Source organism: Borrelia sp. A-FGy1 (genome assembly GCF_014084025.1).
Taxonomy (GTDB): Bacteria; Spirochaetota; Spirochaetia; order Borreliales; family Borreliaceae; genus Borrelia.
Genome location: NZ_CP043683.1, coordinates 1 through 42,459, shown reverse-complemented (window position 1 = coordinate 42,459; position 42,459 = coordinate 1). Strand labels below are relative to the sequence as shown.

Genomic DNA, 42,459 nt, shown 5'->3' with positions numbered 1-42,459 from the left:
TTTTTCTAATAGAGCTAAATCTAGATTAAACTAACTAAGCTACATAAAAAAATGACAAATCAAAGAAAAGATTTTTGCATAAATTATCTCATTACTTTATATCCAATTTCTATATTCTTTCTTTATTAGAATAATAGTTCGCTAGCTTATCTTTTCTTAAAAAAATGAATTCCTTAATGATAGCCCATCTCTTATTTTTTAGATCAATTTTAAAATATTGTTAAAACAAAGTAATATATTCATTTTTTGTAAATATGCTCTTTCACAGATCTTTTTGTTATACAGTATTTGAAAGTTTATTTTATATTGATATTCGGCAAGATTGTAGTAGAACTTTTATTAAGTAATTATTATATTTATGACAACTAAAATTACTAAAATTTAGTTTCTTTTTGATTATTCTATTTGATAATTTTCATGGATTTAAAAATGTATGAGAACATTAATTATAGAGTTACTTAGAGCTACTTTAATTTTTTTTTTAGTATTTAGAATACTTAAAGAGTGAATATTGTAATTATTATTTTACTGTGTTAATTTATTTTTGTAGTTCTAATTAGATTAGATAGTTTAATTACAGGGAAGTTGTAGAAATATCAAATTGCTAATTTAAAACTTAAAGAATAAATTTATGAAAAATTTTGCTGAATAAAGATATGGTAAATTTTATGAGATATAATTTATTAAAACAAGTGGAATAAATCTTTTTTTGGGTGAATTAAAGAAGGATTTATTTACACCCAATACTCCTTTATTAAGCAGTAGGGTTTTTAACCATATAGCTTAAGAATGACAAATTATGAAAACACAAGAGAAAAGAATTTAATTTCTTCTCTTGTGTTTAGATATTCATAAGGATTTATTTAAAGGAGTTAATACTAGTTTAAAGAGTAATTTATCTTGTATAAATGCTTTAGTATTTAAAATAGAAATTAGTATATCAAGCTTAATTGGGGGACAGGATTTATTGGATTATTTAGAGGCTTAGAGAGTATTAAATTTAGCTCTACTGATTTTGATTAAATTTTATACAGAAATATAGGTCAAAATCTTTTTTTAAGATTAATAATTAGTTTAGCAAATTTAGTTTCTAAATCAAAGGAGGAGGGGGGTACCTAAATTTTTTTAGGAAGTGTTTCTAGTAATAAAACTGAATGTTTTTGATTCTAATAAATGTAGAATGCTGTAAATATGATTTAAAAGAAAATCTGGTTTTCTTTCCAAAATAAATTTGATTTTAAGTTAGTGTTAAACAAAGACCTTAAAAAATAAGTTAGTTTGTACAAACTAGTTGATGATTTTAATAGTACTAGTAAATAAGGTTAAATTTAGATTAGATAACTCATTAATCGAGTGATAATTTTAGATATAGCTTACAGTTTTTAGAAAATAAAAATGGAAGATATGCTTTAAATATGAAGATGAATTTGAAGTTCAAGTAGACATTAATGATTTTATTTTAGAGACTTGTGAGTTTAAATTTTTTTCTAGTTAATTACTTTACCTGTATAATGTTAGATGCTGTTTGATTTGGATGAATTTACAAGTTATTTGAATGTTTAAATAAGCAATCTAATAAATAGTGACAATTTTATATATTGATTTATTTAAAGGTTATGGTCTATGTATATTATTTATTAATAAGATATATAGAGAATAATAAAATTAGTTTTAATTAGTTAAAAGTTTTAGTATCAACTTTAGAAATAATATATCTTTAATGGGCGACTTAGTAAGAAATAGCTTAACGGAGATTCTCTCCTACAAGTCTTATTAGAATAGTCTTAGATTAAAGTTTAATTCATATATAAAGTTGAAATCTTTCAATGAGGTTAAGTTTATATGATATGAAATTACTTGATAAGCAGTAGGTAGGTGAGAAAACTTTTAAGCTATATTTGTATCCTGGAATTTGCAAAAATATTACATAGTGTTATGTTAATTAATGCTTTTTTAAAATGAAGGTATCATTGTTACTTTAGCAGATTCACTTAAACTAGATGTATAGTCAAATCATTTTGACATCATTATGAATAATAAATAATACCAATAGTGAAAATTTAGAAGCTTTAAGAGATTATATATTTGATTTAATAGGGGAAATAAACAGTATTTGTTAGGTTTAGGTAAATTGTAAATCAATTTTTAGGCCTATCAAGTGCGTCTAATTTTATGTATTTTTACTATCTGATTTTCAATCAGATTAATGCATATCTTTCTCAAGTTTTATATTTTTTAAAAAAATCTTCTGAGAGGCTGTTAAGTACTATTATTGGCTATAATTATTAATATTTCAAAATCATTCTAAGTTTGTAAATTAAGATATTAATACAAATCCTGAGGAGATTACTCTAAATAATAGTAATACTTTTACTATTAAAGAATCCGTGTTTTTATTTAAATATCTATATTCTATTTATGAAAAAGTTTATTTCTTCAATTTAAGAGCCATGTCCTTTTTTAAATAAATTATTAGAATTTAAAACAGATTTTATAAGGATATAGTTTATAGCAAGATTTAATTTGGATGTTTATTATTTTTTTAAGGGTTTATATGGAATTTTGAATAAAGGCATTTCATTTAAAACATCATTTGTTTATGAGTTAAATATTAGCTTTCAAATTAAAAGGGCAGAACTTTTAATTTTTAAAGCTATAAAGGTTAAAATAGGTTTAGGAGAATATTTATGGTTAACGTTATTTATATTATTTATATATTTTTTTGGTTGTTTTTGAGTTTAAATCTTATAGCTAGAGCATCTTCAAGGCCTTTTAATTTCAAGATTTGTAATTTTGAACGAGATATTGAGTATGTATATGAGCTAAGCTATGAGTATAGAAACAGCATATTAATTAAGACCACTGATTCAATGAGGCATCTTAAGGTTAATCTAATTTTAAAAAGGATAACTGGATTTGAAATCTATTATTATTCTCTTTTAAATTTGATAAGAAATGATTTTTTTTTAAAAGTAAGAACTGAATTTTTAAGAAAAAGTAACAAACGTAGTGATGTTATTTTTTTGCAAATTGACCATAGAATTCAAGATATTATAGAAATTCCTATTGAAAGACTTCTTGAGAAAGATAGAAGTAGGCTTTTTAATTTTAGTAATAAGAACTTAATTGAAGAGACCGATTATTCCAAATTATTTATTAGTATGCAGATGCGAGATATTGAGTTTTTAGAAAGTTATATTACAAGGCAACTTGGTTTAAAATTAGAAATTTCAAACTACAATTCGGGTAATTTAAGACTCAATGTGATATTAAGACCTAATAGATCAGATATCTTAGTAAGATCTGATGAAAATTAAGGCTTAACAGGAATATGAGTTCATTAGCATTATTAGTGAGTCTTGGTAATGGTTCTATTCTTTCATGAAGAAATACTCTTAATAATTTTAATAACTTTTGACAAAGGATATGTTCTTGTTCACTAGTTAATAAAGGAAGTGTTTATGTTGCTATTTCAATATGACTTTAAAATAGAATTTTATAGCAATAATAGGGGATTCTTAAGTCTAAGGCCTAAGCTTGTAATAGAGACAAAGAAAGGAACTCCTCTTATTAATATTTTAATTAGTAATGAGTATTCTGCTTTAAAATCAATGCAATGCAAAAAGGCACAGCTGCAGTTTTTTAATATGCCTTTGAATTTTAATAAATCTTTAAAAATTGGTGATGTTGTTAACATATTTTACAGAAAGTTTTCTTATGAATCAAATATAGGATATAAGTTCATTATGGCCGGGTATTTGGGAGCGCCTATTGATTTTGATTTTGAAAATGGTGATTTTATTTGTGAGTATGATGTTTGTCTTATAACAAAATATAAATTTTTAAATAAAAAACTTACTGTTAATAATTTTAGTGGCAAATCTTTAGAAGAATCAATAAAATCAGTATTTAAAGACAAAGCAGTTATTCATATTAATAGAGAAGATAGGGAGCGAATAATAGATGAGGATTTTTATGTATCAACTTTTAAAGAGTTTATAGAAAGGCTTTTAGGTAAATATGTTCATTTAATATTTGTTGATACTGGAGATTTGACTAGTAAAGTTGATATTAGGTTTGTTTTTATAAATTTTAATGCATTGGGGAATGTTGAGAGTTTTTATAAAAATCTTCAAGATTATTCACTTTTGTTTATTACACAAAAAGAACTAAGAGACTTGAGACAGCCTAATTTTGATTTTTGGAGTGCTACACTTCTTTTCACAGATAAAATTAAAGTGGGAGACAGGGTTAAGTTTATAAATCAATATGGAGAGGTTGTAAAAGCTGTTGTTAAGGAAACAAGTGCCCATTTAACTAATATGGGTAAATGCATATTAAAATTAAAGCTTTACAATGTAGATAAGGTATTGTATGAATAAAATTATAATGTTTGATGATTTACTGGTATTTGAGAATGCTAATCATATATGTGTAAGAAGATATTTATTTGCAGGAATAGAAATATTAAGCAATTTGATTTTAAAATTCAGAGAATAGTTTGTTTTAATTGAATAATATAATCTTAGTATTTTAAACCTAAGACTTACTTTTGAAGAAAGCTATAAGATAGTATTATTTCAAAGTAATATTAATATTTTTAATAAATTGTATAGTAATTATTTTGACAAAGCTATTTTATATCTTAAATTTCGTATATTCTGATTAAGTATTAAGATAAGAAATTAATATATCTTAAAAAGAATTAGGTATTAAAGGCAATATTATAATACTTATTGCTAAGAATGCAGGCTTTGAGGACTAGAATATTAAGGCTTATGTTTATGTCTTTATCTTTAATTAAAGGATTAAAAGGTATAGCAGTTCGTTTAAGTAAAAAGCATATATTAAAGGTAAGTTATTTGAAAATAAACGTATGATAGATTTAATATTATCTATGTTAAACAGCAAGAATGTCCTTGCTATATAATGGCATATATCTCAGATTTTCTTAAATTTAAGTTTTAACTAATTTTTAAGATCATTAATATCAATCAAAATGAATCTAGATATTAGTCTTTCATTTATTAATTTTTTTCAGTTTTTTCAGTTTTCTTTCATGTCTTTCTTTTTGTCTTATCATGCTTTTATTACTTCTATATCTTGATTTATCAATATTGTTTCTTATTGTTATATATGTCATTACTATTCATCTTATTTGTTGTATACTCATCATCATTCTATTTTATATATTTTTGATATCAAATAAATTTAAGCGTAAAATTTATCTTTTTTTCAAATGAAATACGTGAAATTTTTTCTACATTTTTAATTAAAATGTATTTTCTAATTTTATGTTTTGTTTAGAGGTTAATATTTTTAATAAGATATTAATCTTCAGATTAATTAAAAAATTAATTTATAATTATGATAGTCTATATAAATCATAGTAATTATAAAACTGTTGATTATAAAAAAAAGATTTATCAGAAGTAATTATTATAATATTTTTTTATATCTTACTTACATTGTTAATTGGTTATCATCATTAAGAATTTAATAACTTTATTGGATAGATAAGCCTTTTTAAAACAGAAAAGAATGACAGATATAAAAAGTTAGATAAATACAGATATAGGAAAGAGAGAGAAATTTAATAAAAGCCCAGCAGGTGAAACGTAACAATAAGATATAGCAAAAAAAGAACAACATCAGAAGATAAGGCATGCAGAGGGAATAAGTAAAGTAGCATATGTAAATGTAACAGAAGAGACAGAATACATGGATGAAAAGACGTAAGATGAAGAAGAAACCATAGGGGATTAGTAGCTACGGATGATGTACTTAAAACAAATATATTGGTATCAACAAGTATAACATTACCAAAAAAATCATATACTAAAAGTAAATTCAATAGATTAAGATTGAAAGCTATATCTATTGAAAAGGAAAAGAATGCAGCTCAATATCAGTGCAGTAGGTTGATTTTGATTTAATAAAAAGAAGAAAGAGAGCAAAAGCAAGATACTTACATTAAACTATAAAGAATAATAAATGCATTCAGGTGTAAGCTTAATGATACTAGGAATGAATTTGTTATCCTTTTTCCTATTGTGCATAGTCTAATTAAATGGCATGGTATTAACTTAAATATGGCAAAATAAGCATAATGCTATTGAGGTAAAACAGTTTGAAGAAGTATTCTATAAAATACCATTAATATACATGCCTGATCTGACTTAATTGAAGGAGAAGATAAGATTTATCAGAGAATAAGATGATAAATGAGAGTTTTATGTATTCAGATCTAGAAAAGCTTAAAAAGCCAAATTTAACAATTGTTTTTATGATTTTAGTCTTTTGAATAAGTTTATTTCATCGAGAGAAGAACTATTAAGAATATTCAAAAATGAGTTGTAACTAATAGGTGTTTTAAGAGTTATAAAATATTGATAAGATAGGAATTGATTAAGGTAGTAGACAAATCCTCAGATTTTAATGAGTAAAGCGAAGATTTTTGTAATGCATTAGAAGGTATTGTAAGGATAGTTGAATAAAGAGGAACATGCCACAAATTCTCTCTTTATATACAATATTTTATAATTATAGATTAATATTATATTAATATATTAATATAATATTAATCTATAATTATAGTTAATATAATAGTGTATAAATATGTATATAGTGAAGGAGAAATTGCATGAGGAGATATGTGATAATGTTTTTTGTTTTATTTGCAGTTTTTATGGGTTGTGTGCAAGATGGCAACAAGGAGAAAGAGGTAAGTGAATTAATTCTAGGGGGGAAGAAGAAGACTACTATGAAATAGATAAGGAAGATTACAAAGATTATGAATACTATTCAGAATATGAAGACTATTTAGACAAAGAGGATGAATCAGAAACCAAAGTTGATCCAGAAGACAAGGTTAATTTAAAAACTAAAGTTGATCCAGAAAGCAAGGTTAATTTAAAAACTAAAGTTGATCCAAAAAGCAAAGTTAATTCAGAAACCAAAGTTGATCCAGAAGGCAAAGTTAATTCAAAAACTAAAGATTTTATTTATAATAATTTTATTAAGAAAGTATCAGATTACCAGGCAGAGTTTAGAAAAAAAAGAAAATATTTAAGAATGGCCATCATTCATTTCCTGTTTTGATAAATAAACTAAGAAGAGTTAGATTTGATTATGCTACTAAGCCAGGGGAAATGGATAAAATATATGCAGGCTTAGGGTATGATGCTGATTCTATTAAAAAATTAGAGGAGGTATTTCCAATATTAACAGTCACTCTTTTTGGACATGTGGACGATATGATTCCTCTTTCCGGTTTATTATTGAAATTATTCATAGACATTAACTTTTATACTCAAGAGGTCTTAAGTAAATCTTTGCAAAGGAGTAACTTGTCTAATCTTAAGGTAATTAAAAATCCCGATATTTTTAATTTAATTGCTCAAAGATTGGATGAATTTATGAGTAAAAGAAAAAATCTTCTATCAAAGATTAAAGCTAGCTTGTCAGTAATGCATGCGGACAAGAGTAATAAAACATTAATTTATAATGAAATACAAAGAATGACAGATAATAATTTGATCTTTAAAAGAGAATGTGGGAACTTAGAAAAAATATCAAAAGAAATTGGAAGATTAATTAATCTTAATAAATAAAGATAATTTTTTATGTCTTGATTTAATATAATAATATTTATGTTAAACTTAATATATAATGATATTAAGTTTAATATGATAATTAGTATAGTAATATCTACCAGTATATAAGCTTAATGTGAAGGAAAAGCTATATAAAAAGAAGTGTAATATTTTCTATATTACTTATTATATAATTAGCTAAGATTAAAAGTTAGCAGTAAAGAGCACAAGGCATTTATAAGATTGTCTAGAGCAATAGATAATTGGATTAGGCTTAATATTTTGAATAAAATTCAAAATATTTCATAAGGAAATTTCTTTAAATCAGTGAGAAATATGATTTTTATTACACAGTTTGGATAAATTTAAAATACCCATCTATTTAAAATTAGATTTATATGATGAAAAGAGGAGTATTTTATGAAAGTGATTGGAATAGTATTTATATTGCTAGCTATAATAATGAGTTGTGGACAAATACCTGGAAAAGGAGCAAGAATAGCTGACTTAGGAAAAAGAAATAAAATTAGCAAGAAGAAGATTCTTGAAGGGGAAAAAAACACAATTGAACCGGAAAAAAGCGAAGAAAAGGCTATTAATGAGATAGAAAAAACATTTAAAGAAGGAATTGTTACTGTTAAAAAAGAAAAAGTTGATTCTTTTATTACTCTAGATAAAAGGTTAAGGCAGCTAAGAGATGAACTTAAGGGTGCTAGGATTAAATTTATGTCGCAGGGTCATGCATTTCCTGATAATTTAGAAGGTAGGGTGCTTATTCAGGGCGCAATTAATACCGGCAAATATTCATTTCCTAACATTTTAAAGGTGATTAAAGACAGAGGCATTGATTTTGAAAGGTCAGGACAAATAGATGAATTTTATGCAGGACTAGGATATGATGTGGGTTTTATTACAAAACTAGATGCAATAATTTCTAAGCTAGATAGAAGGGGCGATAGGTATGATATTGCATTTAAGGTAATAAAGAATATAGGTGAGATTGAACATTATAAACGAGAAGTTTTAAATAGGCATTTAGGAAGTTCAAACTTATCTAAGCTTAAAGGTAAAAATAATGAAATAATTGCTGTGATTAATGGATTTTTAGATAATTTTATTGAGGCAAAATCAAATGCAATAGAATTGATTAAAAAACAAATAGAAGTAGTAGCAAACAAGACAAAGGAAAAAGATATATATGATGAGCTACAAGAAGCAACTCATTATAATCTGGAAATTAATAGGGCATTAGGTGCTGTGCAACAAGAGTATAATAAAATTTTAAATTTTTCCTTGAAGTTAGATAATTAATTTGTATTTTTAAACTCAAGTTTATATTAATGAGTTAATAGGTGAAATACTTATGCATAAAGGTTTTAATACAAGATAAACACTAATTAGTAATTTTAAGCTTAATGTGTTTGATGATTAATTAAAAGATAGATAATTAGTATTTAACAAGCTGAAAGGAGAATAATATGAAAATGTATAGAGTGTTGTTAATATTGCTAGTTATAATAATGAGTTGTGGGCAACAAGCTGCTGTTGATGCATACAAGGAACAGATAGATACATCAAATAAAAGGAAAAATTATAATCATCAAGAATACAAAGTTAGCAGAACTGTAGAAGAAATTGAAGATGAGTATGACGATATAATGAATTCAGTGGTACTTTCCTCTGGGTTGAGGAAGAAGGTAAGTGAACTAAGATATAAATATAAGAGATCTAAAGAGGCTTTTACTGATGGCGGGTATTTAAGACAATTTGGAAATGATTTTTATAAATATAACCCAGCGTATACTGCTCCTCATAAAGTAGATTATATATATGCAAGTCTTAATTATGAAGTAGATATTATTAAAAAGCTAATAGAAGTACTTAATCGATTGCTAATTTATGATCCTTATGATGGCTATGTCTTGGTAACAAGTCCATTAATGCGAAATTTATATACCATAACACAGCATGAATACGATGTCTTATATAATTATTTATCAGATGAAAATTTATCTAAGCTTATTAGAAGCGGAGAATTAAAAAAAATACGAAAGGTTAGTATACTTTTAGATAAGTTTGTTAAGAAAAAAGAAGATTTAATAAAGCGATATAGATCACAGATAAATATAGTAGTATCAAAAAATCATAATAAAGCATTGATAAAAAAAGAGTTAAATAAATTAACAGGCGTAGAATTTGTTAAAGGACTTATGAGTCTTGATGAAATTGTGAGAGAAATTAAAGATTTAGTTTGATGATTAAAAATAGAAAGAAGATATAACTTTGTAGAAAGTTATATGTGAATTGCATATATAAACTAATTAGTATTTAACAAAAGGAAAGGAGAATAATATGAAAATGTATAGAGTGTTATTCATATTGCTAGTTATAGTGATGAGTTGTGGGCAGCAAACATCTAATAAAGAAGATAAAAATCATAAAAAGATATTAAAAACAAAGAAACAAAAGAGAAATAGAGGAACAGTGGGCCAAGGAAATGATGTTAAAAAAGCTGATAAAGATAGTGATTTTGCAGTGGTGGGGGAGCAGATGAGTGCACCTTATTACATGTTAGAAAGAAAGGTTAAGGCATTAAGAGGTAAACTTGAGAGCGCTAGAAGTATATTTATTAAACAGGGTCATTCATTTCCTAATCTTGTAGATTCTAAAAGTATTGTAAAAGCAGTTATGTCTAGGCAACATTCATTTCCTACTATTGTAAGTGTGTTTCTATATGAATATGGAGCTGAATCTTTACCAGAACGTGTAGATGAATTTTATGCAGGCTTAGGGTATGATGTAGCTTTTATTACAAAGTTAGAAGAGATTTGTTATGAACTGATTGCATATAAACCTGGTAATTTAGATGAATTTGGGGGTAAATATTATTTTTGTGAAGAAATAATATTTCCAATGATTAATGCTTATAACTTAAATCAAAAGATATTGTATGAGTATTTCAGTGACACAAATCTAGTTAAGCTTAAAAGTGACAATAATCCAGAAAATATTGCAAAGGCTAATAAACTTTTAGGTGAGTATATTAAGATAAGGGTAAATGTATTAGATAGGATGGCTGAACAAATGGAGATAGTAAGAAAATCTAATAAAGGAGCTGAAATATATAATAAGTTTACAAAGATTTATGACGAAAAAATTCTATTTTTTACGTATGGTAAATTGAACAAGATTGGCAATGATATTGAAAAATTTTTCTTGAATTTGAAAAATGATTTACAACGTAAATTTAGAAAGAAATTAGAAGGATAATATAATCTGCTATAGTAAAGAAAAATATGAGTAGCAAGATATGACTTTGTAGAAAGTTATATGTGAATTACATATATAAACTAATTAGTATTTAACAAAAGGAAAGGAGAATAATATGAAAATATATAGAATGTTGTTGATGTTGATAATTGTAATGATGAGTTGTGATCAGCAAACATCTAATAAGAGGGGAGACAAAAGGAAAATAGGAATATTTAAAACAAGAAAGCATGAAAGAAAGAAAATATCAATAGATCAGAAAAAGCTAGATGAGAAAACATATGAACAGGCTAGTATAGAAGATGAAAAGATAGAATATTCACCTTACGATATACTAGAAAGCAAGGTTAAGATATTAAGAAATGATATTGAGAGTGCTAAGGGTATATTTGTAGCTCGGGGTCATACAGCTCCTGATTTTACAGACTTTAATAGCATTAAAGATGCAATTGATTCTGGAAAATATTCATTTTCTAACATTTTAAACTTGATTAGTAGGCAAACAAGAACAATAACGGCATTTCCAAAGATAGTGGATCGAATTTATGCAAGTTTAGGGTATAATATAGATACTCTTTTGAAGTTAGAAGAAATAATACCTAAAGTATTGAATAATAATTATGCTTCTTTTGACGCTTTTAATCTCTATGACAGTTTCTTGCGTATATTATCTAATCTTTATGACTTGAATCATAAAGTATTATATGATATCTTCAGTGATATAACGTTAGCTAAGCTTAAGAGTGCTAATAATCTTACAGATATTGAAAAGGCCAGCTATCTTTTAGATAGATTTGATAAGTTAAAAGTAAGTTTGGTATTAAATGTAAAAGAACAAATAGAAATAGCTACAAGAAAAAAAGATAAAAAAGATATATTTGAAGAGCTTAAAAAAGCTTATGGACAAGCATTTAGGTCTGGATATTTAGCATTGGATATCGAATATTTTAATATTTTAAAATTATATTCAGGTATTAAATAAATAATTTACTAATTTTAAAACTGATTTGATTTATTAGAAGAATAGTAAGGCCCAGTGATGTTGAAATTAAAGCAAGATTCATTTAGCAAGATATTAGATAGAGAAAAATTAACTTGTAGCAGCTACTAGAAGTAAATGTTTATTTACTAAATTTTTATGAAGAAATATAAAACAGCAATCAAATTGGTTATTTTGGTTCAGTACAAAAATTAGTAGATGGTGAGCTTGTAAAACTTTAAGCCTGATAAAAGTATTTTACTTATTTTTGAATTTGATAATTGTTTAGATAATTTATTTAATCAAGAGGAAGTTTGTTAAAAACTGTTAGGGAGTAAATATTAGAAATAATAGAGGAAAATAATAAGAGGAGAAGTAAGGTAGGACTGGTAGGCTTTATGAGTAAATAGATATCGTTTTAATTCGAAATTAAATAACTCAAGGTTTGAAGAAGAGTATAAATTATTGTGAAAATCTTATATTAAGATAGCAAAGAGTTAATTCAGTTAAAATGGAAGAATCCTAAGAAAGTCTGGATTTGTTGTTTAATGAAACTAATCCTCGTATTGCTTAGTGGTATAATAGATATTATTAGTAAATTAATTAAAATATTATATTAAAAGGGCTTTATTTTTAATTGTTAATATATAGTTGACATTTTAATAAAAGCGAAGGAGGATAAAATGAAAATTTATATAATGATAATTTGCTTAGTTCTACCTTTGTTATTTGGGTGTAAGCAAGTAAGTGATATTTTAGAAGGGGAATTTGAAGAACTTCATAATGAAGTTGATAGTAGTAATAAAAGTAAAAGAGAGAAAATAGACCCAAAAAAGGGCATTAAGGTAAAGACAAAGGTATCAGATGTCAATTCAGAAGGAAATGAAGGAGGAGCACAGAAGGACAAAAGGGAGTTATCAAAGAGAATAGAGGAGTTAGATGCAATAAAATCTAATGAAATAAAAGAAGCATTAGATCAAAAACCAAAAATTGAGACTTTAACAAAAGCACAGGAGTTGGCATACAAAACATTGGATAAGAAAGCGAAGGCATTTAAGAGTAGGTTAGAAAGACAAGAAAAGAATTTTAGAGATGGTAGATATTCATTTTCTAGAATATTAGATAGAATCAGGAATGCGGAAGGAGGGCGGGCTAACTGGGTTTCTATACCAAACGGATTGAATAATGTTTATGTGGCACTTGGGTTTGATATAGGTATTCTTCAATGGATAGAAGATATACTTAGGATTTTATTTGTTCATAGAAATCCAGGACATAAAGGTATTAATAATTTATTAAAGGAATTGAAAGAAGCTGGTGTGATTACCAAGAAATTTTTAGTATGGATAAGTGATAGTGAGCTTGCAAAATTTAAGGTTGGTAAAAATGCTTTGCTTATTTCTAAATTTGATAAATATTTAGATGAATTTATTTCAATAAGAGAAAAAATGATACAAGCTGTGGAAAAGCATGTATTATCTGTACTAAAAGGATGTAATAAGGATAGAATATCTTTAATGGCATTCGTAGATGAGTACTATTTTAATGATAGTCTTAATAAGGTTTTTAGTGGCTCAAATGTTACTGAATTGTATGAGTTATTGAAAAAAGCATATCTAGAAATGGAAAGAAGCCTTCCGATTTAAAGATTACAAAGTAATGTTATTTCATAATATATTTGGTATTTAATTAAAAAATGAAAGTAAAGATATTATTTATATGTAAAGTTTACTTTCTATTTTTATGTTGTGATGGAAAATTGAATTTGAAGGATAGTAATATGAAAAGGTTTAAATTTGTGTTTTGCTTAGTACTATTTATTTTAATTGGTTGCAAGCAAGTTGATAATATATTCGAAGATAAACCTTTAAAAAAGAAAGGGGGGGGGGTGTAAAAGTATCTGAAGCTTTATATTAAAAGGTAAATAAAAGATTAGCTTTAGAAGAAGATAGGTCAGCAAAAATGATTGAGAAATTAGAACAAGAGAATCTTAAAAATAGGGAATCATCCTCTAATCATATGGAGAGAAAATTTAAAGTATTTAGAGAGCGTCTATAGATAAAAGAGAATAGATTGAATTAACTTATTGTTTCAGGCAAATATTTATTTTCTGAATTATCAGAGGTAATCTTAAATAGTAAAGATGTTAGCTATGATATTGAATTCAGAACATTATATTATATTTACTACTCGGTTGGATATAATGTGTTTACTATTACAATTAGAAAAAATATTTCAGAGATTATGTTTTATTAAAGCAAAATGGGACTAATTGAATCTAGAAGATGTTTGCGAGATATTATTGAAGTCTTTGCATGATACTGGGTATCATACTAGTGTATTTATAGGGTGTTTAGGTGAGTTAAGCTTAAGAAAGGCAAGATAAATATTTTTTTACTTAATAGACTTATAGATCAATTTATTTTATTAAGAAAAGATTTGGAAAGAGCTATTCAGAAATAGATAGAAATAGCAACATATGATAGAAATAATATAGAAAAAATGAAAATAACTTGCTCTTGATATATGAACCTTATTCAAAGATACTTGCAGTGTCTAATAGACTTAATATAACATTTATTAATATTAAGAAGTGCTTGTATGGGAACAAAAGAATTTAGTTAGGTTTTGCACAAATCTTAATTTATTGATATATAAAAGAGGATAGGCGATCTTGTAGTATTTAGTAATAATTATTTTAAATTTTTTTATTACAGATTAATAATGATTATTGTTTTATAGTAAATTATGTGTTGGTATTGCAAATCAATAAAGTCGATAAATAAGATAAACTAACACTAATTAATTATTGGTTAGTAATTATTCTAGGAAAATATTATATCAAACAGGATAATGTTTATATTGTTTACACTATTAACAGTTTTGAATTGAGCTTATACTCAGATAAAAGTATATCTCAAAATAAAGTTTTAAAGACTACAATTAAACTACCTTAAGAATTTAAAACTGAGAAGGAAACTATGGGAGGGGGAAAAGATTTTATGAATTAAAGAAAAACTTAAATAGGATTAAAGAAAAAATCAAAAAGTTGTAAAAATGCAGTTAGTAAAGGGATATAAGTATTTTTATAATATTAACTAGAGAAATTATAGGTATTCGGTTCTGATAGATAAACCAATTATAAATTATTAAACTTATTATATGGTATTGGGGCTTACTTATCAAATCGTAAATAATTTTTAGGAGAGGCAATATTAACTAAGCTTAAAAAAAGTAATATAATGAGTACTAATGGTTATTGATGAATTTATTATGTTGATGAAGGAAGAACCAGAAAGGGTTATAGATCAAGTAAAAGCAGTTATAATAACACAAAAGAATTCTAAACAGAAGATGTTATTTGAATTGAGCAAGATGAACAAAAACAATAAGTCGTTTATAATAAAGCATATGTTTTGAAAAATATTAAATAGAAATCTAAAGCTTAAGTAGAAATAGGGCTTGCCTATCGAACTCTATTTTATTTAAAAATATAAAACAAAAATAAGAACTATCTTATAAAGATTAATAAATAATAAGTTAACAGCACAGTGTAGGCCTACTTTAGTTTTAAACAGATCAATTTAACACAAATTAATTGATAAAGAAGTTAAGCGAATCTAATTAGCTTAATCAAGTTATATTACTGTCATTGTATATATTTCTATTTAAAATTTATTTATTCTTTGCAAATCATTTTTAAAATCAAACTTTTCAGATTTTAATTAAATTAGTTGTTCTTCTTTAAAAGATAATATTAAACTTTCATTTAAGTCTTTATCTAGTTTTTTATAAAATGCTTCAGCAATTTATAACAGATTTTTCTTTCTTTACAAAGATTTAATTAACTATTTATTTGAGTTATATAAAAACTCTATTGATTTATTAATCATCTGTTATTTTTAACTATCCTAAGTGAATTGTAAAGATTTTCTTTGTATTTCTTTAAGCAAAATCGTATTGTTAATATTTTTCTTTTCTGTTTGGTCATTTCTATCATAGTCTTTATCGAATTTATTTTCAATGACTGTAGTCCAGATATAGGGCTTTAGATACCACTTAATTTAGAATTTTCAGTTATTTATGTCAATATATTATCTGAAACTATATGCCTCACTTATAAATGTTAAGTCTTATTTAATTGAAGCTAAATTTTATTTAACAACAAATTTTATTTTAAGTTCCACAAGCTGTATTTTTTCATTATTAGATAAAACTAAGGAAGTATAGGAAAGACACGAGCTATCTTAAAAACAGATGATATTAAACTTTTTAAATTTTTATATTTTTTTCATTTTTTTTTGGTTAATTGCTATATTAAAAGATTAAATATGGGAAAGACAACAAAGAATAATCTTTGTTGTCTTTGAAATTAATTCTCGTTCAAGGTATCTTCTATTTGGCTTTTTAATGCCTTAAATATAAAAGAATCACTAATAGATCTTAAAGCTATATAAGCTCCCTCATGCCCCTCATTACTACTACAAGCAATTTTGATATTTCTTAAATATTTCTCTTCTTTTTCTTTAAATTGATTCTCAAAATTTTGTTTTTGGGGATGATCGTCTGGTATGCTGTATATAGCATTTCTTACATTATCCCGTGCTGTCATAGTTATAACTATTTCTGAAATAGCTTCTTTAGTTTTATTAGCGCCCATAATAGTTAAGAATTCATGGAACTCTTCTTCTGTATAGTTCTTAACTCCCTCTGCATCCTTTGCAATAAGAGGATTAGTTAATACACTCTTTAAAAATTGAACTGCCATTTGTTCTTCAGAAGAAAGTTGATATTTTTCAACTAAACTTTCTAAAGTGTTCACATCGTCAGAATCAGCATTCTCAATCTCTTTATCTTCATAATCTTTTACCTCACTCATATCGTGGGTATTTTTTATATCCTTGCAGCTAAAAAGCATTAAGATTAAAATTAAACTTTTAAAAATTTGAATATTCATGACTTAATGTCTCCTTCTAATAACAATATATACCACTTAATTATTAAGAAAATTTTTATAGTAAAACAATTGAAATTAAGCTAGAACATAACATATGTGAAAGTTAAAATGAAAGAAAATATTACAAATCTATAAAACTTACTCTTATTCAAGAAATCTAAACTCTACTTTTCTTAGATTTCTAATATATAACGGGGATGATATGCTTAGCATGAAAAGTTAAAGAAAAACAATATTTTATCTTGTTGCTATTATAATTATTTTGTTTAAATCTATGGCATAAAACTAAATGAATACAATACTAGTAGAGTATTTATTTTGCTTAAGTATTTAATATAAATATCTGTGAGACAGACAAAGCAGATTTAAGCATAAATTATACTTAAATTAAGTGTTGCTAACCTTAGTTTTATATTCATAGTGTTCAATTGTGAATGTTGATATCATCGCTGTTTTATATATTAGGTGTTTATATTCATAATATGATTTGAAATAACTATCTTTGATTTTGTTTAGGAAAGCAATTTGTGGAGAGAATGAGTAGTCGTATTTTCTATATTAGGTTAATTTAACTTAAAAACAGGCTTAAAGGTGAAAAGATTAGATTTGATTTGATAGATTAATCGTTTTTATTCTTTTAGATAAAATAGATAAATTTAAATCATATTAATATAAGGTTAAGAATTACAATAGGGAATTTTTGTAGGTCTAAGTTATGAATCAATTTTCTTTAAGCTTATGGAAGAAATTTTGACATAGTTAAAAACAATTGAATTTGCTACAAGGGAAACAGTAAATATATTATTCTGTTATTAACTTTGTTAAGCAATATTGATTTTATACACAAAATATTTTTATTTATCTTTATATAAAATAGAGCTAGACAAGCTTAAAAATAAACATAATATTATAGAGATTAACTATAATTTAGTAACTACTTTATTTTTTATATCTCTTTAAAAATCTTAATTTAAAAATCTTAAAAAGAGTGATTTTGTTTTAAAATATTGTTGTGTTTTTTAAGAGAAAAGAAGACTATCTTTATATGTTCTCCTACTTTCTCTATTCTATTTTATTTAATTAAATTAGCAATATCTCGACTACTAGCATGATTTCACATTGCTAAGAGACTAATATGAACTCAGTTTCATTTGATATTACTTCTTTATTTCCGATAATTAGCCTTTCTGAAGATTTTTCTGCTTGTCTGCTTGTATCTTCTTCTTCTGAGGTTGCTTTCGGTATTGGTGGTTGTTCTTTTTTCTTAGCTATCATTCCTGTTGATTCTTTAAGTGCTTCTAATATTGAGTCAGGTGTCCATGGTCTTTTTGGTAGTTGATCTCGTATAATATTTCCTTTTGCTGGTGAAGTATGTTTTTGGCTTCCATTTCCTGTTATTAAAGAAGGTGTTTTTGGTTGTTTTTGGTATACTACAGGTAAATTTGTTCTTTCATCTACACTTCTTACTACCTCTGATTGATTTGTATCATTTCTAGATACTGGTATAATTCCATCTTTTCCCCTTGAGATTTATTTCCATTTTTTAGCTGCTTTTGCAGGCTAGATGTCCATGATTCATTATCACAGCTAACTGTCAATGTAATAAATGAAATAATCATTATTATGTTAATTTTTTTCATAAAGTCTTCTCCTCTTAGATAAATAATATTATATAATTATTTATATTATTTAAGATATAATATTTATTAATATAAATTATAATTTTATATTAATAAATATATTAGTTTTATTTTCTTTTTTCAGATTTGTTTATTTAAAAAGTTTTTCCATTTATTTTTGCTTTCCAAAAAGAAATGGAAAAACTTTATTATGTATTATATATTTCTGTCAAGTCTTTAAAATTATTAATCTTTTTTTCTTTTTCAATTAATCCAATTCGTATTTATAATTTTTATTTTTTAATTCTGCTTTTAAATAGCCTTGAACTTTCTTTATTGTTTCATATCTTATATTTATAAATTCATATTATTTTAGCTCCAATTTCTTTTTTTATTTGTATAGTATAGTACCTATATAAGTTTTTCTTTCTTAAATAGTTATCTAAAATTTTTAGTGTAATTTCTCATTGACTAAGATAGCAATAAAAGAGTCTAGCATTAAATTAAACATTTAAGCAAAGATTCCTGATTTGTATATTATCCTGTGATCATAGAAGATAGGTTCCATGTTTAGTTGGTTGGGGATAAAATCAACAATAAAAGGCATTATAAATTGTGTGCAAAGCCAGTATCATTTCTTTAAAATAATTGATCTTTAAGCTTGAGGAAAATAAGATTACAGAAAGTAAGATTAAGTGTGAGAGGTAATCTCAGAAAGTATAATGAAAGAAATCAAAACATCATAGAAAGAATTATACAGGTAATTGAGGATTCTTTATAAAAAGCAAGATAGTTTAAAAATAATTTTAGTAGCGAAGTAATGAGAATAAAACCAATATATTATTGAATTAACTTGGAAAGGTTAGGATTTGAAGCAGAAGGGACATAAAAATATTAAATAAAGTTAATAAAATTTATAAAGATTTGTAGCTTCGAATAGCAAATGAAATCGTTTTTTGAATATGATAGTAAGCAATTTTTATATTTGTCAGGTTCAGATATCCATTATTAAAAAGATAAAAGAGATAATTTACTTAAGGCTTTGTAATATGTCAAAAAAATGCTAATAAAAGTATAATGTTTTGGTATAAATTTTTAGAGAAAAGTGAAACTGTTTTAGTTAATTCAGTATCTTTTCAATAGTAGTATTTTATGCGAGAGCGTATGTTGAGTATTCTAAAGAAGGAATTGAGAAATTTAGAAAAGGAAATGTTGAATTTAGATATTCAATAAAGGTATTCTAAACATGGAATTAATTTTTTAAAAAAAGACTAGTAAGGGGAAATAGAAAAATGGTTAAAATAAATAAAACCTCACGGTAAGATGAGATTTTATTTAAAGAATAATTTCTGTTAAAGAAAATTAATACATAAATCTTAAATTAATAATTTACATTATACAGGATAGAAAAAAATTAGTACTTTATTATAAATTTTGTATAGTGCTTATATAGTTTAGAGTATACTTTCTCAGTCGAGTTGTAAAGTTCTGCAAATTTGGGCATAAATTTTTGAAAACTTTTATCAAGTTGATTGTGGTCAAGAATACTTATGTTAGATAAAAATTCTTTTTTATATTTATCAATCAAAGGCAATCGCTTTTCTAATGATTCTTTGTATTCATGGTAATGTTTTTGTACTCCTATTGACTCCTCATGAGTCAACATGTTTGCAAGTTCTATTGTATCAAGCAAAAGTAAGCTTAATGAATCAAGTTCATATAGTAAGTAAGCAGCCTTATCTGCATTTTTATCTTTAAGTTTAGTTAAAAACAAAGTTGTTTTTTTAAGTAATGCTTTATTCATAGTTGTGTCAGAATCATTTTTCTCATTTCTTGTAACCATTAAACATAATTTTAATTTATGTAATAAATCTTCACCTGACATTGATTTAAAATCATTAATGGTGGCAAGAAAATAACTATCAAGAATTGATAAATTGTTAAAATTAGTACGCCATTTATGCACTCTTAATTGACTTCTTAAATTGCCCTCTTCATTTAAATATAATGAATATATTGGACTTACAAGTAGCGCAGCCAAAAGAATCGCTTTTGTTGCTAAATACTTAAAAATCATACTTTTTACCTCTCATTTTTATATACTAAACTACTATATAGCATTTTAAGCAAGTTATATATGAAAGTTGATGAATTTAAAATAGGTTTAGTAATAAAATAAACTTGAGGATATCTTGAAACTTATTAGTGTGCTAGGCATGATTAACATGCATTACTGGTTAAAATCCATTTTTACTGAATAAGTTTTTATTTAAGTTTGCATAGTTGAATATGGATAACATTTTTGTCTTTTTGTCATAGAATTCTAAAGAGTTTTAGAATATCCTACTTTTATCGAACATTTTTAATAAGGATGATCTCTTTTTTAGCTTTCATTTGTTTTTAATGCTTTTAAGAAAAGTTTAAGATTAATGACATTGTTATAGGTATTTCATTAAAAAAATTTTCAATTTTATCTTTGGCAGCTTTCTCTTTATCTATGTCAAATTTATTATATATGTAACTGTTAATTTTAAGTAACGTCCTCTCATAGCTTTTATGAAGCTATGTTGGAGTTTTTAGAAGTTTCCTTTATATCCTTTATATATTGTTTGTTATTGTCAGTTATGCCTGGTATTTTATTTATGGCTTTGTATCTATCTTGAGCTTTTCTAGTTTAAAATTGCGGTCTATAAACTTTTCTTTGAATTAAGATTAAATTTGTCAAATAGCTTCTTAACCTTTTCATTTTTTGTTTAAAATAAGGATATCTTCTTTATTTAGGTTACATCGATAGCTATATAATCTAGAAAATTAAAGACTATATTGAATAATTTTGATTGAACTATTCAATTAGTTATTCTTAAATAGAATATTAAATATTTAATAATAAATCATATCTATATCATTTGGATTTCTTAAATCCTAGTATTATTCAGCTATTATAAATTAAGGCTAAAATTATAATAATGATTATTCTTTAAATAATTTTAACATTTATTTTTATTTTAATTTAAAAATAAATGTTGTATGTAAATGATATCTTATTTATTTATAATAAAATATATTTAGTTTTATATATTTAAATATTCAGTAGTTTTTTAAATTAATTTTTTCTTATACTTGAAACAAGTAAAAGCAAAAGTTTAAATTTATTTTGATTTAAGCTTTTAATCATATAAATGATAATCAAAAATATCTAAGTCAATATATAATATATCTACTTAATTTAAATTATGTTAAATAGTAGCTATATTTTGGTGTTAATTTGTTGTTTTGTTTATCTATCTTTGTACTCGATACTTATCACTTTCTAGATAGGATATTTTTTCTACTTATTTAGAACATTTTTGTATTTGTTTAGTATTTTCACTATAAGAAGCAGTAGTATTCATATAAGTTTTAAAATCAGTAGTTTTATTTTTTATTGTCTCAATATGTTTTAAAACAGAGTCAATACTATTCCTATGGTCATCAGGTGTTCCTTTAAAGAAATCAATAAGCTTTTTTCCAACGACTTTCTCGTCATTTTTGTGATATTCGGAATATATACATAAATTTAATACTATATGATAGTTATCATATATTTCTTTTAATTCTTTTGCAAATCTTTTTTTCGCTTGAAATTAATTTTCTTGAACTAGTTTACTTCCCGATGGAAGCATTTATTTAATAGTTTTTTCTATTTCTAGTTTAATCTTTTCTAATTTGAAGTTGACATGTATGAAATCTTCTTTTAAATTACTTCTAAGCTTATTAAATAATGTTGGAAATTTTCCTGATTGTGTAAACTCTGTTTTAAAATTATGGTTATTGTAAATAGTATAGTGTCTTATTTTTTTCTATAAGTTTATCTAAGATAGCATTTAATTCTAGTATATGTACGCCTATGTCTACATCAAATAGTTTTTGCTTAAGCTCAGGACTAAGACTAGTTGGCTTGACATTGCTATCAAAATCAGAATATTGCTTTAAATGTTTTTGCAATATTTCTTATTTAATTTTCTTATAATCTTTTTTCATTCTATCGTCGTCATAAACATTACAACGAATGAATACTATAAATAGCATTTTTTTAAACATGAATTACTTTTTTTAAAATTTAAAATAAGCTTCGTACGTAAACTTAGGCTCTTTACTTGTTCCTAAGTAAGCATAGTACTACTTGTTATTATTTCATTTTTAATGCTCTGTAGTCTTAAGTTAAATTTTAAGGAATGTAAGATACATAAATAAAACTTTAGTATATTATAATTCGAGCTTTCTTATTAAATATATAATATTATCTTAATATTCTATTATCTTTAATAAGATATAAAGCTTATTTCCTTTCTTTATTTGTTTTCTTTGATGATGTTTTTTTCTGTGTCTTGTTAGAACACTCTGGAGCTTAGTTATGCATGTTATTGTAACTAGACTTAAGGTTTTTGATACAAGGTTTTAATTTAATAAATATGTTTTTATTGTATCTATATGTTTGAAAAAAGGAAAATGCTATTACTGTAATTATTAGATATTTTTTTCATGAGAGTAAAAATATACTTCCATCAACTTTGTTTTATTATGATGAGTTTTAGAATATACATATAAAAATTGTAATCCGGAATGGTATCATAGCTTTTTGATGATTTTTTAAAATCTTTCTTTTTATTGATTAATTGTAACTATTTCTTTTCCTTGTATTGGTTATGATTTGATTGTAGAATCAGTTGTGTTAGGCATAGCTTTAAGAACTTCTTCTGCTTATAATTTAATTTTTTAACTTTAAACTGTAGTTTATGAAATATTCTTTATTAAAATCACTTCTAATCTTATTAAGAGAAGCTTAAAATTTTCCCAAATTATTTTGAAAGAATGTTGTAATTATCTTTTATTTTTAATAGCATCTTTCTCTCTAAGTAATATATCCTTGTATATTAAATAGCTTATTCTTAGTATTAATATCCTAATATTAATATAGGACTAAAACGGTTGATTTGGTATTATTGGTTGCATTATTAGTTGATTTAAGTGTTTTAGTAGTATTTCTTCTTTAATTTAATTAGACCTTTTTGAGTTCTATCATTGTCATAAATATTACGACAAATGAGTACTAATAATTAATTGTCATTGGTATTATTAAATAGTAATTCATTTTTTGTTTTAATGAGATTAAAAATACTTTATTTATAAATCAAATCTCTATAATCATTAATCATTACGATATACTGCTATTTGAAAGTATTGTATTATTTTTTATTTTCTTGATAAGAAGAGAATTTGTAAAAAATCTGCATAAATGCACAGTAAATATTGTTTAACATTACAAAATTTTATGTTAGCATTTACTTATTAATTTTCATCCGTAATAATATTAAATTAGAGAAAAGATGAATTTTGTTAAGCTCATGATGTTTCATTATTGATTTAAGATAGCATTTAGTTGTAATTTAGTTAAAATTATTATTTAGAATTGAAAACTAATATTATTTGAGATTTGAAGTTGGGAATTGGTTAAAGCTTAGCAATCAAATGTGCTAATAATTAGATTATAAAGATAATAAGTTAGGCGTGAGGAAATAGTTTATGCATGAATATGTACAAGCAGCAGAAGAAATATTAGATAAAAAATATAAAGTTTTAGATAAGGGATTCTTAATGCTTATTGATTATATGGGTAGTGATAATCGAATAGTTAATGCTGCTAGAGTTTCTTACAGAGATACCAAAGTAAAGAGAGATAATGCGGGTCTTATTGATTATCTTATAAGAAATGAGCATACAAGCCCACTTGAGCAAGTAGTTTTTACTTTTCATGTAAAAGCCCCAATATTTGTTGCAAGGCAGTGGATGAGGCATAGGACATCAAGAATTAATGAAACTTCTGGTCGTTATAGTGAGATGAGAGAAGAATTTTATGTACCTTCTAGGTGTTCTATTAACAAACAGAGTTCTACTAATAAACAGGGTCGTTCTAGTATGAAAGTTGATGACGAGATGGCCGAGGCTTTAATTAGTGATTTAGAGGAGCATCATAGGCAATCTTATAAGATTTATCATAATATGATAGAAAAAGATATTTCAAGAGAAGTGTCAAGAATAGTTTTACCTTTAAGTTTATATACTGAATGGTATTGGCAAATTGATTTGAACAATTTATTTAATTTTGTTAAGCTTAGAGCATCGTCTCATGCTCAATGGGAAATAAGAGAATATGCTACTTTGATATTAGAGATTTTAGAAAAGGTTGTTCCTTTGGCTACTGCTAGCTTTAAGAAACATATATTAGATGGAGTTATGCTTTCAGTAGATGAATTGCGTGAGATTAAAAAATTGATAAATCTATCTGAGCTAAATTTATCAGATATCGAACTTAAGAGATTAAAAGAAAAACTTGATTTATAAAGCTTAAAAGAGGGTTATATATATTTTAGTAGTGTATGCTTCAAAGACAGGAAACATAAATCGATTTATTTCCAAGACTGGTTTAAAAGATATTTTACACATAAAGACAGGCTGTGAGATTGTAAGTAATTCTTATATTTTACTTACTTATACGACTTCTTTTGGCAAAGTACCTGCTGAAGTAGAAAAGTTTTTGGTGCACAACTGGAAATTGATGATAGGAGTTGCGGGAAGTGGGAATAAGAACTGGGGTGATTCTTTTTGCAATGCTGTTAACCTAATAAGAAGCAAATATAGGGTTGAGGAAATATTAAAGTTTGAGCTTGCAGGAAATATATACGATGTTAAAAATTTTAAGGAAAGGATTTACAATGAAACACTTAGAATTAAATAATGAGATTATGGTTTTAAAAGATGGCTTTTATAGACTAGAGAAAGACCTTGAGGCTTTAAGTGTTTTTTTGGAGGAAGTTAAGATTAAATCTTTACAATTTAGTGATCCAAATGAGAGGATGCATTATTTGATTGATAATAATTATTATGAGAATTTTTATGAAAAATATTCCAGAGAAGAAATACTTGAAATATATGAACTTATTAAGCTTGAGAATTTTAGCTTTAAATCTTATATGAGCGCTTCTAAGTTTTATAAAGACTATGCTCTTAAGAATAATGATCGTAGTATTTATTTGGAAGGATATGAGGATAGAATAATTGCAGTTAGCCTTTCTCTTGCAGGAGGAGACTTTAGTTTTGCTAAGGTTCTTGCCGTGGAGATGATTAAACAACGATATCAACCCGCAACTCCTACATTTTTAAATGCTGGAAAGAAAGTTAGGGGTGAGCTTGTATCTTGTTTTTTGCTTGAAGTAGAGGATTCTCTTAATAGCATTACATTCAATATTGCATCTGCTATGCAACTTTCGAAGATTGGCGGTGGGGTTGCTTTAAATCTTTCAAATATTAGAGCTGTAGGGGAGGAAATAAGAGGTATCCAAAATGTTGCAAAGGGTGTAATTCCAGTTATGAAGCTTTTAGAAGATGGATTTAATTATGCAGATCAAATGGGACAAAGAAATGGAGCTGGTGCTGTATACTTAAGTATTTTTCATTATAATATAGAAGAATTTTTAGACACAAAGAAAATAAATGCTGATGAAAAAAGTCGTATTCAGACATTATCATTGGGTATAATAATTCCAGATAAGTTTTTTGATATTGCTCGTGAAGGCGGTAATTTTTGTGCATTTGCGCCCCATTCACTTTTCAAAGAGACTGGCAGGCATTTAAGTGATATTGATTTTGATAAGGATTATGATGAATTAGCAAATAATCCAAGTATTTTAAAGAAAGAAATTTCTGCTAGAGATATGCTTGTTCGTATTGCTAAATTACAGTTTGAATCTGGGTATCCTTATATAATGTACTCCACAGCATGTAATTTAAATAATCCACTTAAAGGAATAGGTAGAATTAAGATGTCTAATCTTTGCACGGAGATTTTCCAGATCCAAACCCCATCTGTTATTTCTGATTATGGTGATGGAGATCAAATAGGCTATGATATTAGTTGTATTTTGGGTTCTCTAAATATTGTTAATGTAATAAATGGTGATTTTGAGCATACAGTAGATGTTGCCATGAGAGCGTTAACTGCTGTTGTTAGTATTGTGGATATTAAGAATGCTCCTAGTGTTAGGAAGGCAAATGAAGATTATCATTCTGTTGGTCTTGGTGTAATGAATTTGCATGGATTTTTAATTAAAAATAAAATCTCTTATGAGAGCCTTGAGGCTTGTGATTTTGTTCGTACTTTTTTTATGATGTTAAATTTTTATTCTTTGAAAAGTAGCATGAATATTGCAAAGGAGAGAGGAAAGACTTTTAAAGATTTCAAGAAAAGTGAATATTATAATGGAAATTATTTTAATATGTATTTGAGTGAAGATTTTACACCTAGAACAGAAAAGGTTAAAAAAATCTTTAGTGGAATGAGGATTCCTGTTAAAGTTGATTGGGAGATACTTAAAGAAGAAGTCAAAAAACATGGCCTTTATCATTCTTATAGGTTAGCTGTAGCACCAACTCAGAGTATATCTTATATACAAAATGCGACAACATCTCTTATGCCTATTGTTGAATTAGTTGAAGCTAGAATTTATGGGAATTCTACTACATACTATCCAATGCCTTATCTTAGCAGAGAAAATGCTACTCTTTTTAAATCAGCTTACTATATGGACATGACAAAATTAATAGATCTCATAAGCGAGGCTCAGCGACATGTTGATCAGGGAATTAGTACTCTTCTTTATGTTACAAGTGAAGCTAGTACTAGGGATCTTGTAAAGCTTTATATTTATGCTAAGAATAAAGGACTTAAAAGTTTATATTATACAAGGAATAAAAATTTGTCCGTAGAAGAATGTATTCTTTGCGCAATATAAGGGGGGCGGTGCATTGGTGAATAGTAGTGATAATAATCGAGAGGCCATAAATTGGAATAGGCTTAATAATGAGTATACTAAGATGTTTTGGGATCAAAACATAAGGCAATTTTGGGTAGATGAAGAGATTCCAATTTCTGGAGATAAACTTGTATGGGAAACCTTATCACGGGAAGAAAGAGATGTATATGAGAAAGTGTTAGGGGGTCTTACTTTACTTGATACAGAGCAGGGTTCTGTTGGCATGCCGAGGATAGCTTTAGCAATAGATAATTTAGATTATAAACCGGTTCTTGGGTTTATGGGTGCTATGGAGCATATGCATGCTAAAAGTTATAGTAGCATATTTTCAAGTTTATCGAATATAGACAGAATAGATAACATATTCAGTTGGGTTAAGAATTATAAAAATTTTCAAGATAAGCTGGATTTGATTTTATATAAGTATAATAATATTAATGATAATATAAGTTTATATAAGGCTTTGTGTACTTCCGTATTTCTTGAAACATTTTTGTTTTATTCAGGATTTTTTTACCCTCTCTACCTTGCAGGTCAGGGTAAAATGATAAATAGTGGTGAAATTATTAATTTAATATTAAGAGATGAGTCTGTTCATGGTGTATTTGTTGGTCTTCTGGCTCAGGAAGAATTTAATAAAATGACTATTAGAGAACAAGAATTTGCAAAGAAAGAGGCTTTTTCTATCTTAGATAGGCTTTATGGATTGGAGAAGACTTATACTAAGGAGTTATATTCTTCTATTGGACTTGAAGCCGCTGTTGATATTTTTGTTCGCTATAATGCCGATAAAGCCTTGATGAATTTGGGATTTGACCCTATCTTTAATATTAAAGATATTGATGTTAATCCTTTAGTTTTAAATGGCTTGCGGACTCACACAAAGACACATGACTTTTTCTCTACTAAGGGTAATGGATATATCAAACCTATTAAATTTGAAATTTTACAGGATGATGATTTTTCTTAAAATTTTTTAGCAATTAATCTTTTTCTTTTATAAGTGAAAAATTATATTTAAATTATAATTATCTTAATAATTTTTAAAAATTTTAGTGAGAATTTTAACTTTTAATCATTAATTGAAAAGCTTTTGATAAAATTAGCTTTGAATGCTGTGAATAATTATTGATTTTCAATTTTTTTCTCTTATTTGTATTTTAAAAATATTTATTTTATTTTTTTATCTTTAGTATTAATATTTTTATTTATAATAAATAATTAGATTAAAGTCATATTAGGATATTATAAGAAGCTTATATGGTATCAGAAGCTATAGCTGGGAAATTGAGTAAAATTGTGTGTGAAGGGGAGGGGGGAACGGGAGATAGATCTAAAGACTTTAAATTGGTTTATTTTCAAAGTTTGATGCTTAGACACAAAAAAGTTTGTTAGAAGAGAAGTGATTAGTAAAATTTAATTAATTATTAAGTTGGTTTTAAATTTATTATAAGAACTTTAAAAGTATTTGATATAAATGTCAGGTTGAAGCAGAAGTTGAAACTAAAATATCAAGAAAATTGAAGTCGACTATGACCAAGTAAAACTGCATTAGCGGCAATAAATAAACTTCAAGCAAAGAAGATCTTAAAAGATATTAGATTAGTTGGATAAAAAGGACGAACCTAAAAGTTTTAAAGATGAGTAATTGACTATTAAGTTTTTTCTAGGAGGTAGTAAAATAGAGTATTTTTATAATGAAGAAAATGAAATTTCTATAGAAGAAAAGTTAAAATATATTACTAGGACTGTTAAATCAATTTAAGGTTGAACAGGAAAATTTTATGGGTTATTTATATCATTATTGTAATGAAGATACAATGAAAGCTTATTAGATAAATTAAGTTAGATAGGATAAGTGTGGGTAGAGTGATAGAGTAGAGCATATCAAAATATGATATTCTTACAAAAGCAAAATACAAAGCTTAAGTTATCTGATTAAGCTTGTTTTGCAAAAAAGAAGGTAATGCCATAGGTCTTGAGGGGTGTGTATTAAAATATCTGGGGTCCCGCGATCTCCAATAATATTTGACACAATCTAAAGAACAATGATGATTCTCATATGTTTAGTTAAAATTATATAAAGGCGATTCTTAAATTCTGGAGCTAGATTTAAATATAAAGATATAGTATAATCTTTTTTTAATAGAAGATTATAGAGATGGGTACTGAAATGCTTATTTTTCTATCTTCTTGGAGTTTATGGTGATATGGATTAAGGGTTTCTTTACTATTGCTTTATTTATGCTAGTCTCTTGTGATAACTATAATCTTGATGTAGGTCTTAGTAGAAATTTGATAGATTTAAGCGAGAATGAAGCTGGTCATGATGAGGTTGTAAATAAGAAAAAGAATGGGAAAGGTTATGCATCTGTTAATAAGACAAATCTTGCTAATTCAAAAATTGATAATCTTAAGACATCTGAAATGATTGATAATAAGGGTGAGGATAATCCTTCTGAGATTCAATCTGACATCAATAAACTAGATTCTCAAGCTAGAGTAACATTTGTTCCTTCGGTAATAGAGGCTATCCCTGTAAAGGGTGAATCTTTGCTTCCTATAAGTGGTGATGTTTTGATGGTGATAGATGAAGGAGTTGCTAATCCTGTAAATAATGATCTCTTACTAAAAAATGAAGAAATGTCTATAGATGAAGGTAATTATTTAGTGTTTGCTAAAAAAGATGACCATAAAATGCATGAAAAGGTTGAAATTAAATGGCTTGATTCTCTGACTTCTGGTCATAAAAAGACTTTAGAATATTTTAAAGGTGTATTGCAGGATGATCGCTATAAGTCGAGACTTGGAGGAATGCATGTGGATAGGTATGAAGATAATATACAAAAGTACGCGTATAGTGATGAGCTTTTTTTAAATGTTTTGGCAAATATAGGAGAGCAAAATACAAAGAGTATGCTTGCTGAAATACAGCGTGCAAGAGAAGCGGTTGAGAAATATAGTGGAGCAGGTGATATAGAAGACATTCTTTATGAATTAGAATCAGATTTGTCATATGCATTTTATCAAACCAAAATTTTTAATAAAAAACCTAGCATTGAAGTTTTAAATGAGATTAAATCTTTTTCAAAATCTTTTATAAAAAACATTAATAACGAATTTGTCTTAATAAACAAGAAAATTTCGTCTGACACAACAAATGGTAAGATTTGGAGTGATAAATTTAGGGAATACTTAACAGAAAAGGAAATGTATACATTAAAGGTATGTGAGATTCTTTTAAAGGGTAAGGATATTTCTTTAGAGAGAGTTGATAATAGATTTATCTTGTTAGGTAAGGATATTACGCATAAAACTTTAAAGAAATTGGATGAGCTTATATCAAGTTTGTTAATTAAAGATATTTTGAATGTTTTTTCTGAAAAGGTATCAGAAGAAAAAATTTTACAACGATTAGAATCTTTAAGTAAAAGCGATAAGAAAAAATTGGATACTTTGGTAGATAGGTTGAATTATATATTTAGATGTTTGGTGAACATGAACTTAAATTCAGTTAAAATATATGAAACTCTTGAAGATTTGATGAATCAAGTAATAAAAGAATTTAAATATAATGATTACAGAATAAAATATGCATATAGCAATGATTTTGATTTAAATTAATCGACAAATATCAGTTAATATTAATTTTTAGACAAGTTCGGAGCATTTGTAGATTTATAGATTCTTTTAAAAAGACTACTAGTCAATAAAGTATTTAATATAATAAATTTATTATATGTTATTTAGTTATTAAATTATTTTAATTTAAGAGTGGGTTAGTAGTTCATGTATTTACTTATCTATAGAAGGGATAGATGTTAATAAATATAATATATATTTTTATTTTATTAATTTTTATTTCTTTGTTTAGTAAAAATTACTTGGATTTTTTTGAATATGAAGAGATATAATTGATTTATTATTTTAAAGTTATAATACTAAGAATAGAAATAATGGAAAGCAAGGTAAACCAAAAAACTAAAAACAAATAAAGTGACCTGTATATACAAAATTTAAAATGTAAATAGAAATATAAGAAATGCTTTCTATTAATTGGTTTATATTTATCTGTTAAATGAATGGCATTTACAAACTCACTAAATATCTATCTCCAAGAATCTGCAGTGTAAGGTATAGTTAAGGGGATATTATAAATAGATTTTAGTTTGGCTTTAATATGCTACCATGATACTATAGCAAAAGTTTTAAGTTTATAATTCTCTTCTCTTCTTAATTTAATAACTAGCTTTTTAGTCTGCCTAGACCATTAACAGAGCGAAGGCTTAATCTTGTTCATCTTGAAATGTTACTTTTTAACTTCTATACAATCCTAATCCTTTCGGTATTATCTCTATTCTTAACAAAATCTTTTCACTTCCTGATTGTAAAGCTCTAAAACTATCATCTTCTATATTACTTGAAGCTGAAGTATATAAGCATTTATAAGAATTTCATAATATAAATCCTATATTCAACTAAACAAAACCCTCACTCATTTCAGATTTATAGGATCTTGTCCTTTGATAAAAATACTATTAGTATCTCTACAATTAAAATGAGACTTAATTTCATTAGAAAATCTTATATAATTATGATAAATAAACTTTAAAATATTTTTATATTTTTTATGTAATTATCTGATTTTTAATCTATCAATGGGAAGTTTTAAGTTTGTCAACTTATTATATGGGGCAATTAAAGTAGTAATCTAAATTAAGTATTAAATTTTTATAAGAAAAAGTATAAATTATTATCTTTCTTTTATCATTTTATTATAAGTTTTAATAACTTATTAAAGTTTATAAGGATAATTTATTTTTATTTTTAAAAATAGATAAAATTTATTATAGTTATATTGGTAAAAATAAATAGAATTATTTATAGAATTATATTGGTATTATGTTAATAGTGATAGTTTATTATCACTACAATAATTAAGGTAATAATGGGTTTTAATGCATTAACTAAAGAAATCAAAAACATCCCGTTGAGCTTAATAACAATTTAGCATACTTGAATAGAATAAAAAAGAGTACAAAGGGTGTTTATGAATCTCAGGCTTTAACTACTGTATTTGTTGGATTTTAAAAAACTGTAGAAAAGGCTTTAAGTTAGGATAACGTTTTTATTTATAGATAGGTTGCTTCTTGTATTGATGTCATACATAGTATTAACATTATTATTTTTTAGATTGATTACTTTTTTGCTATGTTTTCTATGCTATCTTCTTATAAGTTTACATGTGCTGTAAAAATTTTTTTCTATTACTAAAAACACTTAGCCTAATAAACTTGACATTAGAATATACTATTTTGCTATTAAAATAAAAGAAAGATTTCGAAAAGTATTTGGATAAATTTAAGGGAAATCTAAATTGCTATATTTCAATGAGATATAATTCAAATTTTTCTGTCTTCATTTTCCTTTTATAGGTTAAGTCAGAATAATAAATGATGATATCAAGATAATTTATGAAAGTGTAATACTGATTCAAGATATACAGTTAATTTGAGTAGTATGGTTCAAGATAGAATGTAATATAGTGGAAATCAAGAAATAAAAATGATCCGTCATCCCATTTTTTTTAAATGTTAGTCTTTTTAATGGCAGTCATGCTAAAAGCTGTTTTTGTATTAATGTATAAGAAAAACTATTACTAAGTTAAATGATAATAATTTTATAATAGATTTAATGACAATAAATTTAGGGAGCATTTACTTTTGCAGATCTATTGTAACTGATCCATTAGATTTTGTAAAATTTAAATAAGATAACAAATAAGTAATAGAACTTAGTAAAGTATATAAATGATAATACTATTAACAATTCTTTATTTCTCTCTTTTGTATACTATTTTATTTGTATTTTAAGGCAATAAATTTACTAAAAGACTGCTATTATTAGCAATGTCTTTTTATTATTAGTAATCTTTTTAACAGTAATGTGCTTTTCTTTGTCATATTTTTATCTATGCTGTTTAACTTTTTAAGTAAAGTGTTTTGTTGAACATAAATTGATTCTAATCCTCTTATAATACTGTTATGAATACTTATAGTATCATTTTATTTAATTTTACTGTTACATCAATCATTTCTTCAACACTCTCTTGATTAGTTTTAAAGTTTTTTTGACATTATTATAGAAAATATTTGATATAGATTCTTTTCGATTATAGAAGTGAACCTCATGCCTATTTTCATGCCTATGTAAGATTTAAATCTTCTTCTATTATATATTATTTCTTTGAAAGGTTATTCATTACCTTCTAATAAGAGACTGTCTATTATAATATCTCTGTAAACCTAATAAGTATTTAAAATTACTCTTAGATATGGAATTATTGCTCCATAACTATTCTTATGGTTCAAATTTTACTATCAGTTCAAATGTTTGGTTTAGATACTTTGTTCTAAATTTAATTAAATTAAGTTTGATTATTCGAATAATCATAGTGCTAATAGTGTTTTAAATTTGTTGAAGTATGGAATATTATAGTTTATAAGATTATTTGGTAACTTAGATACATTGAAAAGCTAAATTTATAAATGCAAGTTTGGGAGAGAGATCTACTTGCCTGATTAATTGTTGAGTAAGATTTTATTAATAATAATTAACAAAGTTAGATTAATTAATAGAATTTGTTACAATATTTATTTTAAATCTTTTACAACAACTGAGAAGAGATGATTTTAAAAAATGGATTAAAATGGTTAAATAATAGTTAAAGCTTTGGCTTTTTAATGTTTTTTCATAATTTTTATTAATTTCTCAAGTATCATTTTACTACCAAAATTGAACATGTTTTAAAGCTAGTCTGACTTGTACACTCTTACTATACTATAACATTAAATTTACTTTTATGATTGCCTTTATGGGTAAAGGTTACATAAAGAAAAAAAAGGGGGGAGAGGATATTGCTGTGATCAATAAGTCATAATTTAAATTATTAATAATGGTATGTATATTGACATTTTATAGATAAAAAAATAGAAATGTTAAAAACTATTCAATAAATGGGTCTGTTCATAGACTCTGTCATGTGTTGATATTAATGTCAGCTTATGAATAGGGGCTTTTTGTTATTTTACTTATTTTGATTTCTTTTTTAGAAAGCGTTTATAATTGTGTTAGACATAAGTAGAAATATAGTAATTAGCTCAACTCATTGATATTTTGTAGATGTAATTGATATTTAAGAAAAGTTAAAAGTAAATATCTGAACTTAGATTTTATTGAAGTAAATAATAGCAACAGAGAAACCGAACCTGTTTTGGGAAGGTATTATTAAATAATTTACTTGTCTAAAATTTTAAAATTTAATTTAATTTCTAACTATATTAATAGTTCTATATTAATATTATTTTATTTTTTAAAAAATCTTTAAGAAATCTCTAAGAGCTTTAATTTTTAATTTTGTTTTTTAATTTCCCACTTTATGAGGATTTATATTTAAAGAAGTAATACACTTAGATGTTAATTCTATTAATTCAGAATATGTTGTATCTTAAGCTAAATATTTTATATTTTTAATATCTTTTATAGTTTTTTTAAAATCATTAATATATTCTCTTCTGAAATTTTTTATTTTAGGATTTTTTATATTTTGTGATTTTAGATAAAAATTATCAGAAAAGTCTATTCTTCTTATATTTAAATTGTGATTTTATAGAATTTAAGTATTTATTTTAATTTTCCTTTTCTCAAAAATCCGGTTTCGAGTAGAATACAAATTAGATTTTGTTTTATTATTTTTACATTAAAATAAATATAAATTAAAGAATTTATATCTCTAAAAAACTTAATACAATCTTTGTGTTGCAAACTTCTTGCCTAGACTTTTTAAAAATATCTTTTAGTCTTTTTATGTGTTGATATTAAAACAGTCTTTGCAAAGTATTGAAAGCATCATAATTTTAATTATTTGTGTCTTATATTTTGTGTTGAAATAATGTGGATTAAAATTGCACATCATAAAATTGAACTTTTTTGTTTGCAATAGTAATGTGCAATCTTTTTTTAAAATTAATTTCCTTGAATTTTATAAAAATTGTTAAAATACTGTTTCAATAAGTTATCCATGGGCAACTTAAAATTTATTTGAAATTTTAAAAATAAAGTTTAAGTTATTCTTTTCTATAAAGAATTCAGCATTGAAAAATTCTTGTTGACCAAGTTTTAGATTTGCCTGCTTGACAACTTATATGCTAAATATATAACATAAGCCTAAATTCAGAAATTTCTAATTTAATATTTTATGGCAAGCTTAGGATAATTTATATCATGAACAGAATAATTAACTTTATTTATAATTTTCACATCTCATAGTTCTATTATTTTTGTCTTTTATAGAGATAAAAATAATGGAATAATAATTTTATTTAATTATCGTTTTTCTAATCTTTGCCAATAAGTTGGTTATACTGCTAACTAAAATTTAATATGACGATTTTATCACTAATTATATAAATTACCCATCGGAAAATAATTATAATCATTTTTGTATTCTTTCATAAAAGATATAGCTTTAATATTAAAGGTAAAATTAGATGTAGATTTTAAATTTTATTTTTAATATGTTTTGTAATATTCTTACAAATACTTGACTTATTTAAATATTTGTTGTAAATGTTAGATACCGATAATATAATAACTGTCTATTTAATCTAAGCTTTATTTAATGTTTTTATTTAAACCACATTAATTGAAGATTCCTAATGTAAAAATTCAAAATCTTAAAAAGAGGAGAATTTCATATGAAAAATTTTTTTAATTTTAAACTTATGGTATTTTTTTTGTTACTTTTTGCATTTTCAGCATGTGAATTGGCTGACAAAGTTGAAATGATGAGAGGTCCAGCAGGGGCTAAGGGAGAGAAAGGAGATCCAGGAGAGAAAGGAGATCCGGGAGTTCCAGGAGGCCCAGCAGGAGAGAAGGGAGACCCAGGCCCAGCAGGCCCAGCAGGTCCAGCAGGTCCAGCAGGTCCAGAAGGTCCAGCAGGTTCAGCAGGTCCAGCAGGCCCAGCAGGAGCTAAGGGAGAGAAGGGAGATCCAGGCCCAGCAGGTCCAGCAGGCCCAGCAGGCCCAGCAGGAGCTAAGGGAGAGAAGGGAGATCCAGGCCCAGCAGGTCCAGCAGGTCCAGCAGGCCCAGCAGGAGCTAAGGGAGAGAAGGGAGACCCAGGCCCAGCAGGCCCAGCAGGTCCAGCAGGCCCAGCAGGCCCAGCAGGAGCTAAGGGAGAGAAGGGAGACCCAGGCCCAACAGGTCCAGCAGGTCCAGCAGGAGCTAAGGGAGAGAAGGGAGACCCAGGCCCAGCAGGCTCAGCAGGTCCAGCAGGCCCATAAAAGGAGTTTAATTTTTTACATAAATAAATAGAAATTTCAAGGTTTAATAAAATCTGAAATTATTAATTATTAATTATTGAATAGCATTTTCATCTATTATATGGGAATGCTTTATTAAGATATAAAGCTGAAATTTATTTCAAATTACTTGAGTTTTAATTTAATATTTGGTTGGTTAGTTTTATTTAAATTTTAAATATCATTTGTGTCAAGTTTTTTAGTTCTATTTTAGTTGAGATTTTATTAAGTATGTAGGTATATAAACTTATTATTTTTTGTATTAGTTTTGATAAAATCAGTTAGATCTAATATTAGATTTAAAGTTGTTAATAGATATACTATTTAAATTTTTTTATTTCCTTTTATTTGAATATTACTTGAATTTAATAAGTTAATTAGTTGTCTTATAGTCAGTTTTGATATAGCTAATATAACTAAATTGCTATATGGTTATTTTCATAATTTATTTTTATATTCCTTGATAAATTTCTTATGTTTTTGTGTTTAAATGATTTGACAATTTGATTGAGTTCTTTATAGTTTCGATAGTGTAGCATAAGCAAGTTCTTTACTAGTCTTTCTTTAGGAAAATTTATATTTATGTCATTTAACATTTAATTATAATATTATTGAGTTTATTGTTTTCAGTAATTTTTCTTTTGAAACTTTTTCAAACTTAATAACATTTCTAGTTGGAAACTGAGAACGCTTTTTAAATTCAGTATTAATTTTTTCATAATTTGTTTTGTGGTTATAAGATGATTGGTTTCTTAATGTTTTTTGTTTAGTTTATTTATAATTTTATACTTATTTATGTTATTAATAGGCTTAATTATATAATAAGCATTTAATTTTATCTAGAGTATATCTTTTTAGGTCTTGCAGTATTTTGATTAAATTGCATGAAATAATAGTTTAATATTACTTTTATAAATTTAATTATTTTTTTATGAGATACTTTCTTATAAGTGCTATTTAGTTCATCGATAATCTTTTCAAATCTTTTTCTAATATTTCTGATTTTCATATTTATCAAATTCTATATCAACAGGGGGTTTCACTTATAAACATTTCTATCTGAAAATGATAATCTAACTCGTAAAAGTAATTATTATAAAGTTTTAATATGATCATTTGATCATTGCAAATAAAGACTAGCCTACTAGCCTTATAATTATATCTTTTTTATTTATTTTATGAGATTCATAATTTTTTGATTGGTTTTATAAAATTTATACTTGTAGCATTTTATTGCTATGAAAATTTAAATATTAAAATGTTATAAACGTGAGTATTATAATGTAATATTAATTTATTGCAAGTAAAATAGTTATTTAAGATTTTCTGTGATTACTGAAATATTATTTTTCTAAACTTACAAAAATAGTATAACTAAGAACAGTAGTTTTTAGTAAAGTGTATATAAAATCAGTGATAAAAAATCAGCTTAATTATAAAAATAAATGCCAATATAATGATTAAAGGTGATATTTTAGGTACTTCTCCTATAATTAGATCATATATTATTTTTATTATCACATAGGATACTATTCCAATGCTAAGTCCAGAGCCTATACTGTAGCTTAATGGTATTAAGATTAGTGTTAAAAAGCTAGGAATAGTTTCTGTTGTATTTGTAAGATCTATATTTTTTATTCCTTTAAACATCAAAAACCCTACATATATTAGGGTAGGAGCTGTTGCACTTGATGGAACAGCAACAAACAAAGGTGCAAAGAAAATTGATATTAGGAATAATATTCCTGTTACAATTGATGTAAAGCCTGTCTTTCCTCCTTCAGCAATACCTGTGGAGCTTTCAATATAAGTTGTAACAGTAGACACTCCCAGTAGGGCACCAGCTGTAGTAGAAATAGCATCAACTAATAAAATTTTTCCAGCGTTATGGATAGTTCCTTTGTCATCTAACATATTGCCTTCTTTAGCTACTCCTATAATAGTACCTACTGTATCAAATAAATCATTAAACAATAAAATCAGAACTATAAAAACAAAGCTCCATATTTTATCTTTTGTTATATAAGAGAAGTCTAGCTTATTAAATATAGGGGTAATGGATTCATATCTTAAAACACCATCTGGTAGATATATTCCTTCAGCTTTAGCTCTTTCTTCATAAAAAAGAGCATAACTCCAAGCTATTGCTGTTGTTATAATGATTGAGTACAATATACTGCCTCTTATCTTATAGTGTGCTAAGAATATTATTGAAAAAAGTCCTATAAATGTAATATACACTTTTATATTATTAAATTGTCCAAGTCCAATAAGAGTCACTTCATTTTTAATGATAATTCCGCTATTTACAAAGCCAATGAAAGCTATAAATAGTCCTATACCAACTGAGGTAGCATATTTTAAATTCATAGGTATTGAGTTTATGATACTTTCTTTTATCTTTGTTAAAGATAGAATAATAAAAAGAATACCTTCAATAAAAACAGCAGAAAGAGCTACTTGCCAAGGAATATTCATTCCTATTACTATTGAGAAGGCAAAAAAAGCATTAAGACCCATCCCACAAGATAGTGCTAAGGGAGTGTTGGCATAAACACCCATAAGTATTGTAGAAAATGCTGATATAAAACAAGTTGCAGTTACTAAAGCTCCTGAAGGCATACCTGTATTTGAAAGTATAGCTGGATTTACGGCTATTATATAGGCCATGCTTAGGAAAGTGGTAATGCCAGCATATATTTCTTGTTTGTAATTAATAGTATTATTTTTGAATTGAAAAAGTAATGTTTCTTTCATAATAAATGCTCTTTCCTCCTTTAATTTAATATATTGTATTTTGATTTTTGTAAATAAGATAGCAAAAATAGCTTATTGAAGATAGATATCATAAAATTATATTGTAGCTTTAATCAAGCTAACCTATTTAAATTAATATAAGTATTATTTTACATTTTTAAAAAAATTTTAGTCAACTAAATTATAATAAATATAATAAATCAAATTATTTGAATCAGATGTTTTATAGTTTTATTAAAAAAATAAATAGATAAACACTCATTTAAAATTCAAACTCTATTGTGTTTTATATTAATAATAAAATTGTTCAAATTTATTACTTAAAGATTTAGGAGTTTATAAACATGTTAAAAACAAATTTTCATTGTTTATTGTTATTTATTGTTTTAGTATTGACTTATAATAATGATGGCAATGAATTTATTAATTCAACAAGTCCATAAAACGGGAAAATCTGGTAAGTAAGTACATTTTGATTTTGTAAAGGCAAGAATTAAAAATAGGATTTAGTCAAAATATTTTTGGACTAAGAAGAGCTTTTGCTTGTCTTTTTTTGAAATTGTTCTTTTTTTCTTTTTTAAAAAAGAGACTTAAAGTAAATGTTTAAGTCTCTTTTTTGAGCTTGATAAAAACTTAAATTTTTTTAAAAGTGTTTGTATGTGAATTGTCTATAAGTTTTTTCGTTATAGGGAACAGTAATTTCTTCGTTAATTATTTTTTCAGAAACTTCATCAATTTCCTTTTCTAAGGATAAAGGTATCATTTTAGGATTTTTAACAAAATTTATAAATCCTTCTTTAAGTCCATAGCTTAATCTCTTGCCCCCCCCTTCAAAGATATTTTTATTTATGTAATTAGCAGAAAGATTATATATAATGCTTTTAATATCTTTGATTGAAGATGTCAATATATTATCAGGAGCAAGATATGATTGGTCTTGATCAGATCCTATTATATAATGACCTTCTCCTAGTTCTTCTGCAACTTCAATGGCTGCAAGACCACTTGAACCTGCTGCATGATAAATAATATCAATGCCATCATCATACATTTGCTTTGCCATGTTTCTTCCAGCTTCAAAATCATTAAAATTACTTAAATAATCACTCTTAATATTTATGTTTTGATTAGCGTATCTAGCACCAGCTTCGTATCCAAATCTAAATGAGTCAATTGTTTCGTTCTTAATTCCACCCATAAAGCCTATTTTCCCTGTCTTAGAAGTTTTTGCTGCAATATATCCTACTAAAAAGGCTCCTTCTTCTGTTCTAAAAGTTATTGATGTCAAGTTTACAGGGGAAGTTATATCATTTTCATAAATAGGATCAATAATTGCATATTTTATCTCTGGTGTTTCTGATGCAGCATTAATTGCAATGTTGCTAAATTTATATCCAATTAACCAAATTAAACTAGCTCCGTCATCTTTTAACTCTTTAATATCATTTATATAGGAATCACTAGTAGACTTTTTGCCCACTGCTTCTATTCCTAAATCCTTTTCCAACTCTTTTATTGCCATCCAGGCATTTTCATTGAAGGATTTATCATCAAAGCGTCCATCAATTAGCATAGATATTTTATAAGGCTTGAATGTATTTTTAATTCCAGAACATGAAAAACAAATCATAAATAATATTAAGAATAAAATTCTTGCCATTTAGTTTTCTCTCCTTTTGAGTATTGTTACTTTATTATAGAGTAACATACATATATTTAAGTTTATATCTTTAAATAAAGAACTCCAAATTTGTGATTAGATTAAATAATTAAGTATAAGGCAGATAAGTAAATAGTTGTTAGTTTTCCTTTATTACCTTAACTATATCTCTCATTTTCATATATACCTAATTTAAAGTAAAAATACTATATAAATCTTAGAGTTAAATGATTGACTAACTTAAACAGTAATAATGCTAGGCTAGCTATAGCTGCTTTATTGATTAGTTATAAGATATATGAAGAATTAAAAAGAGTTAAAATAGACTTTATTAATTAAAAATAGGCTTAAGGCATAGATTTGTCTGAGATATGATTTATAGCATAAGTAAGTAATCAGGATTATGAGATTAATACTGTAAAAAGCTAAAAATTTAACTACTAGGTTCTTAAAAAATTTTATTTAATATGGAAAAAGATTTTGATAAATGTTCTAGTAATGATAATTTGTTGAGAGTAATTTAAGAGATAACTTAGATTATTCTTTATCTATTAAGTTTTTAATTAGCTTTGATGTCATTTTAATTAAAGCTTTTTCTACTTTAATTCGGTTGATAACAAAATTTAGGATTTTTTTGTAAAAGCATAAATAATACTTAAAATATTATTAATTGATATACTGAAGAATATTTGTGATATTTTTCAGTATAATTGATATTTTTAATTTTATAGTAATTTCTTTTAAAATTTTTGCTTATATTTAATTTTTTTATTTATTTTTTACAATAAATTAGAGAGTGGATTTATACTTAAATTAGAATATGCAAAATTCAATAAAGATTTTAAAGAAATTAGAGTACTTTGTGTATAAGTAAGTGTTTTGCATTCTTTGCATTCAGAGTTTAACTATATTATAATGGTGTTTTAAGTTGAGTATTATTATTTTAATTTGTAGTATTATGTAATAATAAAATGTAAAATTTTACGATAGGAGATATTTTGAAAAGTAAAATTGTAGATAAAGATTCTAATTTACCTAGGATTCAATCTACTATGGTTGATCATATTAATGTTAGTGAGGATTATATGAATATTTATGATATACAGAAAGAATGTCTTAAAGAACTTTTGGGAGATTGTGAGATAGGTCAGAGGAATGGTAATTATGAGGGAGGAGGATTGAGTAGTTTAGATTTTGATGTTTTTGAAAGTACAACAGAAATTGAAAGTCAGAGAGGCATTTTAAGAGTTATACGCAATGAAGATAAGACTGTAAATATATGCTTTAAAGGTAAAGTTGAAGAGTAGGAAATTTATTTTATGTTTTACTTTTATTTTCTTTAGTTGTTATGTTAATTTCTTTTTATAAATTTATTTGTATTTTTTAAATCAAGTATTTTTAATTTGAAGCAATA

At 25.4% G+C, this 42,459-nt stretch carries 24 protein-coding genes and 1 pseudogene; 20 read left to right on the top strand and 5 right to left on the bottom strand.

From position 1 onward, the window contains the following. From F0310_RS05935 to F0310_RS04285, 12 genes and pseudogenes are all read left to right on the top strand, one after another. Positions 1 to 110: pseudogene (locus tag F0310_RS05935) on the top strand (transposase); the annotation flags it as partial. A 2,577-nt stretch (positions 111 to 2,687) separates the two neighbouring features. Further along, positions 2,688 to 3,317 carry a hypothetical protein gene (locus F0310_RS04330; RefSeq protein WP_182117739.1) on the top strand — a complete coding sequence of 210 codons (630 nt, stop codon included), beginning with the start codon at positions 2,688 to 2,690 and terminating at the stop codon, positions 3,315 to 3,317. 144 nt (positions 3,318 to 3,461) lie between these two features. Continuing rightward, positions 3,462 to 4,382 (top strand): DUF693 family protein, encoded by a 921-nt coding sequence (locus F0310_RS04325; protein WP_182117738.1) that lies wholly within the window; start codon positions 3,462 to 3,464, stop codon positions 4,380 to 4,382. Further along, positions 4,375 to 4,500, top strand: coding sequence for a hypothetical protein (locus tag F0310_RS05880; RefSeq protein ID WP_255492103.1), 126 nt, complete (start codon positions 4,375 to 4,377; stop codon positions 4,498 to 4,500). Before F0310_RS04325 ends, F0310_RS05880 begins: the two co-directional genes overlap by 8 nt. A gap of 30 nt (positions 4,501 to 4,530) precedes the next feature. Continuing rightward, positions 4,531 to 4,665 carry a DUF777 family protein gene (locus F0310_RS05930; RefSeq protein ID WP_182117743.1) on the top strand — a complete coding sequence of 45 codons (135 nt, stop codon included), beginning with the start codon at positions 4,531 to 4,533 and terminating at the stop codon, positions 4,663 to 4,665. Positions 4,666 to 7,151: 2,486 nt separating this feature from the next. Next, positions 7,152 to 7,613 carry a hypothetical protein gene (locus F0310_RS04315; RefSeq protein WP_182117737.1) on the top strand — a complete coding sequence of 154 codons (462 nt, stop codon included), beginning with the start codon at positions 7,152 to 7,154 and terminating at the stop codon, positions 7,611 to 7,613. A 402-nt stretch (positions 7,614 to 8,015) separates the two neighbouring features. Then, complete coding sequence (locus F0310_RS04310) at positions 8,016 to 8,906, top strand: hypothetical protein (RefSeq protein ID WP_182117736.1); 891 nt, start codon at positions 8,016 to 8,018, stop codon at positions 8,904 to 8,906. Positions 8,907 to 9,073: 167 nt separating this feature from the next. Further along, positions 9,074 to 9,850: a hypothetical protein gene (locus F0310_RS04305; RefSeq protein WP_182117735.1), complete on the top strand. Its 777-nt coding sequence runs from the start codon at positions 9,074 to 9,076 to the stop codon at positions 9,848 to 9,850. 97 nt (positions 9,851 to 9,947) lie between these two features. Continuing rightward, a complete protein-coding gene (locus F0310_RS04300) occupies positions 9,948 to 10,865 on the top strand; it encodes a hypothetical protein (protein WP_182117734.1) in 918 nt (305 codons plus the stop codon). A 115-nt stretch (positions 10,866 to 10,980) separates the two neighbouring features. Further along, the gene (locus F0310_RS04295; RefSeq protein WP_182117733.1) at positions 10,981 to 11,847 is read left to right on the top strand and encodes a hypothetical protein; all 867 of its coding nucleotides are present in this window, start codon (positions 10,981 to 10,983) and stop codon (positions 11,845 to 11,847) included. Positions 11,848 to 12,527: 680 nt separating this feature from the next. Continuing rightward, complete coding sequence (locus F0310_RS04290) at positions 12,528 to 13,490, top strand: hypothetical protein (RefSeq protein WP_182117732.1); 963 nt, start codon at positions 12,528 to 12,530, stop codon at positions 13,488 to 13,490. 1,606 nt (positions 13,491 to 15,096) lie between these two features. After that, entirely contained in the window at positions 15,097 to 15,264 is a 168-nt protein-coding gene (locus F0310_RS04285; protein WP_182117731.1) for a hypothetical protein, read from the top strand. A gap of 952 nt (positions 15,265 to 16,216) precedes the next feature. Here the strand turns inward: F0310_RS04285 and F0310_RS04280 are convergent. Beyond that, positions 16,217 to 16,801 (bottom strand): BTA121 domain-containing protein surface lipoprotein, encoded by a 585-nt coding sequence (locus F0310_RS04280; RefSeq protein ID WP_182117730.1) that lies wholly within the window; start codon positions 16,799 to 16,801, stop codon positions 16,217 to 16,219. Positions 16,802 to 17,936: 1,135 nt separating this feature from the next. Here F0310_RS04280 and F0310_RS04275 point away from each other — a divergent pair. Further along, positions 17,937 to 18,140 (top strand): hypothetical protein, encoded by a 204-nt coding sequence (locus F0310_RS04275; protein WP_182117729.1) that lies wholly within the window; start codon positions 17,937 to 17,939, stop codon positions 18,138 to 18,140. Positions 18,141 to 19,834: 1,694 nt separating this feature from the next. Here the strand turns inward: F0310_RS04275 and F0310_RS04270 are convergent. Further along, on the bottom strand, positions 19,835 to 20,497 hold the full coding sequence (locus tag F0310_RS04270) for a hypothetical protein (protein ID WP_182117728.1): 663 nt from the start codon (positions 20,495 to 20,497) through the stop codon (positions 19,835 to 19,837). A gap of 1,730 nt (positions 20,498 to 22,227) precedes the next feature. Beyond that, complete coding sequence (locus F0310_RS04265; protein WP_182117727.1) at positions 22,228 to 22,404, bottom strand: hypothetical protein; 177 nt, start codon at positions 22,402 to 22,404, stop codon at positions 22,228 to 22,230. A 1,578-nt stretch (positions 22,405 to 23,982) separates the two neighbouring features. On the opposite strand from F0310_RS04265, the gene thyX reads away from it, so the two are divergent. From thyX to F0310_RS04235, 6 genes are all read left to right on the top strand, one after another. Beyond that, positions 23,983 to 24,801 carry an FAD-dependent thymidylate synthase gene (gene thyX / locus F0310_RS04260; protein ID WP_182117726.1) on the top strand — a complete coding sequence of 273 codons (819 nt, stop codon included), beginning with the start codon at positions 23,983 to 23,985 and terminating at the stop codon, positions 24,799 to 24,801. Between the two features lie 31 nt (positions 24,802 to 24,832). After that, complete coding sequence (nrdI, locus tag F0310_RS04255) at positions 24,833 to 25,195, top strand: class Ib ribonucleoside-diphosphate reductase assembly flavoprotein NrdI (protein ID WP_232535961.1); 363 nt, start codon at positions 24,833 to 24,835, stop codon at positions 25,193 to 25,195. Then, entirely contained in the window at positions 25,173 to 27,248 is a 2,076-nt protein-coding gene (gene nrdE, locus F0310_RS04250; RefSeq protein WP_182117741.1) for a class 1b ribonucleoside-diphosphate reductase subunit alpha, read from the top strand. The genes nrdI and nrdE overlap by 23 nt, the downstream gene beginning before the upstream one ends. Before the next feature lie 13 nt (positions 27,249 to 27,261). Further along, positions 27,262 to 28,239 carry a class 1b ribonucleoside-diphosphate reductase subunit beta gene (gene nrdF / locus F0310_RS04245; protein ID WP_255492102.1) on the top strand — a complete coding sequence of 326 codons (978 nt, stop codon included), beginning with the start codon at positions 27,262 to 27,264 and terminating at the stop codon, positions 28,237 to 28,239. Between the two features lie 1,232 nt (positions 28,240 to 29,471). Then, complete coding sequence (locus F0310_RS04240) at positions 29,472 to 30,893, top strand: hypothetical protein (RefSeq protein WP_182117725.1); 1,422 nt, start codon at positions 29,472 to 29,474, stop codon at positions 30,891 to 30,893. A 5,132-nt stretch (positions 30,894 to 36,025) separates the two neighbouring features. Beyond that, entirely contained in the window at positions 36,026 to 36,610 is a 585-nt protein-coding gene (locus F0310_RS04235; RefSeq protein ID WP_182117724.1) for a collagen-like domain-containing protein, read from the top strand. Between the two features lie 1,428 nt (positions 36,611 to 38,038). Here F0310_RS04235 and F0310_RS04230 read toward each other — a convergent pair. Both F0310_RS04230 and F0310_RS04225 read right to left on the bottom strand, forming a co-directional pair. After that, positions 38,039 to 39,385 carry an NCS2 family permease gene (locus F0310_RS04230; RefSeq protein WP_182117723.1) on the bottom strand — a complete coding sequence of 449 codons (1,347 nt, stop codon included), beginning with the start codon at positions 39,383 to 39,385 and terminating at the stop codon, positions 38,039 to 38,041. A gap of 643 nt (positions 39,386 to 40,028) precedes the next feature. Then, on the bottom strand, positions 40,029 to 41,045 hold the full coding sequence (locus tag F0310_RS04225) for a BMP family lipoprotein (RefSeq protein ID WP_182117722.1): 1,017 nt from the start codon (positions 41,043 to 41,045) through the stop codon (positions 40,029 to 40,031). 998 nt (positions 41,046 to 42,043) lie between these two features. On the opposite strand from F0310_RS04225, the gene F0310_RS04220 reads away from it, so the two are divergent. Next, positions 42,044 to 42,352, top strand: a complete 309-nt coding sequence (locus F0310_RS04220; RefSeq protein WP_182117721.1) for a hypothetical protein — start codon at positions 42,044 to 42,046, stop codon at positions 42,350 to 42,352. Positions 42,353 to 42,459: the final 107 nt, after the last annotated feature.

Bases quoted from the DNA above. Each gene is read 5' to 3' on its own strand.
- F0310_RS04330 (WP_182117739.1), top strand. From the start codon at position 2,688: ATGGTTAACGTTATTTATATTATTTATATATTTTTTTGGTTGTTTTTG.
- F0310_RS04325 (WP_182117738.1), top strand. From the start codon at position 3,462: ATGTTGCTATTTCAATATGACTTTAAAATAGAATTTTATAGCAATAAT.
- F0310_RS05880 (WP_255492103.1), top strand. From the start codon at position 4,375: ATGAATAAAATTATAATGTTTGATGATTTACTGGTATTTGAGAATGCT.
- F0310_RS04315 (WP_182117737.1), top strand. From the start codon at position 7,152: ATGGATAAAATATATGCAGGCTTAGGGTATGATGCTGATTCTATTAAA.
- F0310_RS04310 (WP_182117736.1), top strand. From the start codon at position 8,016: ATGAAAGTGATTGGAATAGTATTTATATTGCTAGCTATAATAATGAGT.
- F0310_RS04305 (WP_182117735.1), top strand. From the start codon at position 9,074: ATGAAAATGTATAGAGTGTTGTTAATATTGCTAGTTATAATAATGAGT.
- F0310_RS04300 (WP_182117734.1), top strand. From the start codon at position 9,948: ATGAAAATGTATAGAGTGTTATTCATATTGCTAGTTATAGTGATGAGT.
- F0310_RS04295 (WP_182117733.1), top strand. From the start codon at position 10,981: ATGAAAATATATAGAATGTTGTTGATGTTGATAATTGTAATGATGAGT.
- F0310_RS04290 (WP_182117732.1), top strand. From the start codon at position 12,528: ATGAAAATTTATATAATGATAATTTGCTTAGTTCTACCTTTGTTATTT.
- F0310_RS04285 (WP_182117731.1), top strand. From the start codon at position 15,097: ATGGTTATTGATGAATTTATTATGTTGATGAAGGAAGAACCAGAAAGG.
- F0310_RS04280 (WP_182117730.1), bottom strand. From the start codon at position 16,801: ATGAATATTCAAATTTTTAAAAGTTTAATTTTAATCTTAATGCTTTTT.
- F0310_RS04275 (WP_182117729.1), top strand. From the start codon at position 17,937: ATGAACTCAGTTTCATTTGATATTACTTCTTTATTTCCGATAATTAGC.
- F0310_RS04270 (WP_182117728.1), bottom strand. From the start codon at position 20,497: ATGATTTTTAAGTATTTAGCAACAAAAGCGATTCTTTTGGCTGCGCTA.
- thyX (WP_182117726.1), top strand. From the start codon at position 23,983: ATGCATGAATATGTACAAGCAGCAGAAGAAATATTAGATAAAAAATAT.
- nrdE (WP_182117741.1), top strand. From the start codon at position 25,173: ATGAAACACTTAGAATTAAATAATGAGATTATGGTTTTAAAAGATGGC.
- F0310_RS04240 (WP_182117725.1), top strand. From the start codon at position 29,472: ATGGTGATATGGATTAAGGGTTTCTTTACTATTGCTTTATTTATGCTA.
- F0310_RS04235 (WP_182117724.1), top strand. From the start codon at position 36,026: ATGAAAAATTTTTTTAATTTTAAACTTATGGTATTTTTTTTGTTACTT.
- F0310_RS04230 (WP_182117723.1), bottom strand. From the start codon at position 39,385: ATGAAAGAAACATTACTTTTTCAATTCAAAAATAATACTATTAATTAC.
- F0310_RS04225 (WP_182117722.1), bottom strand. From the start codon at position 41,045: ATGGCAAGAATTTTATTCTTAATATTATTTATGATTTGTTTTTCATGT.